This is a genomic window from Syntrophotalea acetylenivorans, assembly GCF_001887775.1.
Classification (GTDB): domain Bacteria; phylum Desulfobacterota; class Desulfuromonadia; order Desulfuromonadales; family Syntrophotaleaceae; genus Syntrophotalea_A; species Syntrophotalea_A acetylenivorans.
Genome location: NZ_CP015519.1, coordinates 3079864 through 3137534 on the forward strand (window position 1 = coordinate 3079864; position 57671 = coordinate 3137534).

Annotated in this window: 53 protein-coding genes, 2 pseudogenes and 1 riboswitch (2 of these 56 only partly in view); of the genes and pseudogenes, 46 read left to right on the forward strand and 9 right to left on the reverse strand. The window is 56.1% G+C overall.

From position 1 onward, the window contains the following. Positions 1 to 83, reverse strand: a riboswitch (TPP riboswitch) (it extends 22 nt beyond the left edge of the window). Positions 84 to 297: 214 nt separating this feature from the next. The 8 genes from alr (at position 298) to A7E78_RS14160 (ending at position 10055) form a co-directional block, all read left to right on the forward strand. Beyond that, entirely contained in the window at positions 298 to 1431 is a 1134-nt protein-coding gene (alr, locus tag A7E78_RS14125) for an alanine racemase (protein WP_072284864.1), read from the forward strand. Positions 1432 to 1795: 364 nt separating this feature from the next. Further along, a complete protein-coding gene (locus A7E78_RS14130) occupies positions 1796 to 3028 on the forward strand; it encodes an ASKHA domain-containing protein (protein ID WP_072284865.1) in 1233 nt (410 codons plus the stop codon). Positions 3029 to 3143: 115 nt separating this feature from the next. Further along, complete coding sequence (gene purH / locus A7E78_RS14135; protein WP_072284866.1) at positions 3144 to 4709, forward strand: bifunctional phosphoribosylaminoimidazolecarboxamide formyltransferase/IMP cyclohydrolase; 1566 nt, start codon at positions 3144 to 3146, stop codon at positions 4707 to 4709. Positions 4710 to 4975: 266 nt separating this feature from the next. Then, the gene (gene purD, locus A7E78_RS14140; protein ID WP_072284867.1) at positions 4976 to 6247 is read left to right on the forward strand and encodes a phosphoribosylamine--glycine ligase; all 1272 of its coding nucleotides are present in this window, start codon (positions 4976 to 4978) and stop codon (positions 6245 to 6247) included. 197 nt (positions 6248 to 6444) lie between these two features. Beyond that, positions 6445 to 6963, forward strand: coding sequence for a 5-(carboxyamino)imidazole ribonucleotide mutase (purE, locus tag A7E78_RS14145; RefSeq protein WP_072284868.1), 519 nt, complete (start codon positions 6445 to 6447; stop codon positions 6961 to 6963). A 70-nt stretch (positions 6964 to 7033) separates the two neighbouring features. Next, positions 7034 to 8425: a cytochrome c biogenesis protein ResB gene (gene resB, locus A7E78_RS14150; RefSeq protein WP_072284869.1), complete on the forward strand. Its 1392-nt coding sequence runs from the start codon at positions 7034 to 7036 to the stop codon at positions 8423 to 8425. Continuing rightward, complete coding sequence (ccsB, locus tag A7E78_RS14155; RefSeq protein WP_072284870.1) at positions 8422 to 9273, forward strand: c-type cytochrome biogenesis protein CcsB; 852 nt, start codon at positions 8422 to 8424, stop codon at positions 9271 to 9273. The genes resB and ccsB overlap by 4 nt, the downstream gene beginning before the upstream one ends. A gap of 5 nt (positions 9274 to 9278) precedes the next feature. Next, complete coding sequence (locus A7E78_RS14160) at positions 9279 to 10055, forward strand: tRNA1(Val) (adenine(37)-N6)-methyltransferase (protein ID WP_072284871.1); 777 nt, start codon at positions 9279 to 9281, stop codon at positions 10053 to 10055. Between the two features lie 4 nt (positions 10056 to 10059). Here the strand turns inward: A7E78_RS14160 and A7E78_RS14165 are convergent, their stop codons facing one another. Next, entirely contained in the window at positions 10060 to 10599 is a 540-nt protein-coding gene (locus tag A7E78_RS14165; RefSeq protein WP_072284872.1) for a DciA family protein, read from the reverse strand. 256 nt (positions 10600 to 10855) lie between these two features. Between A7E78_RS14165 and ffh the strand changes: the two genes are divergently transcribed. From ffh to A7E78_RS14205, 8 genes are all read left to right on the forward strand, one after another. Beyond that, positions 10856 to 12208 (forward strand): signal recognition particle protein, encoded by a 1353-nt coding sequence (gene ffh / locus A7E78_RS14170; protein WP_072285181.1) that lies wholly within the window; start codon positions 10856 to 10858, stop codon positions 12206 to 12208. Between the two features lie 174 nt (positions 12209 to 12382). Next, on the forward strand, positions 12383 to 12643 hold the full coding sequence (gene rpsP / locus A7E78_RS14175) for a 30S ribosomal protein S16 (RefSeq protein WP_072284873.1): 261 nt from the start codon (positions 12383 to 12385) through the stop codon (positions 12641 to 12643). A 60-nt stretch (positions 12644 to 12703) separates the two neighbouring features. Then, the gene (locus tag A7E78_RS14180; RefSeq protein WP_072284874.1) at positions 12704 to 12937 is read left to right on the forward strand and encodes a KH domain-containing protein; all 234 of its coding nucleotides are present in this window, start codon (positions 12704 to 12706) and stop codon (positions 12935 to 12937) included. Beyond that, a complete protein-coding gene (gene rimM / locus A7E78_RS14185; RefSeq protein WP_072284875.1) occupies positions 12937 to 13473 on the forward strand; it encodes a ribosome maturation factor RimM in 537 nt (178 codons plus the stop codon). Before A7E78_RS14180 ends, rimM begins: the two co-directional genes overlap by 1 nt. After that, complete coding sequence (trmD, locus tag A7E78_RS14190; RefSeq protein WP_072284876.1) at positions 13463 to 14206, forward strand: tRNA (guanosine(37)-N1)-methyltransferase TrmD; 744 nt, start codon at positions 13463 to 13465, stop codon at positions 14204 to 14206. Before rimM ends, trmD begins: the two co-directional genes overlap by 11 nt. Further along, the gene (locus tag A7E78_RS14195) at positions 14203 to 14769 is read left to right on the forward strand and encodes an RNA methyltransferase (protein WP_072284877.1); all 567 of its coding nucleotides are present in this window, start codon (positions 14203 to 14205) and stop codon (positions 14767 to 14769) included. The genes trmD and A7E78_RS14195 overlap by 4 nt, the downstream gene beginning before the upstream one ends. Before the next feature lie 45 nt (positions 14770 to 14814). Continuing rightward, complete coding sequence (gene rplS, locus A7E78_RS14200; RefSeq protein WP_072284878.1) at positions 14815 to 15162, forward strand: 50S ribosomal protein L19; 348 nt, start codon at positions 14815 to 14817, stop codon at positions 15160 to 15162. A 183-nt stretch (positions 15163 to 15345) separates the two neighbouring features. Next, the gene (locus A7E78_RS14205) at positions 15346 to 15996 is read left to right on the forward strand and encodes a ribonuclease HII (protein ID WP_072284879.1); all 651 of its coding nucleotides are present in this window, start codon (positions 15346 to 15348) and stop codon (positions 15994 to 15996) included. 143 nt (positions 15997 to 16139) lie between these two features. On the opposite strand, the gene A7E78_RS14210 is transcribed toward A7E78_RS14205, so the two are convergent. After that, positions 16140 to 16322 (reverse strand): hypothetical protein, encoded by a 183-nt coding sequence (locus tag A7E78_RS14210; protein ID WP_145924916.1) that lies wholly within the window; start codon positions 16320 to 16322, stop codon positions 16140 to 16142. Between the two features lie 387 nt (positions 16323 to 16709). Between A7E78_RS14210 and A7E78_RS14215 the strand changes: the two genes are divergently transcribed. The 4 genes and pseudogenes from A7E78_RS14215 to A7E78_RS14230 all read left to right on the forward strand — a co-directional run bounded on the left by A7E78_RS14215 (position 16710) and on the right by A7E78_RS14230 (position 19768). Further along, positions 16710 to 18038 carry a diguanylate cyclase domain-containing protein gene (locus tag A7E78_RS14215; protein WP_072284881.1) on the forward strand — a complete coding sequence of 443 codons (1329 nt, stop codon included), beginning with the start codon at positions 16710 to 16712 and terminating at the stop codon, positions 18036 to 18038. A 2-nt stretch (positions 18039 to 18040) separates the two neighbouring features. Beyond that, positions 18041 to 18442, forward strand: coding sequence for an outer membrane protein assembly factor BamD (locus A7E78_RS14220; protein WP_072284882.1), 402 nt, complete (start codon positions 18041 to 18043; stop codon positions 18440 to 18442). Between the two features lie 347 nt (positions 18443 to 18789). Beyond that, positions 18790 to 18951: pseudogene (locus A7E78_RS15485) on the forward strand (tyrosine-type recombinase/integrase); the annotation flags it as partial. Between the two features lie 211 nt (positions 18952 to 19162). Further along, on the forward strand, positions 19163 to 19768 hold the full coding sequence (locus A7E78_RS14230; protein WP_072284883.1) for an Nmad2 family putative nucleotide modification protein: 606 nt from the start codon (positions 19163 to 19165) through the stop codon (positions 19766 to 19768). 259 nt (positions 19769 to 20027) lie between these two features. Here the strand turns inward: A7E78_RS14230 and A7E78_RS14235 are convergent, their stop codons facing one another. The 5 genes and pseudogenes from A7E78_RS14235 to A7E78_RS14255 all read right to left on the reverse strand — a co-directional run bounded on the left by A7E78_RS14235 (position 20028) and on the right by A7E78_RS14255 (position 23879). Next, positions 20028 to 20210 (reverse strand): hypothetical protein, encoded by a 183-nt coding sequence (locus A7E78_RS14235; RefSeq protein ID WP_072284884.1) that lies wholly within the window; start codon positions 20208 to 20210, stop codon positions 20028 to 20030. 137 nt (positions 20211 to 20347) lie between these two features. Further along, positions 20348 to 21643 carry a metal ABC transporter permease gene (locus A7E78_RS14240; protein WP_235606758.1) on the reverse strand — a complete coding sequence of 432 codons (1296 nt, stop codon included), beginning with the start codon at positions 21641 to 21643 and terminating at the stop codon, positions 20348 to 20350. After that, positions 21640 to 22400: pseudogene (locus tag A7E78_RS15800) on the reverse strand (metal ABC transporter ATP-binding protein). The gene A7E78_RS14240 and the pseudogene A7E78_RS15800 overlap by 4 nt, the downstream one beginning before the upstream one ends. Beyond that, positions 22390 to 22893, reverse strand: coding sequence for a hypothetical protein (locus A7E78_RS14250; protein ID WP_072284885.1), 504 nt, complete (start codon positions 22891 to 22893; stop codon positions 22390 to 22392). Before A7E78_RS14250 ends, A7E78_RS15800 begins: the two are co-directional and overlap by 11 nt. A 56-nt stretch (positions 22894 to 22949) precedes the next feature. Then, positions 22950 to 23879: a metal ABC transporter solute-binding protein, Zn/Mn family gene (locus tag A7E78_RS14255; protein WP_072284886.1), complete on the reverse strand. Its 930-nt coding sequence runs from the start codon at positions 23877 to 23879 to the stop codon at positions 22950 to 22952. 227 nt (positions 23880 to 24106) lie between these two features. On the opposite strand from A7E78_RS14255, the gene A7E78_RS14260 reads away from it, so the two are divergent. The 3 genes from A7E78_RS14260 (at position 24107) to rsmI (ending at position 27446) form a co-directional block, all read left to right on the forward strand. After that, positions 24107 to 24478, forward strand: a complete 372-nt coding sequence (locus A7E78_RS14260) for a YraN family protein (protein ID WP_072284887.1) — start codon at positions 24107 to 24109, stop codon at positions 24476 to 24478. A gap of 159 nt (positions 24479 to 24637) precedes the next feature. Then, positions 24638 to 26596 (forward strand): NAD(+) synthase, encoded by a 1959-nt coding sequence (locus A7E78_RS14265; protein WP_072284888.1) that lies wholly within the window; start codon positions 24638 to 24640, stop codon positions 26594 to 26596. Next, positions 26586 to 27446, forward strand: coding sequence for a 16S rRNA (cytidine(1402)-2'-O)-methyltransferase (gene rsmI / locus A7E78_RS14270; protein ID WP_072284889.1), 861 nt, complete (start codon positions 26586 to 26588; stop codon positions 27444 to 27446). The genes A7E78_RS14265 and rsmI overlap by 11 nt, the downstream gene beginning before the upstream one ends. Positions 27447 to 27575: 129 nt before the next feature. Here rsmI and A7E78_RS14275 read toward each other — a convergent pair whose 3' ends face one another. Next, positions 27576 to 27854 carry an acylphosphatase gene (locus A7E78_RS14275; protein ID WP_072284890.1) on the reverse strand — a complete coding sequence of 93 codons (279 nt, stop codon included), beginning with the start codon at positions 27852 to 27854 and terminating at the stop codon, positions 27576 to 27578. Beyond that, positions 27841 to 29865, reverse strand: coding sequence for an NAD-dependent DNA ligase LigA (gene ligA, locus A7E78_RS14280; RefSeq protein WP_072284891.1), 2025 nt, complete (start codon positions 29863 to 29865; stop codon positions 27841 to 27843). The genes A7E78_RS14275 and ligA overlap by 14 nt, the downstream gene beginning before the upstream one ends. Positions 29866 to 30110: 245 nt before the next feature. Here ligA and A7E78_RS14285 point away from each other — a divergent pair, with 245 nt between their 5' ends. From A7E78_RS14285 to A7E78_RS14400, 23 genes are all read left to right on the forward strand, one after another. Further along, entirely contained in the window at positions 30111 to 31376 is a 1266-nt protein-coding gene (locus A7E78_RS14285) for an HlyC/CorC family transporter (RefSeq protein ID WP_235606760.1), read from the forward strand. 255 nt (positions 31377 to 31631) lie between these two features. Next, positions 31632 to 32081, forward strand: a complete 450-nt coding sequence (locus A7E78_RS14290) for a division/cell wall cluster transcriptional repressor MraZ (protein ID WP_072284892.1) — start codon at positions 31632 to 31634, stop codon at positions 32079 to 32081. Then, complete coding sequence (gene rsmH, locus A7E78_RS14295; protein ID WP_072284893.1) at positions 32082 to 33035, forward strand: 16S rRNA (cytosine(1402)-N(4))-methyltransferase RsmH; 954 nt, start codon at positions 32082 to 32084, stop codon at positions 33033 to 33035. 95 nt (positions 33036 to 33130) lie between these two features. Next, positions 33131 to 33451 (forward strand): cell division protein FtsL, encoded by a 321-nt coding sequence (ftsL, locus tag A7E78_RS14300; RefSeq protein ID WP_072284894.1) that lies wholly within the window; start codon positions 33131 to 33133, stop codon positions 33449 to 33451. Next, a complete protein-coding gene (locus A7E78_RS14305) occupies positions 33448 to 35418 on the forward strand; it encodes a penicillin-binding protein (RefSeq protein WP_072284895.1) in 1971 nt (656 codons plus the stop codon). The genes ftsL and A7E78_RS14305 overlap by 4 nt, the downstream gene beginning before the upstream one ends. Positions 35419 to 35448: 30 nt before the next feature. After that, on the forward strand, positions 35449 to 36984 hold the full coding sequence (locus tag A7E78_RS14310) for a UDP-N-acetylmuramoyl-L-alanyl-D-glutamate--2,6-diaminopimelate ligase (protein ID WP_235606761.1): 1536 nt from the start codon (positions 35449 to 35451) through the stop codon (positions 36982 to 36984). Beyond that, on the forward strand, positions 36974 to 38365 hold the full coding sequence (locus A7E78_RS14315; RefSeq protein ID WP_072284896.1) for a UDP-N-acetylmuramoyl-tripeptide--D-alanyl-D-alanine ligase: 1392 nt from the start codon (positions 36974 to 36976) through the stop codon (positions 38363 to 38365). Before A7E78_RS14310 ends, A7E78_RS14315 begins: the two co-directional genes overlap by 11 nt. Positions 38366 to 38433: 68 nt before the next feature. Then, positions 38434 to 39510 (forward strand): phospho-N-acetylmuramoyl-pentapeptide-transferase, encoded by a 1077-nt coding sequence (mraY, locus tag A7E78_RS14320; protein WP_072284897.1) that lies wholly within the window; start codon positions 38434 to 38436, stop codon positions 39508 to 39510. 57 nt (positions 39511 to 39567) lie between these two features. Next, entirely contained in the window at positions 39568 to 40923 is a 1356-nt protein-coding gene (gene murD / locus A7E78_RS14325; protein ID WP_072284898.1) for a UDP-N-acetylmuramoyl-L-alanine--D-glutamate ligase, read from the forward strand. Between the two features lie 3 nt (positions 40924 to 40926). Next, positions 40927 to 42033 (forward strand): putative lipid II flippase FtsW, encoded by a 1107-nt coding sequence (gene ftsW, locus A7E78_RS14330; RefSeq protein WP_072284899.1) that lies wholly within the window; start codon positions 40927 to 40929, stop codon positions 42031 to 42033. After that, complete coding sequence (gene murG, locus A7E78_RS14335; protein WP_072284900.1) at positions 42030 to 43112, forward strand: undecaprenyldiphospho-muramoylpentapeptide beta-N-acetylglucosaminyltransferase; 1083 nt, start codon at positions 42030 to 42032, stop codon at positions 43110 to 43112. The genes ftsW and murG overlap by 4 nt, the downstream gene beginning before the upstream one ends. Positions 43113 to 43136: 24 nt before the next feature. Beyond that, positions 43137 to 44519, forward strand: coding sequence for a UDP-N-acetylmuramate--L-alanine ligase (gene murC / locus A7E78_RS14340; protein ID WP_072284901.1), 1383 nt, complete (start codon positions 43137 to 43139; stop codon positions 44517 to 44519). Beyond that, on the forward strand, positions 44512 to 45414 hold the full coding sequence (gene murB, locus A7E78_RS14345; RefSeq protein ID WP_072284902.1) for a UDP-N-acetylmuramate dehydrogenase: 903 nt from the start codon (positions 44512 to 44514) through the stop codon (positions 45412 to 45414). Before murC ends, murB begins: the two co-directional genes overlap by 8 nt. 196 nt (positions 45415 to 45610) lie before the next feature. After that, positions 45611 to 46537, forward strand: coding sequence for a D-alanine--D-alanine ligase (locus tag A7E78_RS14350; RefSeq protein WP_072284903.1), 927 nt, complete (start codon positions 45611 to 45613; stop codon positions 46535 to 46537). A gap of 8 nt (positions 46538 to 46545) precedes the next feature. Next, the gene (locus A7E78_RS14355) at positions 46546 to 47382 is read left to right on the forward strand and encodes a cell division protein FtsQ/DivIB (protein ID WP_072284904.1); all 837 of its coding nucleotides are present in this window, start codon (positions 46546 to 46548) and stop codon (positions 47380 to 47382) included. A 23-nt stretch (positions 47383 to 47405) separates the two neighbouring features. Then, on the forward strand, positions 47406 to 48635 hold the full coding sequence (gene ftsA, locus A7E78_RS14360) for a cell division protein FtsA (RefSeq protein WP_072284905.1): 1230 nt from the start codon (positions 47406 to 47408) through the stop codon (positions 48633 to 48635). A 97-nt stretch (positions 48636 to 48732) separates the two neighbouring features. Continuing rightward, positions 48733 to 49878, forward strand: coding sequence for a cell division protein FtsZ (gene ftsZ / locus A7E78_RS14365; RefSeq protein ID WP_072284906.1), 1146 nt, complete (start codon positions 48733 to 48735; stop codon positions 49876 to 49878). 292 nt (positions 49879 to 50170) lie between these two features. Next, on the forward strand, positions 50171 to 51913 hold the full coding sequence (locus A7E78_RS14370; RefSeq protein WP_072284907.1) for a radical SAM protein: 1743 nt from the start codon (positions 50171 to 50173) through the stop codon (positions 51911 to 51913). 113 nt (positions 51914 to 52026) lie between these two features. After that, the gene (gene tpx / locus A7E78_RS14375; RefSeq protein ID WP_072284908.1) at positions 52027 to 52545 is read left to right on the forward strand and encodes a thiol peroxidase; all 519 of its coding nucleotides are present in this window, start codon (positions 52027 to 52029) and stop codon (positions 52543 to 52545) included. Between the two features lie 734 nt (positions 52546 to 53279). Continuing rightward, positions 53280 to 55199 (forward strand): ligand-gated ion channel, encoded by a 1920-nt coding sequence (locus A7E78_RS14875; protein ID WP_083553162.1) that lies wholly within the window; start codon positions 53280 to 53282, stop codon positions 55197 to 55199. A gap of 417 nt (positions 55200 to 55616) precedes the next feature. Next, on the forward strand, positions 55617 to 56180 hold the full coding sequence (locus A7E78_RS14390; protein WP_072284910.1) for a lipid-binding SYLF domain-containing protein: 564 nt from the start codon (positions 55617 to 55619) through the stop codon (positions 56178 to 56180). A gap of 498 nt (positions 56181 to 56678) precedes the next feature. After that, complete coding sequence (locus A7E78_RS14395) at positions 56679 to 56918, forward strand: hexameric tyrosine-coordinated heme protein (protein WP_072285186.1); 240 nt, start codon at positions 56679 to 56681, stop codon at positions 56916 to 56918. A 635-nt stretch (positions 56919 to 57553) separates the two neighbouring features. Further along, a protein-coding gene (locus A7E78_RS14400; protein ID WP_072284911.1) for a carbohydrate kinase family protein crosses the window boundary here: on the forward strand, positions 57554 to 57671 show its beginning. 815 nt of this gene lie beyond the right edge of the window; 118 of the gene's 933 nt are visible here — the first part of the coding sequence; its start codon is at positions 57554 to 57556; the stop codon falls past the right edge of the window.

Consider the following 57671-nt stretch of genomic DNA (forward strand, 5'->3'; position numbering starts at 1 on the left):
CCGCCGGTATGACCCGGATCAGGTTCTAAGGGTCGCTCCGCCCTTGACGGAACTCTCAGTATGATACACCCCTAGCGGTCTGTCGATGCTGACATTGTATAGTATCTTTCCGGCGTACGGTAATTTTTGTCACCGCTGTCGGTAGCCGTGACTCTATCGGAAGGGGGTCGATTCTGTCAAGGCGAGGGGGCGGTAGTGACGACATTTGTCCTTTACAGCCTTCCAGCGGCGTACTAAAATTTCCTACTTCATTTTCCGCTCCATACATCTGTTTGCTCCAACACGGAATTCGCCACCATGCACCATTGCCAGGGACATCGCCCCACCTACGTTGAAATTGATCTTGCCGCCTTGCAGCACAATTTTCGCCAGGCCCGTCACCAGGCCGGCGACGGCTGCGCGTTGCTAGCGGTGGTCAAGGCCGATGCTTATGGTCACGGTGCCGATCGCATCGCCCCGGCTTTGCAGCAGGCCGGGGCCGACCTGTTCGGGGTGGCGATGGTCGAAGAGGGGGTGGAATTACGCCGGGTTGGAGTCAATCGCCCGATCCTGGTGCTGGGTGGAGTTTATCCAGGCCAGGAGCCGGATATACTGGCCAATCAACTGGTGCCAGTGATTTTCGATCTGGAGACCGCGTACCGTCTCAACACCCTTGCTTTGGCCGAAGGCCGGAAACTTTCCTACCATCTCAAGGTCGATAGCGGCATGGGGAGGCTCGGTTTTCGTGCTGAGGAATTACCGGCAACCCTGACGGCATTGGCCGCGTTACCGGGATTGGCTATGGATGGTCTGATCTCCCACCTTGCCGTGGCGGACGACCCGACCCATCCCTTAACAGCTGAGCAGGTCCGTCTGTTTCGCGAGGCCCTTCGCCTGGTCCGCGCAGCCGGTTTTACTCCCAGGCACATTCATCTTAGCAACAGTGCCGCTCTGTTTTCCCAACAGTTCCCCGAGTGTAACCTGGTGCGGCCTGGTATCGTACTTTATGGTGGTCTTCCCGCTCCTGATTTTGCCGGGCGCCTCGACTTGCAGTCGGTGATGAGCTTTCGCACTGCGGTGGCCCAGCTTAAAGACATTCCGGCAGGAACCGGGGTTTCTTACGGTCACCGTTTCATCGCCGAACGCCCCACGAGGTTGGCGGCGATTCCGGTCGGCTATGCCGACGGCTACAGCAGGCATTTATCCAATGTGGGCGAAGTACTGATTCGCGGCCAGCGGGCGCCGGTGGCGGGGACTGTTTGCATGGACTGGACCTTGATCGACGTCACCGATATACCATGCGTTGAGGTTGGCGACGAGGTTACCCTGCTTGGGCGAGACAACGGCCAGGTGATTACTGCTGAAGAGTGGGCGCAACGGATTGATACCATCAATTATGAGGTCTTCTGCCAGATCAGTAAACGGGTGCCGCGGGTTTATCTGGGTGGTTGAAGTATAAAACACGTGCAAAGTGGGTTTTGTCCGGTTAGCAACTTGCCTTTTGAGATTGCTAATAGAAATGCTTAACCGCGGGGTTGCGTCCCCGCGCGACGCCTTACTCTTTTTGTTGCGCGGCAAAAGAGTAAGCAGAAAAGCGCGCCCCGGCTCCTGGTCCTGCGGGTCCCCTGCGCTTCGCAGACGTTTTGCGGGCGGAAAAAAACTCGCTGGCGCTCAAACAGTTTTCCCGCCTGTTTCGCAAAACGCCCACTTCGCTCCGGCGGCGTCACAGGGGAGGGAAGGGCAAAGAGAAGTAAGACGCCCGGCCGGACGGAACTGGCCGATTTATTCCAGTTTAGATCCAAAGAGGGGCAGTGCTGTGACAGATAAAGAGACATTATTGGCCCTCGATCTGGGCACCACCACCCTGGCCGGCCGACTCATCGACCGCCGTGGGCAAGTGATAGCCGAAGCGACCCTGCGCAATCCCCAGGCCTCGTTGGGGGCGGACATCGTTAGCCGGCTGGAACTGGCCTTGAAGGGGCAGGGAAAGCAGCTGCAAAAGCTGTTGGTTGAAGGTTTGGAACGCCTGATTGGCGAGTTGCTGCGGGCTGCCGGCGTGAACCGTGAGGACATCAGTTCCGCTGCTGCGGCGGGAAACGCCGGCATCAGTGTGCTGCTGCGATGCCTTCCGGTGGATAAAATCCTTTTCCCTCCCCATCGGCCGGAACAAAAGCAGGGACTGTATCTCTCGCCGGATCAGCTCGGCCTTGACCTTCCGGTGCCCCTCTACCTCTTCCCCCTGGTCACCGGCTATGTCGGCGGCGACCTTGTCGCTTTTCTGTTGGATCAGGCTCCTTACCGCAACAATACCCTCTATCTCGATATTGGAACCAATGGTGAATTGGCCCTGCATTCAAATGGACAATGGTGGACCACCTCGGTAGCTGCCGGCCCGGCCTTTGAGGGTGAAGGGATCGGCTGTGGCATGGCCGCCGCAGCGGGAGCCGTCAGTGGTGTCACTCTGGACGGCGACCGTCTGCGCCTTGAGGTCATCGGTGGAGGCGTGCCTCGCGGGCTTTGCGGCAGCGGACTTGCCGAGACGGTTGCGGCGGCTCTGGAGGGCGGGCTGATCGACAGTCATGGTACTTTTGCCGACCCTTTGCAGGTGTCGAGCAATCTGGCCCGTTACTTGGACGGCGGGGAAGGCGAACGCTGCTTGCGGCTCTATAGGGATGCTACCGTCGATCTCTGCCTGACCCAGGAAGACCTGCGCACCTTTCAACTGGCCAAGGGCGCGATCCGGGCCGGGGTCGATTGTCTGCTGGCCAGAGCCGGGCTGGCCGCCGACTCTGTGGAGGAGGTTGTTGTGACCGGCGCCTTCGGCTTTTCCCTGGCGTCCCGTATACTGAAAAGGGTTGCCATGTTGCCGGAAAACATGATAGATAGGGTACGCTTCGCCGAGGCTGGTGTGCTGGCGGGTTGCTGCCGCTTCCTGCTCGATGAGGCGGGGTCTGAGAAGGCCCAGCGACTGGCCGATGCGCTGACTCCCTATCCGCTGTCCGGAACACCGGCTTTTGAAAAAGCCTTTTTAAGTGCCCTCGATTTCTAAAAAACCGCCTGCTGACGGTTTTTTTTATTTTTTGCAGACCGTGCGGCTCTTCTGCGTTCTTTAGCAGGGGAACTGCTAGAAATATTTTTGTATCAATGCAGGAAAGGACCTTGCTATGGCCGTCATCAAACGCGCCCTTATCAGTGTTTCGGATAAAACCGGAATTGTCGACTTCGCCAAACAACTCAGTACCTTTGGCGTAGCCATTCTCTCCACCGGCGGCACCGCTGCCCTGCTGCGCAAGGAAGGGTTGCAGGTACAGGACGTCTCCGACTACACCGGCTTTCCGGAAATGCTCGACGGCCGGGTTAAAACCCTGCACCCCAAGGTTCATGGAGGCCTGCTGGGAATGCGGGACAATCCTGCCCATGTGGCCAAAATGACTGAGCATGGCATCGAACCCATCGACATGGTCGTGGTTAATCTCTATCCTTTTGAGGCCACGGTAGCCAAAAAGGACTGCAGCCTGGAAGATGCTATTGAAAATATCGACATCGGTGGCCCGACCATGCTGCGCAGCGCGGCCAAGAATAATCGGGACGTAACCGTGGTCGTTGATCCGGCAGATTATTCGGTGGTACTGGCAGAGATGGGAGACAACGCCGGAAATGTTTCGGCAGAAACCAATTTCAACCTGGCGGTCAAAGTCTATCAGCGCACCGCGGCCTACGATGCGGCCATCAGCAACTGGCTCGGCAAGCGTCTCGGTGAAGAAGAAACGACTTTCCCTGCGACCCTGACCGTACAGTACAAAAAAGCTCAGGAGATGCGCTACGGCGAGAACCCCCATCAGCAGGCGGCTTTCTTCGTCGAGGCCGAAGGTCAGGAAGCTTCTATCTCCACCGCCCGTCAGCTGCAGGGCAAGGCTTTGTCTTATAACAATATTGCCGATACCGATGCCGCACTGGAATGTGTCAAGCAATTCGATGAGGGGCCGGCCTGCGTTATCGTCAAGCATGCTAATCCCTGTGGTGTGGCAATCGGTGAGAATTTGCTCGAAGCCTATGAACGTGCCTTTTCCACGGATCCCGAATCGGCCTTCGGCGGTATCGTGGCCTTTAACCGTGGCCTCGACGCAACCACCGCCCAGGCGATTATCGATCGCCAGTTCGTCGAGGTAATCATTGCCCCGGCCGTGACCAAAGAAGCGGCTGCTGCGGTTGCTGCCAAAAAGAATGTCCGTCTTCTCGAGTGCGGCTTCTGGCCCGAAACTCCGGCGGATCGTCTTGATTTCAAACGAGTCAACGGTGGTCTCCTGGTGCAGGATGCCGATCTGTTGCTGACGAATGAACTTAAGGTGGTGACCAAGCGCAAGCCGACGGACAAAGAGATGCAGGATCTTCTCTTTACCTGGCGGGTCGCCAAGTTCGTCAAGTCGAATGCTATTATCTACGGCAAGGACGGCATGACTATCGGCGTTGGAGCCGGTCAGATGAGCCGGGTCAACTCGGCACGTATTGCGGCCATCAAGGCGGAACACGCCGGCCTGGAAGTAGAAGGCTCAGCTATGGCTTCCGATGCTTTCTTCCCCTTCCGCGATGGCATCGACAATGCTGCTGCTGCCGGTATCACTGCAGTGATTCAGCCGGGCGGTTCGATTCGTGACGAAGAAGTAATCGCTGCGGCCGACGAAGCCGGAATAGCCATGGTCTTTACCAGCATGCGGCATTTCAAGCACTAATGGCGTCGATGGCGTCGCAAAAATTCCGCCCTACTGCGTTACGGTGGTTTTTCAGGATCTCGACATACTGATGTATGCCTTCGTCCCTGAAAAACCACCAGGCCTTGTAGGACGAAATTTTTGCTTAGCCATCTGGCTGCGAATTTGTGAGCCCATTTGGCATCGACATGAGGGACGAAATCCCACGGTGTTCGGGCTTTCAATGTAGCGTTTTGGAGCTATTCAGGTCGCTGGTCGAAAGAAGCGGCTAGAAAGGGATAATCGATATGAACGTTCTGGTAATTGGCGGCGGCGGGAGAGAGCACGCCCTGGTCTGGAAAATTTCCCAGTCCCCCCTGGTGGAAAAGATCTTTTGCGCACCGGGTAATGCCGGCATCGCCGAGTTGGCCCAATGCGTCGATTTCAAGGTTGATGATATCGAGGGCCTGCTGGCCTTCGCTCAAGAGCAGCAGATCGGCCTGACCGTGGTCGGACCGGAACTGCCCCTGACCCTGGGTCTTGTCGATCGCTTTCGCGAGGCCGGCCTGACCGTCTTCGGAGCCGATAAAAAAGCGGCTCAGATCGAGGGCAGTAAAAGCTTCTCCAAGGATCTGATGGCCAAATATGGTGTACCGACGGCCGCCTACGGTACCTTTACCGATCCCGAGCAGGCGAAAGACTTTATCCGTGAGCAGGGCGCTCCCATCGTGGTCAAGGCTGATGGCCTGGCCGCCGGAAAGGGTGTTATCGTGGCCCAAACCGAGGCGGAGGCTATCGCTGCGGTAGAGGATATCCTCTGTGAAGGAGCCTTTGGTGCCGCTGGCAGCCGCGTGGTTATCGAGGAATTCCTGGAAGGGGAGGAGGCTTCATTCCTGGCCTTTACCGACGGCGAGAATATCGTGTCGCTGGCTTCTTCCCAAGACCACAAGCCGGCCCTGGACGGTGACACCGGTCCCAATACCGGTGGCATGGGTGCCTATTCTCCGGCGCCGGTGGTCACCGATGCGATTCATCAGCAGATTCTCGAAAAAGTGCTGAAGCCGACCATTGCCGGCATGGCCGCCGAAGGTTGCGATTATAGCAGCATTATCTACGCCGGCTTGATGATCAAGGACGGCGAACTCAAGGTTTTGGAATTCAACGCCCGCTTCGGCGATCCCGAGACTCAGCCTCTGTTGGCTCGCCTCAAGTCGGACATTGTGCCGGTTTTGTTGGCTTGTGCCAAAGGCGACCTGTCCGGTATCGAATTGGAGTGGCACGACAAGGCCGCAGTATGCGTAGTTATGGCGGCAGGTGGTTATCCCGGTGCCTACGAGAAGGGCCAGGTCATCGAAGGCCTCGAAGCCGCGGCGGCCATCGACGATCTTACCGTGTTTCACGCCGGCACCGTTGAAAAGGACGGGAAGGTGGTGACCGCCGGTGGTCGTGTGCTGGGTGTGACCGGGCTGGGCTCTACCGTGGCCGAGGCCATCGAAACAGCCTATAAGGGTGTCAAGGCCATTAGTTGGCCCGAGGTTCATTACCGCAGCGATATCGGTCGCAAGGCGTTGAATCGGTAGTAGGCTGCTGGAAAAGCCCCAAATTTTTTAAAAAAGGCCCCACGCCCGCTCCTTTCAGTCAAAGACGCCAAGAGAGGCAAAACCCTTCTTATAGGGTTTTCTTTGCGGCCTGAGTGAGCAGAGTGAACGGGTGTGAGAATTATTTTGAAGTTTTACCCCGATTTTTAGAACCAACTTAAAAAAGGAGAGTCTTTACTATGAGTGACAAGCCACTGGTCGGTATCCTGATGGGTAGCGACAGCGACTACGAAATTATGGCAGAGGCAGCCCGGGCTCTGAAGAGCTTCGGTATCCCCTATGAAATGCAGGTTTCCAGCGCCCACCGCTCGCCGGCGCGCACTGCCGGTTATGCCCGCCAGGCCCGCGAGCGCGGCATCCGCGCCCTGATCATCGGTGCCGGCGCCGCCGCCCACCTGGCCGGGGTGGTCTCCGCCGAAACGACCCTGCCGGTGATTGGCGTGCCCATCGATTCCTCGGCACTTAAGGGTCTCGACGCACTGCTGGCCACAGTACAGATGCCTGCCGGAATTCCGGTAGCGACCATGGCCATCGGCAAGGCCGGCGCCCGTAATGCCGGCATCTTTGCCGCCCAACTGCTGGGGGCCAGCGACGAACAAATGGCTGCCAAACTGGCCGACTTCAAAGCCGACATGGCGGAGAAGGTGGCTGTCAAGTCCGACGCCTTGCAGGAACGTCTGGCCGCCGACGGCCTATAGTTTTTTCCTAGTTGCAGCGGCCGTACAAAAGACCTATGTGTTTTGTACGGCCGTTTTTTCAGGAGCTGCCATGCCCGGTAAACCGCGTCGATCTTCATCCCTGTGGACCTTTCTCTGCTCTCTTAAGTTGACCGTCGCCACTTTGCTGCTGCTGGCAGCAACCTCCGTTCTCGGTACGGTCATCCCGCAGAAGCTTTCCTCTCTCCAATACCAACAACATTACGGCGAAAAAGCACAGCTGCTCCAGGCTCTGCAACTGGACGATATGTACCATTCCGTCTGGTTTATGGCGTTACTCGGCTTGTTTGTTCTTAATCTGGTTGCCTGCTCTCTGCGGCGCCTGCCGGCCGTCTGGCGTACCGTTACCCGGCCGCCATTAGTGGCCGATAGCGCTCTGCTCCGTTCGCTATCTCATAAGACGACCCTGCGGGTTGCCTTTTCTGTGGAAGAGACTGCAAAAAGACTTGAGCCGTTGGTGAGACAGCGATTTGCCGGACCCCGGCAGACCGCGGGGTCGGAACAAGAGGTCTGTCTGTTTGCCGAGCGGCGCCGCTACGCCCGTTTCGGGGCCTATGTCACCCACTTGGCGATTCTGTTCATTATTCTGGGCGCTCTGATCGGGAACTGGTACGGTTTCGATTCCTTTGTACCCGTGGGCGAAGGGGAGACGGTCACCCAGCTGCCGGCCAGTGAAGGACAAGCGCCGATCGAGCTTGGATTCGGTCTGCGTTGCGACGATTTTTCGGTGAGCTACTATGAGGGCAGTGCACGGCCGCGGGAATATCGCAGTCTGCTGACGGTCCTTGAAAATGGGCAGGAGGTGCCCGGTTACACCGCGGTTCCGGTGGTGGTTAACCGGCCATTGCAGTACCGCGGCTTGACCTTTTATCAGTCGAGCTACGGGCTTGCGGAGATGCCTCTGTTTCACCTGCAGGTGCGCATGCCGGATGGTACCGAGTTGCAGTTGGCAGGTCGGCCGGGCCAGCAGATGTCCCTTGCCGATGGCGGATTCCTGCGGGTGGTGGATTATACCCCGGCCTTTCGCGATCTGGGAGGGGCGGCGTTGGTCGAGGTGCTTACCGCCGAAGGCAACAGTCTGCCGGTTATTGCCGCTATGCAGGAGGTGCCGGAGGACATGAATCACCGCTCTCCCTATGACTTGCAATTGCTGCGGGTGGAGGAACGCTACTACACAGGCCTTCAGGTAGCTCGGGACCCCGGGGTGCCTCTGGTCTGGCTCGGCTGCTTGCTGCTGGTGCTCGGTTCTTTGAGTGCTTTTAGTCTGGCTCACCAGCGTCTGTGGCTGACAATTCGACCGACGGCCGCTGGTTGTGAGGTGCAGGTAGCGGGCAGCAGTCATCGCAACCAACCGGCTTTTGCCGGCACCTTTGAGCGGTTGTGCGAGGAACTGGCGACGGAGCTTGAAGCAACTAACAATTCGGCGAAGGAGGGTCGGTCATGAACAGTGCACAACTCTTCAATCTGACCACGGCTGTCTACTTTGTTGCCATGGTCATGCTGGCCGTGGTTATGGTACTGCGCAACCGGCGTCTTGGCATTTTGGCCGTGGCGACGGTCTGGTGCGGTTTCTTTGCCCACAGCGCCGCTATCGGATTGCGTTGGATCGAATCCTACCGTTTGCCCGGTGCCATCGGCCATGCGCCCCTCAGCAATCTCTATGAATCGGTGGTTTTTTTCGCCTGGTCTATAGTGCTTATCTATCTGCTCATCGATTTACGGCTTCGGCAGCGGGCCGTGGGTGTTTTTGTGGTGCCCTTTGCCCTGTTGGCCATGTGCTGGGCCCAGCTGTGGGGCAACGATGCCATTGAACCGCTGGTGCCGGCCTTGCAAAGCAACTGGTTGACCTATCATGTGGTGACCTGCTTTCTCGGCTATGCCGCCTTTGCCGTGGGTTGCGCGGTCTCGATCATGTACTTGTTTAAGAGTGCTTCTGCGGCGCCTAAAGCTGATAAGGCTGACGATCTGTTGCCGAGCCTGGAGGTGCTTGATGCTCTCAACTACAAGGCGATCATGATCGGCTTTCCCTTTTTGACGCTGGGTATCGTCACTGGCGCAGCTTGGGCCAATTACGCCTGGGGTACCTACTGGAGTTGGGACCCGAAGGAAACCTGGAGCCTGATCGTCTGGTTTATTTATGCGGCGTTTTTGCACGCTCGTCTTACTCGTGGTTGGAGTGGTCGTCGGGCCGCCTGGCTGTCGATCCTCGGTTTTGCAGCCACCCTGTTCTGTTATCTGGGGGTCAATCTCATTCCGGCTATCGGCGGGTTGCACTCCTACGGCGGCGGCTGAATTCGATGCCTGCAGATTCTCTGGACCAAGGTTCATTCGAATTGAAGGAGGGAGAAACCCTTGACGATCTGCGTCTTGGCGGATTGAAGATCATTCAACGTCAGGACGGCTATCGTTTCTCCCTCGATCCGGTGCTGCTCTGTGCTTTTGCCCGGGTTGCCACCGATGAAACAGTGGTCGACCTGGGCAGCGGCAGCGGTATTATCCCTCTGTTGTTGGCCAGGCGAAGCGAGACCCGGAACATTGTCGGTGTTGAACGGCAATCGGCTATGGTCGCCCGTTCCCGGCGCAGCGTGAAACTCAATGGATTGGAAAACCGTATCACGATTCGGGAAGGGGACTTACGGCAGGTTCGCAACTTGCTGGACGCCGAAAGCGCCCAGGTGGTGGTAGCCAATCCACCCTTTCGCAAGGCGGATAGCGGCCGGTTATCGCCACAATCGGAAAGGGCTCAGGCCCGTCACGAAATGGCCGGTGATTTAGCAGACTTTGTCGCCGCAGCCGCTTATCTGCTTGGTACCGGCGGTCGCTGCTATCTGGTCTATCTGGCCGAGAGATTGGCTGAGTTGCTTGCACTGCTGCGACAGGCCGGACTGGAGCCGAAGCGATTGCGCTGCATCCATTCCCGCATCGGAGAGGCCGCCCGCATGGTATTGGTGGAAAGTCGCAGGGGCGGCAGGGGCGGTATGACGATAGAGGCGCCGTTGTACGTCTATGATGGAGAAGCCTATAGCGCCGAGGTGTTGAGCTGTTACGGAGAGGCTTGCGTGAAGGGCAATTAGGCGCTCAGGCCTTGTTTTCCGTGCCGCCTTCAGAAGAGCTGTTTTGTGATTCTTTGCGGGCTTTGTTTACCTGAGCCTGGCGGCGAAACAAACGTTGTAACCCTTGGCGCAGTCCTTCGTCGGATAAGGACGCAACCGCCCGGGAGATCTGCTCCTCTTCACCGGCGGAAAGTTGGGTTTTCTGCCAGCGCAATACAGGTGCCTTGACGGCAACGGGGGCATTGTCTTTGCGGGGACGGCCGCGCCGCAGGTAGATGTCCTGAATCAAATCCTCGCCAAGGGCGGTATTAAGCCGGGCGAGGATTTTCGGTTTCATCAATTGGAGTTGCTGCATCCAGACAGCGTGATCAACCCATACTTCCAGAGTGTTGTCACGCATTCTGGAGGGGCGGGCGCGAGCGGCGATTTGCGGACCGACCACTTTGTCCCAGAGTTGCCAGGCACGGTAACGGCGCATTTTGTCTTCCATGCCCCGTTGTTGAAACAACTTGCCGATTACGGCACCGACGCCATCGATGTTGCGGCTGCGATTAGATCTGCTCATATCCTGGAGAGTCCTGTAGTCCGATCTTCTGTTTAATAGGGCACAGTTTATAGGTCACCTCGGGCGTCTGTCAATTATCATGATGGCCGCTGTAAAAGGTTGTTGACGTAGCTCTTGTCCCGGGTTGTTTGTGCCTTCCTCTCACGCTGGTGATGCCGTGGGCTGGCGGGGTTTTTCCCTTGACAAAGCCGGGGGTGTTAAATATAGTTCGCATTTGCGCAATTTAGCGCAACCGGTGCGTCTTGTTCGGGGAATCATGTTCGACAATCTTTCTGAAAAACTCGATTCAGTTTTTAAAAAACTGCGTGGTCACGGGGTCCTTTCCGAGGATAACATCAAGCAGACAATGCGCGAGGTGCGCCTGGCGTTGCTTGAGGCTGATGTTAACTTTCGAGTGGTCAAAGAGTTTGTCGCCACGGTACGCGAACGGGCCGTCGGTCAGGAGGTTCTCAAGAGTCTCAACCCGGCTCAGCAGGTTATCAAGGTTGTAAGGGACGAACTTGGCCGATTGATGGGCGAAGGTGAGGAAAACAGCCTCGATCTGGCAGCCCGTCCTCCGGTGGCAATCATGTTGTGCGGCCTGCAGGGTGCTGGCAAGACCACTTCCTGCGCCAAACTGGCCCTGCAGTTGCGACGCCAAAAGCGTAACCCGCTGTTGGTGCCGGCCGATATTTACCGTCCGGCAGCTATTGATCAGCTCAAAACGTTGGGCAAGCAACTTGATATTGCGGTATTTGATAGCCAGCCCGACCGCGACCCGGTGTTGATTTGTGAAGAAGCGCAGCGCTATGCCGAGCTCAACGGCTACGATACTCTGATCCTCGATACCGCCGGGCGTCTGCATATCGACGAACAGTTGATGGCCGAACTGGTGCGGATCAAGGACTCGTTGCAGCCCCGCGAAATTTTGTTGGTGGCGGATGCCATGACCGGCCAGGATGCGGTCAATGTAGCCGAGACTTTCAATGCGCAGCTGGAAATCAGCGGCGTGATTTTGACCAAGCTTGACGGCGATGCCCGTGGTGGTGCCGCCTTGTCAATACGTGCAGTAACCGGCAAGCCGATCAAGCTGGTCGGTATGGGGGAAAAGCTCGATGCTCTCGAGGTTTTCCATCCGGATCGTATGGCCCAGCGCATTCTTGGTATGGGCGATGTGCTGTCCCTGATCGAAAAGGCCGAAGCGGCCATGGATCAGGAAGATGCTCAGCGCATGGAGCAGCAACTGCGTCAGGACGGTTTCACTTTGGAAACCTTCCGCGACCAGATGCAGACCATCAAGAAGATGGGTAACCTCGAATCGATCCTCAAGATGATTCCAGGAGCTGGCAAGGCCATGAAACAGATGGGCAATATGCAGCTTCCGGATAAGGAAATGAAGAAGATCGAGGCCATCATTAATTCCATGACTCCCCGTGAGCGACGCGATCAGAAGATTCTCAACGGCTCGCGGCGCTTGCGTATCGCCAAGGGGAGCGGCACGACGGTGCAGGATGTTAATCAGTTGATGAAGCGCTTCGGTGAAGCGCAGAAAATGATGAAAAAGTTGCAAAAAATGGGTCCCAAGGGTATGAAAAACCTCATGGGGCGCGGAGGCGGCCTGCCTTTTTAAGACCAGGCATTCGCTAGGTAGTGTTCATCCGGAAACCATGGATGGGCACAACGCCGTTTTCAGATGGGAAACGACATGTTTCCCGATGAAAACCAGGTAGGTACCTTCTTACTTAATACAGATATCCAGCAATCACAACGGGAAACCGTTCGACACATCCAGGAGGAATAGCACATGGCAACAAAAATCAGACTAGCCCGTGGCGGCGCCAAGAAGAAGCCTTTTTATCAGGTGGTGGTAGCCGACGAGCGTTTCCCGCGTGACGGCCGTTTTATTGAAAACCTCGGGCAGTATGACCCGCGCCAGAACCCGGTAATGGTCAACATCGACGAAGACCGGGTGATGGAATGGCTGAAGAAAGGTGCTCAGCCTACCGACACCGTGCGGCGGTTGCTGCGCGACAAGGGCCTTTGGGCCAAGTTCAAGCAGGCTTAATCAACCTGCAGGCAAGTCGGGGCCGAAGTGGGGATGCTGTTCTTAAGCAAGGACTGACCCATGAAAGAGCTCATCGAATTCATCGCCAGATCTCTTGTCGAAAACCCGGATGCGGTCACCGTCACGGAAGAAGAGGGCGGGGATGGCAGTATCCTTCTTCAGCTGGTTGCGGCGCCTGAGGATATGGGCCGCATTATCGGCAAGCAGGGACGCACGGCCAAGGCCATGCGCACCCTGCTGAATGCCAAGGCCACGCGGGAAGACAAGCGGGCCAGTTTGCAGATTTTGGAGTAATGACGAATTCTTCCACAGAGTTGCTCCGAATTGGAGTAGTAGCGGGTAGCCATGGTTTGCGCGGTGAACTTAAACTGCGTGGTGAAGATCCTGACTTTTCGGTACTGCAGGAGCACGATGAGCTCTTAATACAGGTGACGGGAAGTGCGCCGCTGGCTTGTCGGATTGTACGCCGCAGTACGGTTCGCGGAAACCTGGTGGTCAAACTGACCGGGTTCGATAATGTCGAAGCGGTTCAGGGGTTGATCGGCGCTGCGGTCCTGGTCGAAGTGAACCGATTGCCCGCCCTTCCGCAGGGTGCTTATTACTGGCATCAATTACGTGGATTGCGGGCTATCGATAAGCAGGATGGCGACCTCGGTGCCCTCAGCAATCTTTTTACTACCGCTGCTCACGATATCTATGTGATCAATGGGCGTTACGGCGAGGTGCTGATCCCCGCGGTCCCGCAATTTATTACCAAGATTGATTTGGCCGCCGGGCAAATTCTTTTTGATCTGCCCGAAGGCCTGGTGTCCAAGCCTGATGATCTTTGAACTACTGACCCTGTTTCCCGCCCTGTGCGATTCACCTTTTGCCGATAGTATTCTCGGCAAGGCGGTGGACAAGGGGTTGATCGATATCTCAGCGCATAATCTGCGGGATTGGGCCGAGGGCCGGCACAAGATTACAGACGACACTCCCTATGGTGGTGGCGACGGCATGGTTCTCAAGCCGGAGCCTGTGGCTAAAGCTTTGGATGATCTCCGTAGTAGCGGACCACGACCCCGGGTGTTGTTGATGACCCCCCAGGGGGTACCTTTTCGGCAACATCATGCTCAGCAATTGGCCAAGGAAGAGCGGCTGGTTTTTGTCTGTGGGCGTTATGAAGGTTTCGACGAGCGAATCCGCACCCTGGTCGACGACGAATTCTCCATCGGGGATTTTGTGCTGACTGGTGGCGAACTGGCGGCAATGGTCATGATCGATGCCGTCGCGAGACTCGTGCCCGGTGTGCTTGGCAGTAGTGGGAGTGCGGTCAGCGATTCCCATGCCGACGGTTTGCTGGAACACCCTCATTATACGCGTCCGGCCACATTTCGCGACATGGCCGTGCCCGATGTTTTATTGTCCGGTAATCACGGAGCCATTGAACGCTGGCGACGCCGTGAACAGCTTAGGCGGACTCTGCAGCGCCGACCCGACTTGCTGGAAAAAGCCGTATTGAGCGAACAGGACCAGCGCTGGCTTGAGGAACTCCGCCAGGAACTGAAAAGCGGTGTCAAATGAAGCAGCCGGCTGTTGCTATAGCTTTGGTGCATCACCCCATTGTCGATCGGCGAGGTGATCTGGTCACCACGGCGGTAACCAATCTGGATATCCACGATCTGGCTCGTACTGCGCGAACCTACGGGGTCTCCAGGGTTTACCTGGTGACTCCCCTGGCGGAGCAGCAGCAGTTGGTGGATCGTATTCTGCAGCACTGGCGGCAGGGGCATGGATCCAGCTACAACCCTAAGCGGGCCGAGGCCCTCAAGCTGGTTGTTGTAGCCGCCAGTCTGGAAGAGGCTCTGGCCGACTGGCAGCAGGTCAGCGGAGCCGAGCCGTGGCCGGTGCTTACCGGTGCTGCGAGTCAGGGCGGTATCTCTTTTGGCCGTTGCCGGGAGATTTTAGCCGAGCGGTCGCTTCTGCTTGTACTTGGTACGGGCTGGGGGCTGGCGCCGGAACTGTTTGAACAGGGTTGGACGGTGCTGGAACCGATTGTCGGTGCTGGCGACAATTATAATCATTTGCCGGTGCGCTCGGCAGCTGCGATCATGCTCGATCGGCTGTTGGGGACAGTGGCAGACTAAACGATAAAGCTAGAACAAAAACAGCATGTTGCTGAGGAGGAAGATATGAACGTTATTGATCGTTTGGAAATGGAACAGATGAAGAAGGATCTTCCAGTTTTTAAGGCTGGAGATACCCTGCGAGTACACGTCAAGATCGTCGAAGGCGACAAGCAGCGTATCCAGGTCTTTCAGGGGGTTTGCATCAAGCGTATGAACCGCGCCCTGGGTTCGACTTTTACCGTCCGCAAGGTTTCCGGCGGCATGGGTGTTGAGCGTGTGTTCCCTCTCCACTCACCGGTAGTCGAGAAAATCGAAGTGCTGATGGTCGGTCGCGTACGTCGGGCCAAGCTTTATTACCTGCGCAAGCTGCAGGGTAAAGCCGCTCGTATCCGCGAAAAGCGTACCGCATAAAACCAGATCACTGGGTTCGTTAAGGCCTCGGCTAGTCGCCGGGGCCTTTTCTGTTCAACAGCTGATTAAGATGTTATGCGGCTTTCTATCGACTCAAGCCCTACGGGTTGCGGCCAGGCCAGCCGGTAACTATTATGTGGGGCGGTTTCTGTATGATTCCGTATTTCGAAAGGAGAGGTTCTGGTGACTCTGGAGCTTTTTCCACCGGCAGAGGAGCATCCTCTGCAGTTTGAAAGACGTCTGCAGCGGCAGGGTTATAAGCTTGTTGCCGGTATCGATGAGGCGGGACGGGGTCCCTTGGCCGGGCCGGTATTGGCTGCCGCGGTAGTGTTGCCGGAGCACTTCGAACTTCCGGGTTTAACGGATTCAAAAAAACTCTCCCATGCTGCCCGGGAGAGGCTCTTCCCTTTGATTCGCCAACAGGCCCTGGCTGTGGGCATTGGTCATGCCAGTCCGGCGGAAATCGATCAGCTCAATATTCTGCAAGCAACCCTTCAGGCTATGTTGCGAGCCGTCAGTCGCCTGTCGCCGGTTCCCGACTATCTTCTTATTGACGGCATCACGCCGCTACCCCATGCGATACCCCAGCAGACTTTGAAAAAAGGCGATAGTCGTTCCCTGTCCATCGCAGCCGCCTCGGTGATTGCCAAAGTGGTGCGCGACCGGTTGATGGTTCATTACGATCGACGCTTCCCCGGCTACGGTTTCTCCGGTCACAAAGGCTACGGCAGCGCCGCCCATCGGCAGGCGATTGTCGATCTCGGTCCCTGCCCGATTCATCGGGCCACCTTTCGCGGAGTCAAGGAGTATCTGCCTGTCCGCACAAGTCCTTGATTTAACCGTCACTCGTTATCTCACCTGTTAGCCTGTAGCTCTTCTTCAAGGTTATTCTTAGTTGGACCCCGATAGCATAGCATTTAAACAAAGCCTTTCGATGCGATGATTCCCAGTAAGTAAGGCAATGATCGCCTATCGCATCAGGCCTCCCGAGCACGGTAGTCTGCAATTTTGCGTTCGGCTTCCTCGTAGTTTAATACAACGGACTGGGGTTCGAGAGTGCGCCTTTCATCAAGATACATCGAGACTTCGGCGACATGGGTGCCGTGGTCATAAAAAGTGACAATCACGCCATAGTCGATAAATTCATAAATTTTTTCCAAAACCATCTCCATTTCAATGGCGAGATTATTCCCGCGACTGTTGCAGTAGATTATTCAAAAACCCAGGAGGTAAAATCAATAGGCAAATGTTTAGAACTTTTTAGGAATGCTCGCCATTTCTTGGATGTATGGTTTACTGAAGAATAGTTGTGGCCTTATTTATGTTTCTGCGATCCGCATAAATCTTGCATGGCTACAGTGTTGAGCGCATTGAGGTACGTTTTTTTGACAACCCGGGTTTTGCCGCTGCCTTGGTAGGGGGAATAGGGTGTAGTGTTAATTCGAGACTCATATTGACTGGGTGCTGGCACCACATATGTTCTGCCTTCTGAAACTCGAACAAAAGAATTATACGAACCCCTGCCAAATCATTGCCATAGAGGTTCCATGCAACTGATTCGTTTAACCGTGGCGCAAAAGATTGCTCTTGGGTATCTGCTGGTTGTCGGTTTTTGTCTGACGGCCATCATCTATGCCTTGATGTCTCTGAGTAGTCTGATGGGCCACTCGGAACAGTTGGTTTCCGTAGAATTCCGCACCTTCACATTGTCGCGCGACCTCTCCCGGAGTCTTTTGGATCAGGAGCGATTGGAAAAACAGATTCTGGTGTTGCGAGATGCCTCCATGTTGCCGTTGCTCGAAAGTCGACAGCTGGAAGTCGCCGGCACCTGGCGTCAGATAATCATAATTTCTCAAGACGATCATTTTCTCCCGCTGCAGAAGGTTTATTCCAAGTTCGATCAGGCCAGCCGCAAAAGTCTGGCATTGTTGACAGAAGAAAACTGGGACGCGGCAGAGCAGCATTCTATGCAGACCCTGTCGCCTCGCCGCGACAGGCTGCTAAAAGTTCTCGAGGTGTTTCGGCAGCGCCGGGGAGAGGTCATGGACGATACCATACGACTCTATGCCGGCGATATACAGCAGGGGTACCGTCTGACACTCGCCCTGGCTTTTGCCGGCATCGGCCTTGCTGCCGTTGTGGCCGTCGGGGTCATTCTCAAGATTCATCGAAGCGTCGGTCAACTCACCCGGGCTACCAAAGCCATCGCCGCAGGCAGTTACGACTATCCCCTTAACCTGGAGAGTCACGACGAATTCGGTCATTTGGCTCGACATTTTGCCGATATGTCCCAGAAGCTCAGGGCCCTGGAAGAACTTCACCTCGACGCCAATCCCTTGACAAGATTGCCAGGTAATTTGACCATCAAGAGTGAACTGGAAAACCGTATCGCCGACGGTCAGCCTTTTGCCCACATCTATGTCGATCTTGATTATTTCAAAGCCTACAACGATCGTTACGGATACCAGGCCGGCAGCGATGTCATCTCGCAGGTAGGAGATATGGTCAAAGACATCGGTACCCACTTCGGTACTCCACAGGATCTGATCGGTCACGTCGGCGGTGACGATTATGTGCTGCTGAGTACGCCAGATCGCGCCGAACAGATTGCCGCCGAGTTGATCAAGGCGTTTGATGCTCTTGTACCCGGTCTCTACAACGAAAAGGATCGCCAGGTCGGCTACTTTAAAGGAATGGATAGGTATGGCGTCGAAAGGGAATTCCCTCTGCTGTCCATGTCCATTGCTATCGTCTGCTCAAATAATTTAGCAAATCCCACGGCTGAGTCCATCGGCCGCGAGTGTGCAAAGATGAAAGAACACCTGAAAAAGCTGCCCGGCAGCAACTATCTTATCGATCGCCGCGAGCTACGTTGATTATGCGCTTATTGCTCTGCCTCTCTCTTTTGATTCTGCTCACTGCATGCACGGGCACCTCCCGGCCTATGTGGCTGACTCCTGCCGATCAACAGCTATTTGTCCTGGGGATGGAGGCGCTCGATAACGGAGAAGGGTTGCCTGCGGCCTTCGCTACACTGCAGAGTCGCTACCCCGATAGCCCCTGGTCCACCAAGGCAGATACTATTCAGACATTGTTGGACACCATTGAAAACCAGCAGAAAGTTATTAAGCGCCTTAAAAAATCCCAGTCGGTCAGTGACAAGCAGAACCAAAAACTTCGACAACAGATAGCATCGCTGGAAACGGAACTCAAAGCGTTGGAAACCGAGCGCACCAAACTTCGACAGTTGCTGATCGATCTGGAACAGCGCGGTCGATAATCATTCGAAACAACCTTTGCCGATCCCGGCGGCACACGATTTTCCCTCCCTTTCAGCTGCCCATCTGTTCTTCGATGGGTTCCTTAAGATATCTTTTCTGGGTCAATCCGTTTCCAAAGACCTTGTTACGGCCGGCGGTGCCCAGGTCCAGCGAAATCAACTCGTGCAATTTGAGTTTCTTGCAAGGCGAATTCTGGAATTATTGACCGGGAAAAATTAAAATGCTATAAATGTTCCCGCGTTATTTGATCCTACTTTGGTTGCCCTGAATCCGGCGGATGCATGGCTCCACAACCGAAACTCCTCGAGCAACTTGGCCGTTAGGCAAAAAGTCAGCGCCCCTATCCAAAACCAAACGTGCCACTTGTCATGCCTTTCGCTCTTTTGCCACCCATTTGCTGGAAGTGGGATATGACATTCGGACGGTTCAAGAACTTTTGGGCCATCGCGATGTCAAGACCACAATGATTTACACTCATGTTCTTAACCGCGGGCCAAGAGCTGTTTAAAGTCCAGTTCATGGCCTTTGAACAGCTCTGTATTGGTAGTGTTATACGGGTCCGCATAAAATGCCGATAAATTTTGTTAGGTATTAGCCAAGTATATGAAATTGAGCTATTTGTGCTTTTTGGGTAAAAATTATCAGGAGTGTTATGCGGGCAAAAAAACACTATTCGGCGGTTTATACGGACCCGCCTAAACACTGTTAGGCTCCAAAAAATGGAAATATATTCCTATGTACTAAAACACGACTCAGGATTTGCGCCAAATCCGTTCCACGGATTCCTCACGCTAGCCACTTGCAAGCCAGCCATCCGCAGGAATGCAAGGGCAGGTGACATTTTGTTCGGAACTGGTTCAAAAAACACCGTAGGAAATAATAAGTTGGTTTATGCTGCAATTGTTTCCAAGGTTGTACAAATCACCGAATACGACATCAATCCAAAATTTGAAGTTAAAAAACCAACAATAAATGGTGAATGGTACAGCAAGCACGGAGACAATATTTACAGTGTCGAAAACGCACATTGGATACAAAGAAGAAATCCGCACCACAATCGAAACGACATAAAAAGAGACACTAGTGGCAGCAACGTATTAATTTGTTATGAATTTTGGTATTTCGGTAAAAGTGCAGTCACAATTCCCGGACATCTTCAACACATCATCAAAAAAGGCCCAGGGCATAAGCGAATTTCAGAAAACAAAGAAATTATGCAGGTTAGTCAATGGCTCCATTCTCTCCCAAAAGGAATCAACGGAACACCAGAAATGGAGCCTAACAAACTAATCAACCGGCCGGAAAATACCTCTGAAAAAATTTGAAAACCATAACCTAAGTTTTCGGTGGTTCGTATTTGTCGCGTCGCCGCCGGTTATCATGAACCGTTAGTTTTCGGCCCTACCCATGAAAAGTGGACACCCTAATCAATGAGGGTATTCTTGATTAAGAGGTCTCATTATGGCGGGAAAGAAAACCACAGCTTATTCAGAACTGTTTAGGCGCGAAGCTGTACGATTAGCTGATTTAGCCGACAGAACAGCCGCCGATGTGGCGCGGGAATTGTGGGCTCGCCAGTGACTGTTATCCCGGCCGTGAGTCCTGCGACGGATCCTCGGGGGAATTGTTCAGCCGGCCGACTGGTTTGAACACGATTCGATACCAGCTGCAGGAAAAGGGTCGGTGAATATCGGGGACGTTGTTTCCTCTGGTCGGCAGAATGTATCTCCCCCTTAGTTTTTTGGTCTTGTTTTCTTTCGCGGTCATGGAGACACCTCCTTGATGCGGTATGTCAATAAAGTATATCAGGTCGCATCGGTTTGGTATCAACTGCCGGTTTAAACAAATAGCCCTCCCGTATCTATCGGGAGGGCTATTTGTAATTGTTCCAATAATAGCCCGGGTCAGGACTGGTTATTGTTCTTTTGCGGTGGTGGAATCTGTTTGCCGTGGGGGTCGAGTTTGGGGTTTCCCAGCTTCTCGTCGAGGTAGTCCACGGTGCCGTCGGCCCGTACATGTTCCAGCTGGTGCGCTGTCGTGTGAAGGCTGTCCTGCGGGGAGCCGATGGACTCCAGGTAGGTCTCCCACAGTCGATGGGCGCGCAGGATCTTTGCAGCTTCTTTCTGCCCCGGTTCGGTGAGCCGATAGCCCTGTTCCGACTCCTGAATCAGATTGTCCTGGGCCATTTGTCGCAGGGCTCTGGTCAGGGAGGCATGCTGCGGCACATGAAGGCGGATGACGGAGAGGGGCGTAGCCTCTTCCTGGCGCAATATTGTGGTCAGGACATCCTCTACCACCTGCTGCGGCACCAGCCTTCGCAGCCGCAGCCAGCGCGCCAGCAGCCCGTAGCGTGGCGCCACGGTCAGCACTACCAGAAACTGCAGGGTGCAGAACAGCATGATGGCACCTCCGCCGGCGGAATCGAGCCAGACGCACAGGTAGAGCCCGCCAACCACGCTGGTCACGCCGAACAGCGCCGCCAGGGCCATCATGCGATCCAGCCGGTCGCTGAGCAGGTAGGCCGTGGCTGCCGGGGTGATGAGCAGTCCCACCACCAGGATCACTCCCACCATGCTTACGGCGCTGACTACTACCAGGGAGACGCAGGTGGTCAGTACGTAGTCGAGCAGCAGCACCGGCAGGCCGATGGAGGCCGCCATTACCGGGTCGAAAGTGGTCAGCTGAAAGTGGCGGAAAAACAGGATCAAAATAGTTATTACCAGAGGAGCAACGATGGCACTGGTCCACAAGTCGGTATCGGCCACGCCGAGGATGTCGCCCATAATGAAGTGCATCAGGTCGATATGGATGTAGTGGCGGAAGATCGATACCAATACAACCCCCAGGGCAAAGATCCCGGTGTACATGATGCCGATGGCGGTATCCTCTTTGACCCGGGAGATGCGTGACACGAAACCGATCAGGGCCACAGTCACTACCGCCGCCAGCAGCGAGCCTAGCAGCATGCCGGGAGCATGGGCTTCGAGCCCGAACAGCAGCTTCATCACCAGGTAGCCGCCGGCCACCCCGGCGATCATGGCGTGGGACAGGGCGTCGCCGAGAAAGGCCATGCGACGCAGCACCACCAGGCAACCGACCATTCCCGCCACTACCGCCACGATGCAACCTCCGATGAGGGCTTTTTGGAAGTAGGTTTCGGTCAGGGGAGCCCAGAACGCCTGCAGCAGAAAATCGATCATGCTTCCTTCCTTTCCGCCAGATCGGCAAAGGCCCGCAGGCGTCCTTCGTACACCTGGCTGAGAAGCTCTTCCTGCAGTACGGCCCGGGGGGGCCGTAAGCATATAGGCGTTGTTTGAGCAGAATCAGGTTGTCAAAGTATTCTGCCGCGGTGGCCAGGTCGTGGTGCACCACCACCAGGGTCTTGCCCGCTTTCTTGGCTCGCTCCAGCACGTCGAGAATCGCTCGCTCGGTGGCCGCATCGACTCCGGCAAAGGGTTCGTCAAGCAGCAGGATATCCGCTCCTTGCGCCAGGGCCCGGGCCAGAAATACGCGCTGTTGCTGCCCGCCGGAAAGCTGGCCGATCTGGCGCTGGGCGAAGTCCTCCATGCGGACCATGCTTAAAGCTTCCATGGTCGCCTCGCGGTCAGACTTGGCCGGACTGCGGTACCAGGGAATTTGCTGGTAGCGCCCCATGAGTGCCACCTCCTGCACGGTGATGGGAAAATCCCAGTCTACCGCTCCGCGCTGGGGTACGTAGGCCACCTGGCCCTTAACTTTGTCAACAAGCTGGCCAGCGATTCGCACTTCGCCCACATCGGGCGGTACGAAGCCGAGGATGGCTTTGATCAGGGTGGATTTACCCGAGCCGTTGGGGCCGATCACCCCCACCAGTTGGTCGGGTTCGATGGTTACCGACACATCCAGCAAGGCCGGCCTCGCACCGTAGCTGACCGTCAGGTTACGTACCTCGATGGCTGGCGTCCGCTCAGTGCTCATGTGACTCCTCCCCATGCGCTTCCAGAGTAAAGGGGATGGTGCCGGCCACGCTGGACCCGCCTTGCCCCCATAGGGTTTGGTCCACCAGGACCAAGTTGTCCTGTAGCAATCGGACCCGCACCGCGTGATCCCGGCCGGCTTCGCTTACCGGTGGCTGGGCTTCCACATAGAGTTCGTTGCGTCCTTTCACCAGACCGTGCACCGGGGTCACCTGCAGCGCCACCCCCGGCTCCAGGTTTTCGGTGCGATACAGCTCTTGTGCGGCGGTTCGCACTACCAGGGGCGCTGCGCCGGCCTCATCCCCCTGCAAGGCGAAGGGGTCGGCTTCCGGAGAGAAGGTAGCGGTAAGTTCCAAAGTGAACTCCCGGGCGGCAAGGCCTTGTTGTACTGGCGCCTGCAGGGGCGGGGGTTTTTGTCGGTCGCGCTGATGGATGTAAAGACTCAGGCCGCCGAACATGAGCAGCCAGGCCAGAGCCGTCAAGGTAAAGCGCATGGTGGGTCCTTTGCGTTAAAAGATGTCGGTGTTTGTACTTAAGCACTTAGCGTTGTTTATGGTTTTAGCGCCAGTACGATGATCAGCACGTTTTCGCGCATCATGCCGATATAGGTCTCACCGGCACTGCCGGCCGGACCCATGGAGTCCGAATAGAGTTCGCCGCCGATCTCGACTCCTGTGTCCCGGGCAATTTCACGCACCTGCTTGGGATTGATGGTCGTTTCGACGAAGATGGCCGGGGTGGCGGCCTGGCGGATCGATTCCACCACCTGCTTGTGGCGCTCCGGGGTCATGCCGGCGCCCACTTCGCTGCCGGTGGACCAGCCTACCGGCGCGATGCTCAGAAAGTCGTTGTTGGGGTTGAAACGGTATTCGCGGCAGAAATAGTTGAAAGCATCGTGGGTGGTGACCAGTACCCGGCGCTCGGGAGGGATGCGGTTGACCTGTTGACGGATCCAGGCATCCAGGACTCTGAGTTGCTGCAGGTAGAGCGTGGCCCGTGCTCGGTACTCTTCGGCCCGGTCCGGATCGAAACGCTCCAGGGCCTGGACAATGTTGTTGACATAGAGGGCGGCGTTGCGGATCGAAAACCAGGCGTGGGGGTCGGCGATACTCTGGCCGTCAGCCTCGATCTCCAGTGGAGCCAGTCCCCTGGTGACCGTAACCAGGGGTTTGCCGGCATCCTTGGCCAGGGTAGCCATCCAGCTCTTGCCTTCCAGGTGCAGGCCGTTTTCCAGACACAGATCGGCGTCCAACACGATCTGAACGTCGTCGGGTGTCGGTTGATAAGTATGGGGGTCGGCACCGGGGGCCAGGATGGAGGTAACCGTCATCCTGTCGCCGGCAATCTGGCGGGCGAAATCGGCGATTTGAGTGGTGGAGGCCACCAGAGCCGGTTTGCGTTCCGTTTTTTTGGCGCCGAAGACCGTTGCGGGCGGGAGCAGCACCGCCAGGGCAAGTAGAACACTGAAAAGGCGAAGCATGGGAAACCTCCTGTAATGGCTATATATGTTTCATCCAATCTACAGTACGTGATGAATCAAAGCAAGGATGGTGGGACAGTGGACAGGCCGAGGACGATCGGGGGAAAAAAATTGACAGGTTTTAAAGCCAGGGGTTATAAGTTGCTATCTTCATAGTGTTTACAGCACTCGCATGTTTCAGTTTGCCTCTGGTGGCTGGGAGCAGATTGTGCAGGTATGGAGGGATTGTGACCGAGCAGCGCCAGACGTTGGGCAAATGGGGTGAGGAACAGGCGGCCCGTTTTTTGCGCCGTCGCCGATTCAAGATCGTCGCTCGTAATTTGCGCACCCCGGTGGGGGAGATCGATATCATCGCCCGTCAGGGCAAAGTCCTGATCTTCGCCGAGGTTAAGACCCGTCGCGGTACATGCTACGGGGCACCCCAGGAAGCGGTCGGCCCCACCAAGCAGCGTCAGATTTTGCGGGCTGCCAGCTGGTACCTCAAGGATCAGGGGCGGCAGGATTTGCAGCCGCGTTTCGATGTGCTGGCGGTGCAGGTGGTAAACGACCAGGCGCAGATCGAACATATTGCCGATGCTTTCGGTTTGCCGGATTATTGAGAAGTTTTTATCCGAAAACGGCCCTTTCCCCCAATCTCGACGTCAGTCCGCACGCTTGCTTGACCTTGGGGAAAATTGCTCGTTTTCCATGTAAAAACCGCATAATGTCTATCCAAGGTTCCCGAATAGACACTTATTTATAAAGAGAGGGATGTGAACATGGAAACCAGGTTGTCCGATCATGGGCTGGTCCGAATCGGGGTGGTGAGCCCCGAACATAGGGTTGCGGATATCGCTTTCAATTGCGAGAAAATTCGTCAGGCGGTAAGCGCTAATGGCGATTGCCGTTTATTTCTGCTGCCCGAACTGTGTGTCACAGCCTACAGCTGCGGCGATCTGTTCTTTCAGTCGTTGCTGATCGAGCAGGCGCAGCAAGCTCTCTTCGAGTTGGCCGAATTCAGCGCCGACAAGGAGTTGACCCTGGTGGTCGGTGCGCCGGTGGCCCAGGGTGGCCGGCTCTTTAACTGTGCGGCATTTATCTCCTGCGGTCGGATTCTCGGTCTGGTGCCCAAAACCTTTTTGCCCAATACCCAGGAATTTTACGAGGAGCGCTGGTTCTCCTCGGCTGGGGACCGCACTGCCGACTTCCTCGAGTGGCGCGGTGAGACGATCCCCTTCGGGCCCGACCTGCTGTTCCGTGCCGAAGAGCTGCCCGACTGCGTGATCGGTATCGAAATTTGCGAGGACGGCTGGGTGGCCAGCCCGCCAAGTGGACAGATGGCAGTGAACGGGGCGACGGTACTGCTCAACCTGTCGGCCAGTCCTGAATTGCTCGGAAAGGAAGCCTATCGCCGCAATCTGGTTCAGGCCAATTCGGCCCGCTGTCTGGCGGCCTATGTCTACGCCTCGGCCGGCCCCGGCGAGTCGAGTACCGACCTGGTCTTCTCCGGTCATTCGCTGATCGCCGAAAACGGCGCGGTGCTGGCTGAAACCGAACGTTTCCAATTTGAAAGCCAGACCATAATGGCCGATGTCGACATCGAGCGATTGGTCAACGAGCGGGTCAAGAACAACAGCTTCGGCGCTTCGCGCAGCGATGCCGGTTACCGGTTTATCGGTTTTTCTCTACCTGATACGGGCGCTGTGCCCCTTCTGAGACCGGTACCGGCGACCCCCTTTGTGCCGGTGGCGGCGGAAGAGCGGGCCGAGCGTTGTCATGAGATCTTCGAGATTCAGACTACCGGTCTGGCCAAGCGATTACGTCACGTCAATTGCTCCCGGGTGGTGATCGGCATCTCCGGCGGTCTCGATTCGACCCTGGCCCTGCTGGTGACGGTCAAGGCCTTTGACAAGCTCGGTTATGACCGCAGCGGTATCGAGGCCATCACAATGCCCGGCTTCGGCACCACGGGCCGCACCCGTACCAATGCCGAGCGGTTGGCGGAATTGCTCGGCGTCACTCTGCGGGTGATTTCCATCGACGCCGCAGTGCGACAACACTTCGTCGATCTCGGTCACGACGAGACGGTCCACGACATCATCTACGAAAACGCCCAGGCCCGTGAGCGCACTCAACTGCTGATGAATATCTCCAATCAGGTCGGTGGCCTGCTCATCGGCACCGGCGATCTGTCCGAGCTGGCCCTTGGCTGGTGCACCTACAATGGCGACCACATGTCCATGTACGGCGTAAATGGCGGCGTGCCCAAGACCCTGGTGCAGTACTTGGTGTGCTGGTGCGCCGAAGCGGAGTTTGCTGGTGAAACGGCGGACATTCTCATCGATGTCTGTGAGACGCCGGTCTCTCCCGAACTGCTTCCGCCCCACGAAAACGGTGAGATCAAGCAGCGTACCGAGGACAAAGTCGGCCCCTATCTACTGCACGATTTCTTCCTCTACCACTGCGTGCGTCTGCAGTACCGCCCCGCCAAAATTTTATTTCTGGCTCAACAGGTCTTTGCCGGGCAGTTTAGCGACGCAGAGCTGCGGCGCTGGTTGCAGACCTTCTATCGGCGCTTCTTCGCCCAGCAGTTCAAGCGTTCCTGCCTGCCCGACGGTCCCAAGGTCGGCAGCGTGGTCCTTTCGCCGAGGGGTGACTGGCGTATGCCGAGCGATGCTTGCGTGGCTCTCTGGTTGAAGGACCTGGAGCAACTGGAGGCGACCAGCGGTGAGTGCTAAAGACGCTGCGTCTGAAGAAAACGGCACCCTCTACCTGGTCGCCACGCCCATCGGCAATCTGGAGGACCTGTCCCCCCGTGCGCTGCGGATTTTGAAAGAAGTCGATCTGGTGGCGGCAGAGGATACCCGCCACAGCCGTAAGCTGTTTAACCATTACGGTATCTCCACTCCGTTGACCAGCTATTTTCAGCACAATGAGGTGACCAAGGGCGAACAGCTTCTGCAGACCTTGCAGGAAGGCAAGGACGTGGCGCTGATCTCCGATGCCGGTACCCCGGCTATCTCCGATCCTGGCTGTTTACTGGTTCAGCGGTGTCATGAGGTTGGGGTTCCGGTCAGCGCGATTCCCGGACCTTCGGCGCTGATTGCCGCTTTAGCCATGGCCGGTCTGCCGACGGAGCGTTTTGCTTTTGAAGGGTTTTTGCCGGCCAAGACCCACGCCCGCTGCCAAGCGCTGCGACTCCTGCGCCAGGAACTGCGCACCACGGTCTTTTACGAGGCCCCCCATCGGCTGGCGGCGGCGCTACAGGATGTGTTGACGGAATTGGGAGAAGAGCGGCAGGTCGCAGTGGTGCGGGAGCTGACCAAAGTCCACGAAGAGCTGTTCCGTGGCACCGCAGCCGAAGCCTGCGAGCATTTTTCCGGTAAGGTGCGGGGCGAGATCGTGTTGCTCATCGGCCCCGCTGAGCAGAGTACACCGGAGGAATCGGTGCGGGATGCTCTGCGGCGCTGGCGCAAGGAAACGGACCTGCCCATGCGGGAGATCGTCAAGCAGGTGGCTAAGATTTATGGGCTGTCCGGCAGCGAGGTGTATAGGGAGAGCCTGGCTTTGCGGGATGAGGAGGAGTGAGAGCAAAACATGAATCTCACGCCCGCTCCTTTCAGTCGCTCAAGCCGCAAAGACGCCAAGAAAACTGGGTTTGTATCTCTTTGCGGCTTTGCGGCTTAAGTGAGCGAAGCGAACGAGCGTGAGAATGCTTTAGAACCTTACCTCAAAACCATCAAATTCCCCCCGATAGGGCTCTTTTTCACAGTGCAGGGCATCGACATGTCCCCCCGCCGGTCCTTGGCGCAGATCATCAAGGGCAGCGCTGACAGCCTCCTCTGGTCCTTCCAATACCGCTTCAACGGAACCGTCGGCGCAGTTGCGTACCCAGCCGGTGAGGCACAGGGCTTCGGCCGTGCGCCGGGTGAAATAACGAAAACCGACTCCCTGCACCTGTCCCCGGACGGACAGCTTCACTCTAATGCTGTTCACCGTTATCGATCCTTGCCAGCAATTGCTGAAATTCCTCTTCGCTGAGCACTGTCACCCCCAACTCGTTGGCTCGATCAAGTTTGCTCCCGGCGTCCCGGCCGGCCACCAGGTAGTCGGTTTTTTTGCTCACTGAACCGGAAGCGCGGCCGCCGCGGCCTTCGACCAACTGTTGTGCTTCCTTGCGTTTGAAGATCTCCAGGCTGCCGGTGAAGACGAAAGTCTTGCCGGTCAATGGTCCGCCGCTGCGCTTTTCTCCAGCCTGGGGCCGTACGCCAGCCTCCTGCAATTCGGCCAGGAGTTGCCGGTTGCGTTCGTTGGCGAAAAAGTCCACTACGCTCTCGGCGACCTGCGGACCCACTTCGTGCAAGGCCAGCAGTTGGTCGTGACCGGCAGTGGCCAGTTCTGCCAGGGTGCCGAATTGTGCGGCCAGCAGCTTGGCCAGATGCTCACCGACGTTGCGAATGCCGAGGGCGAACAGGAAACGTGCCAGGGGCCTCTCCTTGCTGGCGTCGATGGCGGCCAGCAGTTTGTCCGTCGATTTTTCGCCCATTCGTTCGCATGCCAGCAGCTCTTCTCTGCTCAGGCGGTAGAGATCGGCAAAATTCCGCACCAGGCCGCGTTCTAATAGTTGGTCGATGGTACGTTGACCGAGGCCGTCGATGTCCATGGCTCGCCGGGCAACGAAGTGTTTGAGGGATTCCCGCAGGCGGGCCGGACAGGAACTGTTCTGGCAACGGGGCACGACCTCGCCTTCAAGGCGGCTGACCGGGCCGCTGCAAACGGGGCAATTGAGCGGCAGGGGCAGGGCTTGTTCATCGCCGCTGCGTTTTTCGGTCAATACCTTCACCACGTCGGGAATGACGTCGCCGGCTCGTTCCACCACCACCTGATCACCGATTCGTACGTCGAGACGGGCGATTTCGTCCCAATTGTGCAGACTGGCGCGGGAGACGATCACTCCGCTGACCTCCACCGGTCGTAACTGGGCCACCGGGGTGATGGCGCCGGTACGGCCGACTTGCAGCACAATGTCGTCGATAGTGGTGATTGCCTGGCGTGGCGGAAACTTGTAAGCGATGGCCCAGCGCGGCGTTCGGGTCTTTTCCCCCAACTCCCGTTGCAGGGCCAGATTGTTGACCTTGACCACCATGCCGTCGATTTCGTAGGGGAGCTGGTCCCGTCTTTGGAGCAGATTGGCATAGATCGCAAGTACCTGATCGATCCCCTTGGCGGTCTTAGTCTCTTCTGAATTGACTCGTAGACCCCATGTGCGGAGTTGCTCCAGCAGTTGTGAGTGGCTGTGGGGACGGGGTCCTTCGAGCAGGCCGATTCCATAGCAGAAGATCTGCAGGGGGCGGCGGGCGGTAATCGCCGAGTCCAGTTGACGCAGGCTGCCGGCGGCGGCGTTTCGAGGATTGGCGAAATTAGCCAGGCCCTCCTCCTGTCGCTCTTCGTTAAGGGACTGAAAGGCCGCGAGCTCCATGTAGACTTCGCCTCTTACTTCCAGCAGTGAGGGTGCGTCCTCAGAAAGAAGCAGGGGGATTGAGGCGATGGTGCGCAGATTTTCGGTGATTCCTTCGCCGCTGCTGCCATCGCCGCGGGTAGAGCCGACCTCCAGTCGGCCCTCGTGGTAGACTAGTTCAACCGCGACGCCGTCCATCTTGAGTTCACAGGCGTATTCGATGGTTTCGTCGGTAGACAGGAAGCGCTTGATGCGTTCGTCGAAATCGCGCATATCCTGGTCGTTAAAAGCATTCTCCAGGGACAACATCGGCAGGCTGTGAGCCACCGATTTGAATTTCTCCAGGGGTGGTGCACCGACCCGGCGGGAAGGGGAGGACGGAGTGTCCAGTTCAGGGAAGGCCTCCTCGAGCTGGAGCAGTTCGCTGAAAAGTCGGTCGTATTCGGCATCGCCGATTTCCGGCCGATCATGAATATGATACAGGGTGTTGTGGCGGTGCAGTTCCGCACAGAGTTGTCGATGTCGTTTCGCCGCCTGAGTCTGATCCATGATTCGTCCTCGAAAGTAAGAGAGCCGTTTGTTTTCACGCCTTATAGCACAAGCCGGGCTTCCTTTAAAGGTGCAAGATATTGGTGGCCTGCCTGTAGGCATTTTGTATTTGTATTTGTATCCGGGCTGCCCCGCTTGGGCAGGGAATGTAAATCGAGGGCTGTGACAAGGAAACGTTGTCTTGCAGGCTTCCTTCAAGTAAACTCCCGGTACACTATAGTGAAAAACTTGTTGAGGAGTTTCGGTTGTTCGACGATCCGTATTTTTATCTGATGATTCTGGCATTGCTGATTGCCCTGTCGGCCTTTTTTTCCGGCTCGGAAACGGCCCTGTTGACCCTCGATTCCTTGCGAATCAAGTACCTGGTGACCAAGGGTAAGCCCGGTGCCGGGCTGCTGGAGTCTATCCGCCAGCAACCGGACCGCTTGCTCGGCGCTATTCTGGTTGGCAACAACCTGGTCAACATAGCCGCTTCGGTCTTCGCCACGGCGTTCTTCGTACGTTTTTTCGGTGAACACGGCGAACTGCTGACCATCATCATTCTGACCCCGGTGATTCTGGTATTTGCCGAGGTCTGTCCTAAGACTTTTGCCGCCCGTAACCCCGAACGGGTTTCTTTTTGGGTGGTCCGGCCGGTTAAGCTGGTCATGGTACTGTTGGGGCCGGTGGTCTGGCTGGTGACGGGCCTGGCTCGGCTGATGAACCGTTTCGGCCGCAGTGAGACCGACGGGGAGGACATCTCCGAGGACCAGATTCGTACCATGATCACCGTTGGTGAGGAGGCCGGGGTGGTAGGCCAGGAAAAACGCCGCATGCTGCATGGTGTTTTTGAACTGACCCAGATTCGGGTTCGCGATATCATGATCCCCCGCACCGAGGTGGTAGGCATGGAGGTTTTCACCCCCTTTGCCGAAGTGCTGCAAATAGCACAGCAAGCCAGCCATTCGCGATTTCCGGTTTACAAACAGAGCCTTGATCAAGTGGTGGGCGTCATTCACAGCAAAGACATCCTCAGCTATGTGCATCAGCCTGGGGAGTTTTCATTGCCCGACTTGGCTCGGGCTCCTTATTTTGTTCCCGAGTCTCAGCGCATCAGTGAACTGTTGCAGACCATGCGGCAGGAGCGTATGCATCTGGCGGTGGTGGTCGACGAATACGGCGGGGTCGAAGGTATCGTTACCCTGGAGGATATCGTTGAAGAGATTGTCGGTGATATCCAGGATGAGTACGACGCCGATGAAATCCTGTTCCGCGAGCTGAGTCCCGGTCGTTTTCTGATCGGGGGCAGCGCCGCCCTGCGGGATGTTAACCAGAAATTTGAGCTGCAGCTTTCTGAAGAGCATGCCACGACTCTGGCTGGATTTCTGCTTCATTGTCTCGGAACCATCCCCGCCCGAGGTGAGAGCTGTGAGGCGCAGGGGGTTATTTTTACTGTGCGCAGGGTGGTCGATAAGCGTATCGAGGCTATTGAACTAAAATTGCCCCCAAAGCCGCCGGAAGAGGATGTTTAGAGGAGTGCTTACGGCATAATCGACTGAAATTAATAAACTCTTTTAGATGTTGTTTGCCTCCTGCTCAATATGACCGATTTGGTCCCTTATTTTTGTTTTAAAAGAGCGCCCTTCAACCGGAGGGCGCTCTTGTTGTTTTGGTGAGCTAAGTTCTTAAAAAGTCATAAAAATCCGCTTGACAGGTGTGGGGTGTCTCGCTATAGTTTTGGCCAATAAGTGGGTAAAAGTGTCAAATGAGACCATGCTGGGGTAAGGATGACCTTTCAGGGGGTACATAATAACGCCATCGATGCCAAGGGCAGGGCGAGCATTCCGGCCAAGTTCCGTGAGGTGCTGGCCGAAGCCTATGACGATGAGCAGTTGATGGTTACCCAGCAGAAGGGGGGGCTGGTCGCTTATCCCGTGCCCGAATGGCAGCGCATTGTCGAAAATGTGCAGAAAATGGACGCCGGCCCGATGCGCGAAGCCATATATCTTTCTTTGATCACCCCCGCCATCCCCTGTTCCTTCGATAAGCAGGGTCGCATCCAGATTAGTAAATCATTGCGCGAATATGCCGGATTGGAAGAGGTTCGGGAGGTCGTGGTAGTTGGTTCCTTCAATAAGATTCAGCTGTGGAACCGGGTTAAGCACCAAGAGATAATGCGGACCGCCGAAGCGCTGGTCAACGAAGATCCTCAGACTCTTTACGATCTGGGCTTCTAAATGGTGACGGGGCCCGAATTCCAACATCTGTCGGTAATGCCGGGCGAAGTTTTGGCCTGCCTGAAACCTGAGCCGGGTGAAATTTTTGTCGACGGCACCCTCGGCGGCGGCGGCCATTCCCGCTTGATCCTCGATGCCACCGCTCCTGACGGCCGTCTGATCGGACTCGACCGCGATCAAGATGCATTGCAGGCGGCGTCCCGGATTCTGTCCCCCTACGGTGATCGCGTGACCCTGCGTCACGCAAATTTCAGTGAGGTCGATCAGGTCCTTGAAGAACTGGGCATCGAGGCGGTGGACGGCATGCTGCTTGACCTCGGTGTTTCTTCCTTTCAGCTCGATGCCGGTCATCGGGGATTTTCTTTTCAGGTCGATGCGCCCTTGGACATGCGGATGGATCGCAGCACCGGCCTGACCGCTGCCGACATCCTGCAACAGTACTCTGCCGAGGAACTGGCACGGGTATTTTACGAATATGGCGAAGAGCGGTACTCTCGGCGCATTGCCCGACGAATTGTCGAACAACGGGTCGAGACGCCTCTGACCACGACCGGGCAGCTTGCTGAGCTTGTTAAATATAGCGTGCCCAAGGGGCGTGTGCCGGCCAGGATTCATCCGGCCACCCGGGTCTTTCAGGCGCTGCGTATCGAGGTGAACGGTGAACTGGAACATGTGAAGCGTGGCCTGGAGAAGGCCATAAGCTACCTGCGCCCCGGTGGGCGACTGGCGGTGATCAGCTTTCACTCTTTGGAAGATCGCCTGGTCAAACGGTTTTTTCGCAGCGAGTCACAAGGTTGCATCTGCCCGCCCAGGCTGCCACAGTGTGTATGCAATCACCAGCCCAGGGTCAAGGTGCTGACTCGCAAGGGGCTGAAGGCCAGTGAAGAAGAGGTGGCCAACAACCCGAGATCCCGCAGTGCGGTATTGCGGGCAGTGTGCCGTTGCCAAGACTGATTATGTCACGCCGAAAAAAAACATTTTTTCAGGCCGATTCCGAGAAGGCCGCCTGCGGGTTTTGCTCGGCAATGTAAAGATACAGGAGGGATGTCATGGCGCATACTATCGTTCGGCCGGTTCCCAAGGTTAATCTGATTCCGCTGCAGCCCCCGAGGCTGTTGCGGGTTTTTGTGTTTTTGGCCATCTTGCTTACCGTTTCTTTGTTTTTCGTCTGGTCTCGCCTGCAGTTGCTCAATTTGCAGTACGATATCTCCAAGGACGAATCTCGGCTGCGGGAGGCCAATCGCCAAGTGCGGCGTCTGCGGGTACAGAAGGCTACTCTGCGTCATCCCGGGCGGATCGAGGATGTGGCCAAAAAACAGCTCGCTTTACGCAACCCGACTCCTGAACAGGTGGTGTACATCAACCGATGAAGCATTCGAATCGCTGGCATAACTGGCGGATCAAACTGATCGGGCTGGGATTCATCCTGGCTTTCGGTCTGATCGGTTACCGTGCACTGAGCTTGCAGGTTCTTGACCATGAGTTGTTTGAAAAGCGTGCCCAGCGTCAGTATCAGCGAATCGTGCAGCTGCCTCGCCAGCGAGGCACCATCTATGATCGTAACGGCCAGGAATTGGCTCTGAGTACCGCAGTCGACTCGGTTTATGTCGAACCCCATCGGATTCAGGACATACCCGGCACGGCGAAAGCTTTAGCACGTGTCTTGTCTCTGTCGCAACGTCGCCTGTTAGCCAATCTGAGCAAAGAACGACGCTTTTTGTGGGTTAAGCGGCAGGTGTCGCCCAGGGAAAGTGAAAGCCTGCGGGCTCTGAAGCTCAAAGGGGTTGGATTCATCAAGGAGCACCGCCGCTACTATCCCAATTCTCAACTCGGCGCGCAGGTTATCGGGTTTACCGGGCTCGACCCAAAAGGGCTTGAAGGGCTGGAGTTGCAGTACGATTCCCAGATGCTCGGCGAGCGGGGATTTTTGGTGGTCGAAAAGGACGGCAAGGGCAAAAGTCTCGGTTTCGGCGATCATGATGCCTCGGTGCAGGGAGGGAACCCTGGACACAGTCTGAGGTTGACCCTCGATAAAAACTTGCAGTATATCGCCGAAAAAGAATTGGCCGCCGGGGTGCGTAAGGCACAGGCCACGGCCGGTACGGTGGTGGTTCTCGATCCGGAAACAGGAAAAGTGTTGGCCATGGCCAGCTATCCGGATTATAACCCCAATTCCTATCGCAGCAGCCGACCCAGTCAGTGGCGAAATCGAGCAGTATGCGACGCCTTCGAACCCGGTTCGACCATGAAACCCTTTTTGGTGGCAGCGGCACTCAACGAAGGACTGGTCAGCCCGCAACAGAAAATCGATTGTGAAAACGGGCTCTATCGCGTTGGCGGACGGAAGGTGCGTGACACCCATCGCTACGGGCGATTGACTGTTAACGACATCATCAAGCTCAGTTCCAATATCGGTTCAGCCAAGATCGGCAAAAAGCTGGAAAGGGATCGCTTCTACCGTTATCTACGGGACTTCGGTTTTGGTGATCGGTCGGGCATTGATTTTCCCGGTGAATCAAAAGGCTTATTGCGGCGTCCCGAGAAATGGTTCGAAGCGGATCTGGCGAATATCTCTTTTGGCCAGGGAATAGCGGTAACCGCTTTGCAACTGGCTCGGGCCACGGCAGCCATTGCCAACGGCGGCTTGCTGATGGAAGCGAACTTGGTGGAACAGGTTATGGACAGCCAGGGGGCCATCGTGGAGAAGTACAAGCCCCGAACGGTGCATCGGGTAATGTCTGAAGCGGTAGCACAACAGGTTCGGGACATGATGGTCAGCGTGGTTTCCGAGGATGGCACCGGTCCTCTGGCGCAGGTTCCGGGATTTACCGTGGCAGGTAAAACCGGTACGGCTCAGAAGGTCGATCCGGTGACCGGCGGCTATTCGGCGGATAAACGGGTAGCCTCCTTCGTCGGTTTTTTGCCTGCAGAGGCACCAAAGCTGGTGATACTGGTGGTTGTCGATGAACCGCAGGGGCAGACTTACGGTGGGCTGGTGGCAGCTCCGGTATTCTCTAGAATCGCTGAACAATCGTTGCGCCACCTGGGGGTGTCGCCAACGGAACCGGTAAAACAATCGGCACTGCCAGAGATCGTTTTTCAAGACCCTTTTCCTGCGGCCTTGACCAGTTTGGCGGATGTCCGTGCCAAGGGGGACTTGCCTATCATGCCCGATTGTGTTGGCATGAGCAGTCGTCAGGTGTTGCAAACGATGGAACGGGCCGGGCTTAATATCAAGCTTAAGGGCAGCGGTCGGGTCGTGGAACAGAACCCGGCGCCCCACAGGGCCATTCAATACGGAAGCGAAGTTTGGGTCAGGCTGGCACCACCGGCCTAGTAATCATCTTTAATCGTACTTGGCGGGGACATGACAACAGGTCATTCCATAAATATTTCCACGCTGGTTAAAAAGCTGACGCCGCGCGCGATCATCGGTCCGGCCAATGGGGAAATATCCGCCCTTCACTACAATTCCCGTCAAGTGGTTCCCGGGAGCACTTTTTTTGCCTTGCGCGGTGTTGCTGCTGATGGACATCGGTTCATCGACGATGCGTTGCAGCGTGGTGCTAAGGCAATTGTGTATGAGACAGAAAGACCCCTGCCCCCGCAGGTAACGGGAATCCTGGTCGATGATGCCCGTCAGGCGTTAGCTTTGGCTTCCGCCTGTTATTACGACGATCCTACAAAGGATATGTTGGTAATCGGCATTACCGGAACCAACGGTAAGACGACCGTCAGTTACCTTCTGGAAACTCTTTTGAGCAGTGCAGGCCGGCGTCCGGCTGTTATCGGTACGGTCAATTATCGTTTCGAGGGACAGTTGCTGGCGTCGACCCACACCACACCGGAATCGTTGGATTTACAAGAGTTGGCGGCCCGTTTTCACCGGGCCGGAGCCGATACTCTGATCCTGGAGGTATCGTCTCACGCCTTGGAGCAACGGCGGGTCGACGGTATCGCCTTTGATTTGGGCATCTTTACCAACCTGACGCCGGAACACCTAGATTATCATGGCGATCTGGAAACTTATTTTCAGGCCAAGTGCCGACTTTTTACCGGTCTTGGCTCCCGGGGACCGCGTCAAGCGATCATCGATATCGACGACTCTTATGGCCAGCGGCTGGCGAAGCAATGCCAGGGCTTATGGAGCTGTGGGCTGAGTCAAGAAGCCGACGTGCATCCTACCGTCAGCGATATTTCGCTGGAAGGGATCAAGGCAAGTATCGCCAGTCCTGCAGGTGATTTTGAATTGTGTTCGGCGCTACGGGGTGAATTCAATCTCAGTAACCTACTCTGCGCTTCTGCAGCCGGCCTGGCCCTTGGTCTTGCTCCGGCAAAGGTGGCTGAAGGATTAGCTGAGGCCACCGCAGTCCCCGGCCGCCTCGAGCCGGTAGAGAACGCTCTTGGCGCTCTGATTCTGGTCGACTATGCCCACACTGCCGATGCTTTGGACAAGGCGCTTGCGGCCGTTACCGACCTGAAGCCCGATCGCATCATCACCCTGTTTGGCTGTGGCGGCGACCGGGACCGCAGTAAGCGGCCGGTGATGGGAGAGGTGGCAGCCCGTCATTCCGCTCTGGTCGTGGTGACTTCGGACAATCCCCGTACCGAGGACCCCGGAGCCATCATCGACGATATCCGGCTGGGACTGGAGCGAGTTTTTAAAGGACAGTGGTCCCAACAGCAGGCAGCAGAAAAAGGCTGCGGGGGTTATGTGGTGATCGTCGATCGGCGTGCGGCTATCGATTTTGCCGTCAGCCAGTTGGGCAAGGGAGATCTACTGTTGGTGGCCGGCAAAGGACACGAGGACTATCAGCTGATCGGCAATCAGCGGTTGCATTTCGATGACCGCGAGGAGTTGCGACGAGCGTTGCAAGAACGGGAGGGCTGCCATGGAGCTTGATTTCCAGCGCATTGTACAGATTACCGCCGGCAGCCTGACTCCGAGCAGGGCACAGGGCAGTGTCAGCGGTATCTCTACCGATAGTCGCAGTACCCAGCCCGGAGACCTGTTCATACCGTTGCGGGGTCCCAACTTCGATGGCCACGATTTTCTTTTGCGTGCGGCTCGTAATGGCGCCGTGGCCTGTCTCAGCGAAGAGGTTATCTCCGGCTTCCCCGTACCGATTATTCGGGTCAAGGATACCCTGCGAGCCCTTGGTGATCTGGCGGCCGCCCGCCGTCAGTCCTTCGCCGGACCGGTGGTGGCCGTGACCGGATCCTCGGGCAAGACCTCAACCAAGGAGATGCTCGGGGCCATTCTCGGTTTGACCGGGGCGGGTCTTATTACCCCGGGTAACTTTAATAACCTGGTGGGCCTGCCCCAGACCATTTTTACCCTGCGTGAGGAACACCGTTGGGCGGTTTTGGAAATGGGCATGAGCGCCCTCGGGGAAATTGCCCGTCTGGCAGAGATAGCCCAACCACAGATCGGCGTTATCACTAATATCGGCGCCGCGCACCTGGAAACTCTGCGCGGCCTGGACGGCGTGGCCCGGGCCAAGGGCGAACTCTTCGCCGCTTTGCCACCGGAGGGGACGGCTGTGATCAACGCCGATGATGAGCGGGTTCTTGCCCTGCCGGTGGCCAACGGCGTACGGCGGTTACTGTTCGGCTGTTGCGAATCGGCGACAGTGCGAGCCGAAAATATCGAACTCTGGGAAAGAGGGGTACGCTTTTGTCTGCAGCTTCCTGACGGCAGCTATCCGGTTCAATTGCATGCCTGGGGGCGCTTTAACGTACACAATGCACTGGCGGCGGCGGCGGTGGCCCACACCTTGCAAATTGACGCCACGCTGATTGTCCGCGGCCTGGAGCTGTTTCGGCCTTGCGCCGGGCGCATGGAAGTCATCACGTTGGCGGATAATGTGCTGTTGCTCGAAGACTGCTACAATGCCAACCCTCTGGCGGTAAAGGCCGCTTTGGGAACTCTGGCTGAACTGCCGGGGAAAGGCCGCAACATCGCTGTGTTAGGGGATATGTTGGAACTCGGTGAGGCCGCGGCTCAACTGCATCGGGAGGTAGGTCAGGTGGCTGCCGGTTGCGCCGACGAAATTCTGCTGCTGGGCGAATTGTCGAAGGAAACGGCTGCTGCCGCCCGTCACGCAGGGATGAAAAAGGGGCGGGTCACGGTGGCTGCCGACCATAAGGACCTGACCGAGCAATTGCTGCAGATTGTACAACCGGGAGATCGGGTGCTGGTCAAGGGATCCCGGGGCATGGCCATGGAAAAAATTTGTAACGCTCTCAAAGCTTGCCATCCCCAGCAAGCGGTAGGGCACTAAGCAACACCTCTGGTATGAACGGACCGCCGTTTGGCGGCGCTTGAATTGATATTAGGAGACCCCCTCGAATGTTGTATCATTTGCTTTATCCGTTACATAGCGAATACTCCGTATTCTATATTTTTCGCTATATAACTTTTCGCACCATCTACGCAACCATCACGGCCCTGGTGATCTCCTTTATCCTTGGTCCCTGGTTGATTGACAAACTGTCTCGTTTGCAGATAGGCCAGAGTATCCGCAAGGTCGGTCCCGAGTCCCACTTCAAAAAGGAAGGGACGCCGACCATGGGCGGCACCCTGATACTGCTGGCCATTGTGTTGCCGACCTTGTTGTGGACCGATCTGAGCAATGTCTACGTCTGGGTTACCCTGCTGGTCACTATCGGCTTTGGTGTGGTCGGCTTTTTCGACGATTACCGCAAGGTCAGGAGCAAGAGCAGCGACGGCCTCTCGGCCAGGCAGAAGATGCTATCCCTGACGCTGCTGGCGACGACAGCCGGCATCATCCTGTATCTCTACCCCCCCTTTCAGACGACTCTTGCGGTACCCTTTTTCAAGGGTTTACTGCCTGATTTGGGAGTGTTTTACATCCCCTTTGCGGTGTTGGTCATCGTTGGTGCGAGCAACGCCGTCAATTTAACGGACGGCCTCGACGGCCTAGCCATCGGCCCGACCATCATCGCATCCGGCACCTATCTGTTGTTTGCCTACCTGGCAGGTAACGCCCGTTTGTCGAGCTATTTACAGATCAGTTCAGTGCAGGGAGCTGGTGAGTTGGCCGTGTTGTGCGGAGCCATGGTCGGTGCCGGGCTGGGGTTCCTCTGGTTCAATACCTATCCGGCCCAGGTGTTCATGGGGGATGTCGGCAGCCTGTCCCTCGGTGGGGCGCTGGGCACTATCGCCGTGATTACCAAGCAGGAGATCGTGTTGGTCATCGTCGGCGGAATCTTTGTTGTAGAGGCCCTGTCGGTGATCTTTCAAGTTACGTCTTTCCGGCTTTACGGCCGACGGATCTTTCGCATGGCGCCTCTGCATCATCATTTTGAACTCAAGGGGTGGGCGGAGCCGAAGATTATCGTTCGGTTCTGGATCATCAGCATCATTCTGGCTTTGGTCGCCCTGTCGACCCTGAAGCTGAGGTAGATATAGAAATTTACTGTGGATTGAAAACGATCGGTTTTGGGTTTGTAACGAGGTAGCATGGCAGCATACGATGGACAACAGGTAGTGGTGGTAGGAGCTGGCCGGACAGGGCTGGCGCTGACGGCGTTTTTCTTAGGCCGTGGCGCTCGCGTGGTTCTGTCCGATAGCCGCAGTGCCGCCGACCGTCCAGAGTTGGCCGCCCTGGCGGCCCGGGGAGTCACCCTGGATTGCGGCGGCCACAACCCGGAACTGTTCGTCGCTGCCGACCTGATAGCCATCAGCCCCGGGGTGCCCTTGACTTTGCCGGCAATTGTCGCCGCGAGGCAGCAGGGGGTACCGGTGCTGGGCGAGATCGAAATTGCCTGTCGCGAGCTGACCGCGCCCCTGGTGGCTGTTACCGGTACCAACGGAAAATCGACCACAACCTGCCTGTTGGGAGAAGTCTTTCATTCCTGGGGCAAGAAGAGTTTCGTTGGCGGCAACCTCGGTACCCCTCTCATCGAAGCGGTGGATGAGCAGTGGGACTGGTTGCTGGCGGAGCTCTCTTCCTTCCAGCTTGAAGCGATCGATACCTTTCGCCCCCGATACGGCTTGCTTCTCAATCTCAGCCCCGATCATCTCGACCGCTATCCCGATATGGCCGCCTACCTAGCCGCTAAGCAGCAGCTGTTTCTTAACATGGCCGATGGCGATGTGGCGGTACTTAACGGCGATGACCCTCAGGTGTTGGCTCTGGCCGAGTCAGCGCCCTGTCGCAAGGTGCTGTTTTCCTCCAGCAGTCAGCTCGATGAAGGCATGAGTCTGGTCGGGGGAGAACTGGTGTGGCGCTGGGCCGGTCAAGAAACCCGATTTTCTGCCGGTCAGTTGCAGTTGTGCGGCAGCCATAATCTGGAAAACGTGATGGCTGCCCTGATTCCCCCCTTGCTGGAGGGGTGCCCGGCAGAGATCGCCTGGGCGGCCGTGTGTGCCTTTGGCGGCCTGGAGCATCGCATGGTGCGGGTAAGGGAACTGGACGGCGTGGTCTGGTACAACGATTCCAAGGGGACCAATGTCGGCAGTGTGGTCAAGAGCCTGGCCGGATTGGAAGCACCGGTGACTTTGATCGCCGGAGGACGGGATAAGGGTGGCGATTACGCTCCCCTGGCCGAAGCAGCAGCCGGCAAAGTCGCCTTGTCCATTCTTATTGGCGAAGCGGCGGAACGCCTGGAAAAGTCCTTCCAGGGCAAAGTTATCACTCAGCGTGCAGCCACCCTGGAAGAGGCAGTGCTTCTTGCGCATCAAATGACTCCCTGCGGTGGTTCGGTATTGCTTTCCCCGGCCTGTTCTAGTTTCGATATGTTCAGCTCATATACCGAACGGGGCGAGGCCTTCGTTAAAGCGGTCAACCAGTTGCCTGCGAAAGGGGAGGGTTGAGCCATGACCTTGCAACGGGGCTACGATCATACCATCCTGGTGCTGGCGGTGGCGTTGACCTGTTTCGGCCTGGTTATGGTCTATTCATCTTCTTCGGTGATGGCGGTGGGGAAATATCAGGACGGGTTTCATTTTCTCAAGCGCCAGGGGATCTTTGCCCTGGCCGGTCTTGTTCTGCTGGCCGGGTTTATGCGTTTTGATTACCACCGGTGGCGCAAACTGGCGGTTCCGGGGCTGATTTGCAGCGCTCTCGCCCTGATTCTGGTATTGGTGCCCGGTGTCGGGGCCCAGGTCAACGGTGCCTGTCGGTGGATTCGGTTGCCAGGGTTCAATTTTCAGCCGGCCGAAGCGGTAAAACTGGCGATGGTCGTTTACGTCGCTCATTCCCTGGCCAAGAAACAGGATAAGGTCAAGACCTTTAAACTCGGCATTCTGCCCTATATGATCGTGCTATCGCTGTTGCTCGGCTTGTTACTGCTGCAGCCCGATCTTGGCAGCGCCTTGACTCTGGCGATCGTCGCCGGGTTGATGTTGCTGGCTGCCGGAACACGCATCAGTCACCTGCTCTATATTGTCCTGCTTTCACTGCCTTTTCTTTACTATGCAGTATGGCACGTAGCCTACCGGCGGCGGCGGATCATGGCCTTCCTCGATCCCTGGCAAGATCCGACGGACACGGGTTTTCAGATTATTCAGAGCCTGATTGCTTTTGGTACTGGCGGTTTTTTCGGCAACGGTCTGGGCGAAGGAAAGCAGAAACTCTATTATTTGCCCGAAGCCCACACCGATTTCATCTTTTCGGTGGTCGGCGAAGAACTTGGCTTTGCCGGTGTGCTGGTAATTACCGCCATGTTTCTGATGTTGGTGCTGCGGGGCTTGCGCACTGCCCTGCAGGCACCGGATGATTTTGGCCGGCACCTGGCCTTCGGTATTACGACCCTGCTTGGGTTGGAGGCCTTTATCAATATCGCCGTGGTCATGGGTCTGTTGCCGACGAAGGGACTGGCGCTGCCCTTTGTTTCCTACGGGGGCACCAGCTTGTTGGTGACCATGGTGGCGGTGGGCATATTGCTGAATGTTTCCAGCCAGACCAAGGAGGGGACGCCATGAAATTATTATTGGCGGGGGGCGGCACTGGCGGTCATCTTTTCCCGGCCGTGGCCTTGGCTCAAAAATTACTGGCTAGCGACGCCGAAGCTCAGGTGTTGTTTGTCGGCACCAAACGGGGTATCGAAGCGCGGGTTCTGCCGGAACTTGGCCTGCCACTGGAAACGGTCAACATCCGCGGTCTGGTCGGACAGGGTGTCTGGGGCAAACTGCGGCTTGTGCCGCAACTGGCAAATAGTATTCGCCAGGCGTCGCGCATCCTTGACCGCTTTAAACCCGATGTGGTACTCGGGGTGGGCGGTTATGCCTCAGGACCGGCTTTGTTGGCGGCTCGTTTAAAAGGCATCCCTTGTGTGATTCATGAACAGAATGCCTGGCCGGGACTGACCAACCGGTTGCTGGCTCGTTGGGCCGAGAGGGTCTGCCTGTCCTTCAGCGAGGCGGATCGGGCCTTTAATCGCGGACGCACCATATTGACCGGTAATCCGCTGCGCAACGGTATGGAAGATTGCCCTCCCTTGCCGTCGAATGAGCTGACCCTGCTGGTATTCGGTGGCAGTCGTGGTGCACGGGCCATTAACCGGGCGATGGTCGGTGCCTTGCCCCATCTCGAAGAATTTCGGGGTCGTTTGCGGATTCAACATCAGACCGGGGCTGCCGATCTGCAAGAGACACAGGAAGGCTACAGTCAGGCTGGTTGGGATGACGCCGAGGTGGTGCCCTTTATTAACGACATGGCCGCGGCCTATGCGAAAGCCCACCTGGTGATCTGCCGGGCCGGGGCGACCACTCTCGCCGAGCTGACCGTCTGCGGCCGGCCCTCAATTTTGATTCCCTATCCCTTTGCGGCCGCCGATCATCAGACCGCCAATGCACGCATGTTGAGCAGTAAGGGGGCGGGGTTGATGTTGCCTCAGTCGGAAATGACCAGCGACTGTCTGGCGCGAATGGTCAGCGACCTGTTGCAGGACCGGTCACGATTGAACTCAATGGCCGGTGTGGCCCGATCCCTGGCCAAGCGGGGAGCCGCCGAGCTGATTTTGGATGAATGCCGCCGCCTTGCCGAAGCTGCGCAACGGTAGCGTTAAGAAAAGAATAGGTAATTTATGTACGGTAAAATTCGCAAAATACATTTTGTGGGCATCGGTGGAATCGGCATGAGCGGTATTGCGGAAGTCCTGCTCAATCTCGGCTACCGGGTCTCCGGTTCCGATTTGCGGGAATCTGAAATTACCTGCCGGCTGATCGAGCTGGGTGGCGAAATCTGCTACGGCCATTCTGCGGAGAACTTGCAGGAAGTCGATGTGGTGGTGACATCGACGGCGGTCAAAGCCGATAACCCTGAAGTTCTGGAAGCCCATCGCCTGTTGGTGCCGGTTATTCCCAGGGCCGAGATGTTGGCTGAGTTGATGCGCATGAAATACGGTATTGCCGTGGCGGGCACCCACGGTAAAACGACCACTACCAGCATGGTGGCCACCGTCCTGTCCCACGGCGGCATTGATCCTACGGTCGTCATCGGAGGCCGCCTCGACTCCATCGGTTCCAACGCCAAACTCGGTCAGGGTAAATTCCTGGTCGCCGAGGCGGACGAATCGGACGGTTCCTTCATGAAACTGTCCCCGACCATTGCGGTGGTTACCAATGTCGATGCCGATCATCTCGATTTTTATCGGGACCTGGACCAGATCAAGGAGACCTTCAGCGAGTTTATCAATAAGGTTCCCTTTTTCGGTGTGGCAGTATTGTGCCTCGACGATGCAAATATTCAGAGTATGATTCCGCAGGTGCAAAAGCGCTTCGTCACCTACGGTCTATCCACCCAGGCCGATTTCAACGCGATCGATATCGAGCACCGGGAGGAACGGACCTCTTTTACCGTTTGCTATCAGGGAGAGCGTCTGGGGCGCCTGTCCATGCGCATGCCGGGGCAGCATAACGTGCTCAACGCTCTGGCGGCCGTAGCTGTAGCTCGCGAGCTGGAGATCCCCTTCGCCACCATCGCCGAGGCTTTTCATGATTTTTGCGGGGTGCAGCGCCGCTTCCAGTGCAAGTATCAGCGGAACGATATCATGGTGGTCGACGATTACGGACACCATCCCGCCGAGGTCCGCGTCACGCTGGCGGCAGCCCGGGCCGGTTGGGACCGTCGGGTGGTAGCGGTTTTTCAACCCCATCGTCACAGCCGCACGGCGGCACTGTTTGACGACTTTGTGACCGCCTTCTACCAGGCAGATCACCTGGTGGTGATGGACATCTATGCCGCCGGGGAAGAGGCCATAGAAGGTGTCAGCGCTCAGCGCTTGGCAGAAGAAATTCATGGTCATGGCCATAAAGAGGTTCATTACGTCGCCACGGCTGAAGAGGTGGCGGCCCATCTGCAAAGTACGGTACAGGAGGGTGACCTGGTTATTACCCTCGGCGCCGGCAATGTCTGGCAGGTAGGCGAAAGTCTGATCGAGTATCTGCGACGGGATGACAGTGTCTGAGTCCATTGTAAAAGAGCTACGCGCCGCCCTTCGTGGCGATGTGCTGACCTCCGAGCCGATGAGTCGCCATACCACCTGGCGCATCGGCGGCCCGGCCGATCTCTTTGTGCAGCCGCAAGATCGGGACGATCTGCTGACTGCTTTGAAAATTTTGCAGCAAGCGCAGTTGCCCTGGCAGGTCATCGGCAACGGCAGCAACATGCTGGTGGGCGATGGCGGTATCCGCGGCGCAGTTATCCATATGGGCCGACTCGATCGCTACGATTTTTCTGCAGCACCACTGGTTACCGCCGAAGGCGGGCTACGCCTCATGACCCTGGTCCGAGAAGCCTGCAAATCAGGACTTGGCGGACTGGAGCAGTTGGCCGGCATTCCCGGCACCCTGGGTGGCTCGGTAGCGATGAATGCCGGTGCGGGGCAGCAGGATCTCGGCCGGTTGGTGCGCACGGTGGTGCTCGCCGGCGCCGATGGCGAGGAACAATGGACTGCCGAGCAACTGCGTTTTGCTTACCGCAGCACCAATCTTCCCGCCGGACGGGTGGTGGTTGCCGTCCAGCTCAAGTTGGTAAGTGCCGAAGCCGAGTCTCTGCAAGAGGAAGTAAAACAACGGTTATTGCAGCGACGCCGTTCGCAGGGGGTCGGTCGGCCCAACGCAGGATCGGTTTTTAAAAATCCTCCGGGAGAACAAGCCTGGAAACTCATCGACCGGGCCGGTATGCGGGGCGCTGTCGTTGGCGGAGCCCGGGTTTCAGAGCGGCACAGCAATTTTATCGTCAATGGCGGATCGGCCAGAGCTGCCGACGTGCTGACGCTGATGGAGCAGATACAGGATCGGGTCTACCGGCAAAGCGGCATCAACCTGGAGCCAGAGGTTCGCATTGTCGGTGAACTATGATGGCGTCGCAAAAAGTCCGCCCTACGGCGTTACGGTAGTTTTTCAGGACCTCGACATACTATGAGGTATGCCTTCGCCCCTGAAAAACCACCGGGCCTTGTAGGACGAAAATTTTGCTTAGCTATCTGTGAAGGTGTCAACTAATAAAACGTTAAATCGAGCTGCCGGTTACGGCAGCGGAAAGCGATAGATAGGAATGATCGGCGACACTCCGAGAGAAAAACCGATAGCGGTACTGATGGGTGGCCTTTCGGCGGAAAGGGACGTGTCCCTGCGGACTGGCGAAGCAGTTCTTCAATCCCTGAAAAGGTTGGGCTATGCCGCTTTTGCTATCGACGCCGGTCGCGATCTGCCGAGTCGCTTGACCTGGCAGCAGGCTTCAAAGGTCTTTATCGCTTTGCACGGGCGTTACGGTGAGGACGGTACGGTTCAGGGCCTGCTGGAAATCATGCAACTGCCTTACACGGGCAGCGGGGTGCTGGCGTCGAGCATGGCCATGGACAAGGTTGTGACCAAGAAGTTGCTGGTCTATCATAACCAGCCGACCCCGGCTTTTGTCGAATGTACGGCTGCCGATCTTGTGCAAGGCCCGTTGGCCGAATGCCCGCCACTGCCAGTAGTGGTCAAGCCGGCCCGGGAAGGTTCGACAATCGGTATCAGCCTGGTGCGCAAAGAAGAAGAACTTCAGCCCGCATTGGAAGAAGCCTTGCGCCATGACGAATTGGTGTTGGTTGAACAATTTATCGCCGGCCGGGAAGTGACGGTCGGTGTGCTCGACGGTGAAGCCTTGCCGATAATCGAGGTGGTGCCCGAAGGTGGGTTTTATGATTATCAAGCCAAGTACACCGCAGGCCGCACCGAATATCTGTTGCCGGCGCCGTTGGAATCGGAACTCTATGCCAATCTGCAACAAGCCGCGGTAGAGGTCTTCAATATTCTGGGGTGTTCCGGCGCAGCCCGCATCGATTTTATGATTCGCGACGATAAATTCTTTTGTCTCGAAGCCAATACCATTCCCGGCATGACCGAAACCAGCTTGCTGCCGAAGGCCGCCGCTGCCGCCGGCATTTCCTTCGATCAGTTGGTCGAACGGATTCTGGCGGGAGCCGGAATCAATAAATAGGGGATAGCGTGCGAAGCCTCAAACAGCCCAGGTCGGTTCGTAGAAACCGGCTGAAAAAACAGAAAAAGCCCTTGCCCTGGAAACAACTGCTGGCCCGCTTGTTCAGGGTCACGGTCTTCTGTGGCAGTGCGGCCTTTCTTCTGTTCGGCGCGGTGCTGATTGGAAGGCTGCTGCTGGTCTCCGGCTACTTCGCAGTGACATCTGTGCGTGTCGAGAATAGCCAGCGCCTCAAGCAGGAGGAAGTATTGGCTCTGTCGGATATCGAACAGGGCAGCAATATTTTCGACCTCGACCTCAATATGATCGGCGCCAAGATCGAAGAAAACCCCTGGGTCGCCAGTGCACGAGTGGAACGGGTTTTTCCTAATGAAGTGACGATTCGTATCCAAGAGCGACAGCCTCAAGCCATTGTTCGCCTCGGATACCTCTATTATGTTGATATTGACGGTGAAATCTTTAAAATGCTTGATGCTGGCGACCGTCTCGATTACCCTCTGATATCCGGGATCGATCGGCAGTTGCTGTTGGATAACCCGGAACAGGCTCGTGAGTTGCTTCTGGGGGCTTTGGGGCTGCTGGATGAACTTTCGGAGCGCCGGGTATTCAGTCTGGATCAGGTGTCGGAACTGAGGGTTACGGCACAGGAGGGTATTACCCTCTATACTTATCGGGGCGGAGTGCCGGTGCGTTTCGGTCATAACGGTTATAGCACTAAACTCGATCGCCTGGAGCGCATCTATCGTGAGTTGCGGCCCCGGCTCGCTTCCATCGATTATATCGATCTGAATGTTGTCGAACGCGTTATTGTCAAGCTCGAGAGCCATCGCAATCGCGGCCGGGGCTAAGTTACCAAGGGGGAAGGCACACCATGAGCAATCACAAGGAGAACCTGATCGTCGGGCTCGATATCGGTACGACCAAAATCTGTGCGATCGTCGGCAATCTGACCGACGAGGGGCTTGATATTGTCGGCATCGGTACAAGCCCTTCCCGGGGGCTGCGAAAAGGTGTGGTAATTAATATCGAGAGCACCGTCGAGTCGATTCATAAGGCTCTGCAGGAAGCGGAGCTGATGGCCGGCTGCGAAATCAAGTCGGTCTTTGCCGGTATCGCCGGCGGGCATATCAAAGGATTTAATTCCCAGGGCGTGATCGCGATTAAAAACCGCGAGGTCACCAAGGAAGATATCGACCGGGTCATCGATGCGGCCAAAGCTTTGGCCATCCCTATGGACCGGGAAGTGATTCATGTGCTGCCACAGGAATTTATCATCGATGATCAGGACGGCATCAAGGAGCCCCTCGGAATGAGCGGTGTGCGCCTTGAGGCCAAAGTCCATATCGTCACCGGCGCGGTGGCCAGTGCACAGAATATCGTCAAGAGTTGCAATCGGGCCAACGTCAACGTAGCCGATATCGTTCTTGAGCAGTTGGCCTCCTCCGAGTCGGTGTTGTCCGCCGACGAAAAGGAGCTCGGGGTCGCCATGGTCGATATCGGCGGCGGTACCACCGATATTGCCATTTACCTCGATGGTGCCATCAAACACACCTCGGTATTGTCCCTGGGCGGCAACCATCTGACCAACGATATCGCTGTCGGCCTGCGGACCCCCATGGCCGAAGCGGAAAAGATCAAACAGCAGTACGGTTGTTGCTTGACCTCCATGGTGGGCAAGGATGAAAGCATCGAAGTGCCTTCCGTGGGCGGTCGTGAACCGCGGGTCCTTTCGCGCCAACTGCTGGCAGAGATTCTCGAACCCCGGGTGGAAGAAATCTTCACCCTGGTCAATCGGGAGATCATTCGCAGCGGTTACGAAGATTTTATCGCCTCCGGCGTGGTGATCACCGGCGGTACCTCGATTCTGCCGGGAATGCCGGAAATGGCCGAGCAGATTTTCAACTTGCCGGTTCGGCGTGGTGTGCCCCAGGGGATCGGCGGCCTGACCGACGTGGTCAATTCACCCATATACGCTACCGGTGTCGGCCTGGTCAAATACGGCAGCCGCAACCTCAAGGCCCACAAGTTCATGATCGGCCAGGACAATGTATTCGATAAAGTAGTGCGGCGCATGAAGGAATGGCTGCACGAATTCTTTTGATAAGAACAAGGTTTTTGCGAGTGCAGTAAGTTTGTAACATCAACAGACGCTGAAGGTTACGGAGAAACATTCGGCGTCCGCAGAGAGGGAGGGAGTCATGTTTGAATTTGACGAAAGTATCGATCAGACGGCCCAAATCAAGGTAATCGGCGTCGGCGGTGGTGGCGGAAATGCAGTCAACACCATGATCATGTCGCATCTCGATGGGGTGGAGTTTGTCTGCGCCAATACCGATGCACAGGCCCTGCGTAATAGCCAGGCGCCTCTGAAATTGCAGCTCGGTGCCAAACTCACAAAGGGCCTCGGAGCCGGGGCCAACCCGGAAATGGGCCGCGAAGCGGCTTTGGAAGATCGAGCGCGGCTGGCTGAAACTCTCGATGGGGCTGATATGGTCTTTATCGCTGCCGGTCTCGGCGGCGGTACCGGCACCGGCGCCGCTCCGGTTATCGCCGAAGTTGCTAAGGAACTCGGTGCTCTGACCGTCGGTGTAGTCACCAAGCCCTTTACCCGCGAGGGCAAGCAGCGACTGAAAAAAGCCCAGTTGGGCATCGACCGCCTCAAAGAAGTTGTCGATTCCTTGATCGTTATTCCCAACGACCGGCTGCTCGGACTGTCGGGCAAGAACACCAGCATCCTCGATGCCTTTCGCCCCTCGGATGACGTGCTGCGACAGGCCGTGCAGGGTATCTCTGACCTGATTACCACCAGCGGTCTGATCAACGTCGACTTTGCGGATGTCAAAGCGATTATGAGCGAACGGGGCATGGCCATGATGGGCATCGGCATCGCCGAGGGTGAGCGCCGGGCCAGCGAAGCCGCTCAACAGGCCATCAGCAGCCCGCTGCTGGAGGAGATCGATATCTCCGGCGCCAAAGGGGTGTTGGTTAACATCTCCGGTTCGTCGAGCATGACCATGGAAGAATTCGACGAGGCTAGCAGTATTATTCACGAAAAGGTCCACGAAGACGCCAACATTATCATTGGTCTGGTGATCAACGAGGAGCTCGGCGATACCATCAAGATTACCGCCATCGCCACCGGTTTCGGTGCTTCCTTCGAAAAGGGCAAGCGCAATGTGGAAGAGTTGCAGAATCGCATCAATCTGACTACCGACAAGGTCGACCGCGATCTGCCGACCTTTATTCGTGAGCGCCAGAAGGATGCGCCCCGTGGCTTGCGGACAACCTCCAGCGAAGACCACGAGTACGATATTCCGACCTTTTTGCGTAAGCGGGTCGACTAGCTCAACCTCCATTTAATTTGTTTGTTGCCGGCCGAAGGCTGTTATTCTGTGGTGGCAAGACTCCGCTTGTCCGCTGTAGTTGGGCTTTGAGGCCCTATGCAGCTGTGCCGGTGCCGGCTATATAGACTGGTGTTTTCACCCGTCATGCAATGAAGTGACGACTCCCTCGTCCCCGGGGACCGCCTATGCGGTCCCCTTTTCTTTATTTTCTGGGCGGGCATTTGCTACTATAAGGTGTATCTATTGCCCCGTTGGCCAAAAGCCAGCCTTGCCGATCTAACCTGGAACCTCTATGTCTCGCAGACTTTTAGAAAACGCACGCAGGCGGCTTGCCGCTGAGGAGGGACCTGCTCCTCATTCCTGGGGCGGCCGTCTGAGTGTGGCTCTGGTCTATCCCAATACCTACCATCAGGCTATGAGCAACCTCGGCTTTCAATGGGTGCACCATGCCCTGAACCGTCGGCCCGATTGTCTTTGCGAACGCTTCTTTCTGCCGGATGCCGCTGATCTGGCCGAACATAGAAAGACCGGTTTTAGTCTCTTTTCTCTCGAGTCAGCACGGCCCCTAAGCGATTTTGACCTGATCGCCTTTTCCATCTCTTTTGAGAACGATTATCTGCATCTGCCGATTCTTTTCGATCTGGCCCGAATCCCTCTGTGGGCTGTCGAACGGGGTGATGATTTTCCCCTGGTGATGTGCGGCGGGGTCTGCGCTTTTCTCAACCCCGAGCCACTGGCGGAGATCATGGATTTGTTCGCCGTCGGCGAAGGAGAGAAAATCCTGCCCGATTTGCTCGATACCCTGCAGGGAGGCTGCGGCGACCGAGAGATATTGCTGGATAAACTATGCCGGAAACCCGGCATCTATGTTCCTTCCCGTTATTCCATCGAGTACCATGAGGACGGGACCCTGGCGGCTTATGAATCTATCCCGCCTGCTCCCGAACATGTCCGACGCCAATGGCTGGGACGCCTTGACGAATCCCAGAGTCGAACATTCATCCATACCGATGACACGGAATTCGGCGACATGTCTCTGGTGGAGATCTCCCGCGGATGCGGTCGCGGGTGCCGTTTCTGCGCGGCGGGGTATATTTATCTGCCGCCCCGGGAACGAAGCGCCGCTGCCCTGACGGGCCAGTTTGCCGAGGGGCTTTGCCATCGCCAGAAACTCGGCCTGGTCAGTGCGGCTGTCTCCGATCACAGTGCCATCGCCGATTTAGAGCATCAGATTCAGCAGGCAGGTGGCCAGATTTCCGTGTCTAGTTTGCGCATCGATTCTCTTACGGCAGGTGAGGTTGCGGCTCTAAAAGAGTCGGGGCATCGCACCGTGGCGCTGGCACCAGAGGCCGGCAGTCAAAGGCTGAGAAATTTCATTAATAAGGGGTTCGACGAAGAGCAGATCCTTGCTGCGGTGCAATTAGTGGTCGAGGGCGGCATTCCCAACCTCAAACTCTATTTTCTGCTCGGCCTTCCCACCGAATGTGAAGCCGATCTCGCCGAGCTGTTGTCTCTGACGGAAAAGATTCGCAGCCTCTGGTTGGCCGAAGGGAAAAAGCGCGGCCGCCTCGGACAATTGACCCTGTCTGTCAATCCCTTTATCCCTAAGCCCTTCACTCCGTTGCAGTGGGCTGCCATGGCTTCCCAAGCGGATTTGAAAAAGCGCTTTCGTAAAATTCGCGCTGCCATAGGCCGGTTGCCCAACACCGAGGTGATTTTCGAATCATTGCGTGGCGCCGAACTGCAGGCCTTTCTGGCCCGGGGCGACCGACGCACTGGGCGCACTCTGCCCTCCCTGGCTGCGGGAGATAATTTGCGTAAGGCCTGTAAACAGGCCGGGCTCGATGCGGGTTTCTATGTCACTCGCGAACGGGGTGCCGAAGAACTTTTCCCCTGGGAGGTCATCGACAGCGGCGTTGACCGCCACTATCTCTGGCAGGAGTATCTAAGGGCGGCAGAAGGGCAACTGACATCCCCTTGTGTATCGGGTTGTCAGCGTTGCGGTATCTGCAAGAAAGACCCGAACCCTGCTTGACAGAGCCGGTTAGGGCGGTTAAATTTGAATTCTGACCAGAAGAATCATATTAACGTTCAGTCGGCTTCAACATCCGGGTCGGCTCCCGCATTTTATCCCCAAGGAGGAAGACCATGACCAAGGAACGTACCGGCATAGTTACCATCCACGGCAACCCCCTGACCCTGCTCGGCCCCGAGATATCCGTTGGCGATCAAGCTCCTCCTTTTACCGTGGTCGATAATGATCTCAAGCCCGTGACCCTCAACGACTCCAAAGGCAGGGTACGTTTGATTACGGTGGTCCCGTCTCTGGATACGCCGGTATGCGACACCATGATCCGCCGTTTTAACGAAGAGGCCGCAGGTTTGTCGGACGACCTTGTGGTTTACACGATCAGCGTCGATCTTCCCTTTGCCCAAAAACGCTGGTGCGGTGCCGCCGGTGTCGAGGGTGTGCAAACTCTGTCCGATTATCAGGAGCTTGATTTCGGCCTGCACTACGGTCTGCTGACCAAGGAGCTCAAGCTGCTGGCTCGGGCGGTGCTGGTGATCAATCGCGCCGGTAAGATCGTCTATTACCAACTGGTCAATGAAGTCGTCGATGAGCCCGATTATGCTGCGGCGCTGGAAGCAGTAAAGAAGCTGCTCTAGCAGGCCCGACAACAGCTGAAGAACTCTGTTTAAGGCATTTATAGAGCCCCCTGGTCGTAATCGATCGGGGGCTCTGCAGTTTTTCGGGAAAATTAAGACGCGATCGAATCATTTTGATGCTCTCGGTATTGGCGACATTTCTCTTTTGAGTTCTCCGGCTTGTTCTCTCTCCTTGCTTGAAGAGGTTTTTGGTCAATTAAATCCGCAAGGTCATGCCGCAGGAGAGATATGCTCTTTACGGACCGGTGGGGTGTTGATAAGGAGCAAATTGGCTGTGCCGAGCTTGAACCAGAGCAAAATCCAGGTAGCATTCTAAATAGATACAAAAGTCTCTGGGCAGTTCTGCGCCGCATGGGGACATCATCAAACCCGTGGCCTTGCAGACGGTTTCCAGCTCAGTAAGGCTGGCTTTCGGTTTCACGATGTGCCGCATCACCCTCTCTGAAATGTAAGTTTACTCAGGTCCAAAAACCGTTGGGAGCTCTGCCGTAACCGTCTCAGTTGTCCAATAAAGGTGCACACCAGAGGATCGGCACTTAGGTCACCAGCCAAAGTTAGCTGGAGAAAGAACAGTGTGAATGGACCGCCGACCCTCTTGTCAGCCGGGTCACTTCACGGGAAAATCAAACGGCACAAGATCACGGCAAGGAACATTTGCAAGCACAAACGAGATCAAAGAAAGAGCCATTGGGCGCTTAGAATAATGGAAGAGAGAACCGGGAGGAGGGCAGGTGATGGGCGTTAGCCTAATGGTCAGATTGCAGAGGCTGAGATCGCGCCGAAGTGTGCAGACTCTACTATTGCGGTCTCTGCTCTGGCTTGCTTTGGTGGCGTATTTTCTGGTTCCTCAGCCGGTCAGGGCGGCTCGTGCCGCCGTCCAGGAAATAATCGGCCGTGTCGAAACGGGTGAGCGGCTTGTCTACACCTTGCCTGATTTAAAAAAGGGCCAGACACTCTATGCTTATGCTCAAGGCATCTCGGATAGCCTTGATCCCTTCCTGGTGCTGGTCCGGCCCGGCACCGACATCAGCGCTTTGCGCCAAGCCTTTAGCGTTGAGTTGGAGAAGACCATTGCCGCCGGGGGGGATCCGCTGGTCATGATTCCCGAATTTGCCGATCGTTACAATCTTGCGTGGGATGATGACAGCGCCCCTGGCTACGGTGCGAAACTGGAATTTCGCATCCCGCAAAACGGAACTTATGTTTTGCAACTGCGCAGCGCCATAGCCCGGGAAACCTTCGGTGGTTTTCGTCTGCTGCTGGGGCTCGACGCCCCGGCCGTGCTCGGTGGCGAGGCTCGCTCGACCGGGGCGCGGATTGCCCTGCTGAATCGAACCGCCAGCAGCGGCCTTGCTCCGGTTCAGGAAACCAAGGTGACGATCAGCGCTGAGCGGCCGTCCACCTACCTGTTCCTGAATGGCGTTAAGGCCGGAGAAACCCTCTACCTTTACTTTGCGGGCCCCCCGAACAAGCCTCTGCCGACCTTCACCCTGCATGATTACGGCGACAAACCGGTGCGCAACAGCCAGCCCGGCGAACGACCCGGCATCGCACTGTTGGAGTATACCTTTCCCGCCGCCGCCGAAAACTACCTGCTGCGCTTCAAGGGACAGATCAGCGAGGATACTTTGGCCGAAGGCAGTTTCCGCCTGCTGGCGGGTCTTGATGAACCGGCTGTCTTGACCGGCAATGTCGCGTCAGGCGGCAGAGCGCTCCTGAAACAGCCTGTGCCGGTGCAGGTCGGTCTGCGCCTGCAGCAGATCACCAGCGTCGACCAAAAGGCAGAGAACTTTGGCGTAGTGGCCACCCTGCAGATGCGCTGGCACGATCCGGCCCTGGCCTTCAGTCCCGATCGCTGCCAGTGTCCCTTTAAGCTGTTTCGCGACGAAGCCTTCGCCAAATTCGCCTCGGAGTCCCATATCCCCTGGCCGGAATTCACCATCTTCAACCAGCAGGGCAAACGCTGGGTACAGAATCGCTACGTGGTGGTCTTTCCGGAGGGCAACGCCGTCTACCTGGAGCGATTCTCCACCACCCTGCAAGCCCCCGACTTCAACTTTCGCCGTTTTCCCTTCGACCAACAGCAGTTCGCTATTCGCATCGACAATCTCTACCCCGAAGAATTCTTCGTGTTTCAACCTCTGGAGGAATTTAACCAGGTAGGCATGAAACTGGGCGAAGAGGAATGGGTGGTGGTCGATTCGACCGCCAGCGTCACAAGCGACCTGTCCAGTTCCTTGCGGCCGGTATCCCGGTTTAATTTCCAGTTCAAGGCCAAGCGGCATCTCACCTACTATATCTTTCGCATTTTTCTGCCGTTGTTCGTGATTATCGCCGTTTCCTGGATTATCTTCTTTTCCAAGGATTACGCCAAACGGGTCGACGTTGCTGGCACCAACCTGCTGATTTTTGTCGCCTTCAACTTCACAGTTTCCGGCGATCTGCCACGCCTCGGTTATCTTACCTTCATGGACTCGATTATCGTTTCAGGTTTTCTGGTAACCAGCCTGGTGTTGGTTTTCAACGTCATCATTCGGCGCCTGGAACTGACCGGTATGATCAAATGGGTACAGAAAGTTGATCAGTACATGCTGTGGATCTATCCGCTCTTTTACCTGGCGGCGGTGCTGATCGTCACCCTGGCTTTTGACTGATTTTCCGCTTTAACTATGCTGCGCAGAATTCACAAGCGATGACCCGGGTATGCGTTTACTTTTATCCGTTGTCTGCTAGCCTTGAATTTGTATGCCGGTACTAATAGAAAAAATAGAACTACTTGTATCAAATCAGAAGAGGTGAGAGGAGAAACCCTGTTCGTTCGTGTTCTACTCAAAATATCGGTAAGTGTACCTGATTGACGGCAGAGAGATTAGTCACCAAACGACATCTTTTCGCCCCTGCGCTTATTGGATGGGTCATAAAGGGAAGGACTGTTTTGTAGGTTGGTAGGTGTTTGTTGCCTCACAGGGAAAGCCATGATTCATCGGTTGCCAGGTGGTAGAGGTGATTTGGTTGAGTTTTGCCGCCTTGCTTGCAACATATGCTCAGAGTTTTTTTGAAAGGAGTTCGCAATGAAATCCATTCATTTTTCTCCGTCATGCATTGTCTGGTTGGTCCTGTTGCTGATTATCGGTTTTGGACGGCAGGCAGTCTATGCCGATTCTGCGGCCGAGATTGACCAAAAGGTCAAGGTGGGGTTGGCGGATCTTTACGCGGGTTCGCCGACGGCACTGGAATTTTCCAAAGTCGCCAAGGGAATCCTGGTGTTTCCGGATGTGGTGAAGGCCGGCCTGGTGATCGGCGGACAATTTGGCGAGGGGGCCCTGCTGGTGGATGGTGCGACCGTCGGCTATTACAACACCGTTGCGGCCTCCTATGGTCTGCAGGTCGGAGCCCAGTCTTTCGGTTACGCCATGTTCCTGATGACCGACGAAGCCTTGAGCTATTTGCAAAAAAGCAGTGGTTGGGAGGTCGGCGTAGGACCCACCATCGTAGTGGTGGATAAGGGAAAGGCGGGCAGTTTGACCACCTCGACCGCTAAGGAAGATATCTACGCCTTCTTCTTTGATCAGAAAGGACTGATGGCAGGTCTTGGGCTACAAGGTTCGAAGATCAGCAAGATAACCCCGGATTGATAACAAGTACCTTGCGCAAGTATTGGAGTCGTCATTCACCGCTGGCAGCACTGTAACGGTTTGTTTATGGGAACTAGATTATAAAAATCACAAACCTGTTAATGGTGTTTTTGTACAGATTTTTGGCAACTGCTCTGGCGCCTCCGGCCGGGGCCATATCACCCAAGATGATGGCCACGATGGCCTACTAAATTTACAGCACTATACGAACTGAACTAACTCATAGGATGGCTAAAAAAAAATTCGTCTTATTAATGCTTGGTGTTTTTCAAGGGCGAAGGCATACATCTCGTATGTCGAGGTCCTGAAAAAATGCCGTAACGCCGTAGAGCGGACCTTTTGCAACGCCATCAAATATGGTCTGGCAGAGTGAGGCCTATCTTTTTCTTGAAAGGAGAAACAAAAATGAAGCAAACCTTGATGGTCGCATGTGTTTCGATTTTTTTGTTCATGGCGGTTTCGTTATCCTTTGCAGATTCGCATGAAATGAAGAAGGAAATGGCCAAAGTTGCAAAACCTCTCTCCCTGATTACCGAAACGCCACAGCAAGGATTTGACCTGGCTGTTAAATTAGCCCGCATCGGAGTTAAAACGACCCAGCCAGACAAAGAGGTTTTGTTTAAATTGCGTGAAATTTATGCCAATGATGCCGATTCGCTCATTGCCTGCTCGCAGGTGATCGCCATTCACTTCCAAACAGTTGCGGCTGCGAATAATTATTGGAGAGGGAGTAAGTAGATAGAGGTGTCTTTGGGGTGGTTTCTTTGGGGGCGAACCAAGGTAAATGCCTGGGCTTTAATTATTAATAGACATGACAGGCCTTGTTTTTATCGGTAAAAATGAGCCTCTAAGAATTGTGAGAACGAACTGACAATCTTTACAGAACTGAATTTGGGCATCAAGTTGGCTATTTATGCCCAAATTACAGCAATTTCCTTGATGCTTTGCTCATAGATTCAATGGGTTAGCTTGGTCCGAACCCAAGATTCAGACCCGGCGGTTTTATTATTGCTGTGTTCAATATATGGCAAACACTGGTAGGTAAGGGGCATTAGACAGTGCCACTTGGCGTTAATGCTTAACCAACGGCACCCGTAAGTAGGGGTGCCGCTTTTTCTGTGCTGCCAACCAAAAAGTTTGTTGCGATATGACTTTCCAGCGTCGTGTCGGCAAGAATACCTTCCGCTTGGATTTGGCTCGTAGGCATGTTTCAACTTCAAGAAATTCAAACCGTACGGCCAATTGTCCTGCTTGGTTAAGGGGCGACTGTACATCGCATTCAATTTCGGGCAAAATGTAAGTTTATTGTGAACAACTTCCTATACTGTTATAGCTAATCCCCGTTTTAACTGAACGAAAGGAACAATCCCTTCATGCGTACCTTGATCTGCGGCTCCTTTGCTTACGACAACATCATGGTCTTCGGTGACCGTTTTAAAAATCACATCCTGCCCGACCAGGTGCATATCCTTAACGTCTGTTTTCTGGTTC

Coding starts and splice junctions, on each gene's coding strand:
- A7E78_RS14165 (WP_072284872.1), bottom strand. CDS start 10,599: ATGAGCAGATCTAATCGCAGCCGCAACATCGATGGCGTCGGTGCCGTA.
- rsmH (WP_072284893.1), top strand. CDS start 32,082: ATGGTGACGGGGCCCGAATTCCAACATCTGTCGGTAATGCCGGGCGAA.
- resB (WP_072284869.1), top strand. CDS start 7,034: ATGCCCGGTAAACCGCGTCGATCTTCATCCCTGTGGACCTTTCTCTGC.
- A7E78_RS14235 (WP_072284884.1), bottom strand. CDS start 20,210: ATGACCGCGAAAGAAAACAAGACCAAAAAACTAAGGGGGAGATACATT.
- A7E78_RS14255 (WP_072284886.1), bottom strand. CDS start 23,879: ATGCTTCGCCTTTTCAGTGTTCTACTTGCCCTGGCGGTGCTGCTCCCG.
- A7E78_RS14230 (WP_072284883.1), top strand. CDS start 19,163: ATGGAAATATATTCCTATGTACTAAAACACGACTCAGGATTTGCGCCA.
- A7E78_RS14195 (WP_072284877.1), top strand. CDS start 14,203: ATGAAGCAGCCGGCTGTTGCTATAGCTTTGGTGCATCACCCCATTGTC.
- rpsP (WP_072284873.1), top strand. CDS start 12,383: ATGGCAACAAAAATCAGACTAGCCCGTGGCGGCGCCAAGAAGAAGCCT.
- ftsW (WP_072284899.1), top strand. CDS start 40,927: ATGACCTTGCAACGGGGCTACGATCATACCATCCTGGTGCTGGCGGTG.
- alr (WP_072284864.1), top strand. CDS start 298: ATGCACCATTGCCAGGGACATCGCCCCACCTACGTTGAAATTGATCTT.
- ligA (WP_072284891.1), bottom strand. CDS start 29,865: ATGGATCAGACTCAGGCGGCGAAACGACATCGACAACTCTGTGCGGAA.
- A7E78_RS14250 (WP_072284885.1), bottom strand. CDS start 22,893: ATGCGCTTTACCTTGACGGCTCTGGCCTGGCTGCTCATGTTCGGCGGC.
- trmD (WP_072284876.1), top strand. CDS start 13,463: ATGATCTTTGAACTACTGACCCTGTTTCCCGCCCTGTGCGATTCACCT.
- A7E78_RS14240 (WP_235606758.1), bottom strand. CDS start 21,643: ATGATCGATTTTCTGCTGCAGGCGTTCTGGGCTCCCCTGACCGAAACC.
- A7E78_RS14370 (WP_072284907.1), top strand. CDS start 50,171: ATGTCTCGCAGACTTTTAGAAAACGCACGCAGGCGGCTTGCCGCTGAG.
- A7E78_RS14215 (WP_072284881.1), top strand. CDS start 16,710: ATGCAACTGATTCGTTTAACCGTGGCGCAAAAGATTGCTCTTGGGTAT.
- purE (WP_072284868.1), top strand. CDS start 6,445: ATGAGTGACAAGCCACTGGTCGGTATCCTGATGGGTAGCGACAGCGAC.
- ffh (WP_072285181.1), top strand. CDS start 10,856: ATGTTCGACAATCTTTCTGAAAAACTCGATTCAGTTTTTAAAAAACTG.
- A7E78_RS14305 (WP_072284895.1), top strand. CDS start 33,448: ATGAAGCATTCGAATCGCTGGCATAACTGGCGGATCAAACTGATCGGG.
- A7E78_RS14290 (WP_072284892.1), top strand. CDS start 31,632: ATGACCTTTCAGGGGGTACATAATAACGCCATCGATGCCAAGGGCAGG.
- A7E78_RS14220 (WP_072284882.1), top strand. CDS start 18,041: ATGCGCTTATTGCTCTGCCTCTCTCTTTTGATTCTGCTCACTGCATGC.
- A7E78_RS14310 (WP_235606761.1), top strand. CDS start 35,449: ATGACAACAGGTCATTCCATAAATATTTCCACGCTGGTTAAAAAGCTG.
- A7E78_RS14315 (WP_072284896.1), top strand. CDS start 36,974: ATGGAGCTTGATTTCCAGCGCATTGTACAGATTACCGCCGGCAGCCTG.
- rplS (WP_072284878.1), top strand. CDS start 14,815: ATGAACGTTATTGATCGTTTGGAAATGGAACAGATGAAGAAGGATCTT.
- murG (WP_072284900.1), top strand. CDS start 42,030: ATGAAATTATTATTGGCGGGGGGCGGCACTGGCGGTCATCTTTTCCCG.
- mraY (WP_072284897.1), top strand. CDS start 38,434: ATGTTGTATCATTTGCTTTATCCGTTACATAGCGAATACTCCGTATTC.
- A7E78_RS14350 (WP_072284903.1), top strand. CDS start 45,611: ATGATCGGCGACACTCCGAGAGAAAAACCGATAGCGGTACTGATGGGT.
- A7E78_RS14390 (WP_072284910.1), top strand. CDS start 55,617: ATGAAATCCATTCATTTTTCTCCGTCATGCATTGTCTGGTTGGTCCTG.
- purD (WP_072284867.1), top strand. CDS start 4,976: ATGAACGTTCTGGTAATTGGCGGCGGCGGGAGAGAGCACGCCCTGGTC.
- ccsB (WP_072284870.1), top strand. CDS start 8,422: ATGAACAGTGCACAACTCTTCAATCTGACCACGGCTGTCTACTTTGTT.
- A7E78_RS14180 (WP_072284874.1), top strand. CDS start 12,704: ATGAAAGAGCTCATCGAATTCATCGCCAGATCTCTTGTCGAAAACCCG.
- A7E78_RS14160 (WP_072284871.1), top strand. CDS start 9,279: ATGCCTGCAGATTCTCTGGACCAAGGTTCATTCGAATTGAAGGAGGGA.
- murD (WP_072284898.1), top strand. CDS start 39,568: ATGGCAGCATACGATGGACAACAGGTAGTGGTGGTAGGAGCTGGCCGG.
- ftsL (WP_072284894.1), top strand. CDS start 33,131: ATGGCGCATACTATCGTTCGGCCGGTTCCCAAGGTTAATCTGATTCCG.
- A7E78_RS14395 (WP_072285186.1), top strand. CDS start 56,679: ATGGCCAAAGTTGCAAAACCTCTCTCCCTGATTACCGAAACGCCACAG.
- murC (WP_072284901.1), top strand. CDS start 43,137: ATGTACGGTAAAATTCGCAAAATACATTTTGTGGGCATCGGTGGAATC.
- tpx (WP_072284908.1), top strand. CDS start 52,027: ATGACCAAGGAACGTACCGGCATAGTTACCATCCACGGCAACCCCCTG.
- A7E78_RS14875 (WP_083553162.1), top strand. CDS start 53,280: ATGGGCGTTAGCCTAATGGTCAGATTGCAGAGGCTGAGATCGCGCCGA.
- rimM (WP_072284875.1), top strand. CDS start 12,937: ATGACGAATTCTTCCACAGAGTTGCTCCGAATTGGAGTAGTAGCGGGT.
- A7E78_RS14265 (WP_072284888.1), top strand. CDS start 24,638: ATGGAAACCAGGTTGTCCGATCATGGGCTGGTCCGAATCGGGGTGGTG.
- ftsZ (WP_072284906.1), top strand. CDS start 48,733: ATGTTTGAATTTGACGAAAGTATCGATCAGACGGCCCAAATCAAGGTA.
- ftsA (WP_072284905.1), top strand. CDS start 47,406: ATGAGCAATCACAAGGAGAACCTGATCGTCGGGCTCGATATCGGTACG.
- purH (WP_072284866.1), top strand. CDS start 3,144: ATGGCCGTCATCAAACGCGCCCTTATCAGTGTTTCGGATAAAACCGGA.